The 56,554-nt window shown below is 70.6% G+C and carries 52 protein-coding genes and 1 pseudogene (1 of these 53 cut by a window edge); 30 read left to right on the plus strand and 23 right to left on the minus strand.

Features of this window, described 5'->3' with window-relative positions:
- Window positions 1–345 (minus strand): annotated as a pseudogene (locus tag ABZ297_RS12190) (ABC transporter permease); the annotation flags it as partial.
- A gap of 31 nt (window positions 346–376) precedes the next feature.
- Window positions 377–1,054, minus strand: a complete 678-nt coding sequence (locus ABZ297_RS12195) for an ABC transporter ATP-binding protein (RefSeq protein ID WP_355343571.1) — start codon at window positions 1,052–1,054, stop codon at window positions 377–379.
- Window positions 1,055–1,144: 90 nt separating this feature from the next.
- Between ABZ297_RS12195 and ABZ297_RS12200 the strand changes: the two genes are divergently transcribed.
- Window positions 1,145–1,792, plus strand: a complete 648-nt coding sequence (locus ABZ297_RS12200; RefSeq protein WP_355343574.1) for a response regulator transcription factor — start codon at window positions 1,145–1,147, stop codon at window positions 1,790–1,792.
- 46 nt (window positions 1,793–1,838) lie between these two features.
- Window positions 1,839–2,624: a DUF4328 domain-containing protein gene (locus tag ABZ297_RS12205; RefSeq protein ID WP_355343577.1), complete on the plus strand. Its 786-nt coding sequence runs from the start codon at window positions 1,839–1,841 to the stop codon at window positions 2,622–2,624.
- Window positions 2,625–2,660: 36 nt separating this feature from the next.
- Here the strand turns inward: ABZ297_RS12205 and dnaE are convergent, their stop codons facing one another.
- From dnaE to ABZ297_RS12220, 3 genes are all read right to left on the minus strand, one after another.
- Entirely contained in the window at window positions 2,661–6,305 is a 3,645-nt protein-coding gene (gene dnaE / locus ABZ297_RS12210) for a DNA polymerase III subunit alpha (RefSeq protein ID WP_355343580.1), read from the minus strand.
- The gene (locus tag ABZ297_RS12215) at window positions 6,305–6,571 is read right to left on the minus strand and encodes a DUF6504 family protein (protein WP_355343583.1); all 267 of its coding nucleotides are present in this window, start codon (window positions 6,569–6,571) and stop codon (window positions 6,305–6,307) included. Before ABZ297_RS12215 ends, dnaE begins: the two co-directional genes overlap by 1 nt.
- A gap of 79 nt (window positions 6,572–6,650) precedes the next feature.
- Window positions 6,651–7,397 (minus strand): GntR family transcriptional regulator, encoded by a 747-nt coding sequence (locus ABZ297_RS12220; protein WP_355343586.1) that lies wholly within the window; start codon window positions 7,395–7,397, stop codon window positions 6,651–6,653.
- Between the two features lie 105 nt (window positions 7,398–7,502).
- On the opposite strand from ABZ297_RS12220, the gene ABZ297_RS12225 reads away from it, so the two are divergent.
- From ABZ297_RS12225 to ABZ297_RS12250, 6 genes are read left to right on the plus strand one after another with little or no spacing between them, the layout of a single operon-like run.
- Window positions 7,503–8,651, plus strand: coding sequence for an ABC transporter substrate-binding protein (locus ABZ297_RS12225; protein WP_355343589.1), 1,149 nt, complete (start codon window positions 7,503–7,505; stop codon window positions 8,649–8,651).
- Complete coding sequence (locus ABZ297_RS12230) at window positions 8,648–9,466, plus strand: ABC transporter permease subunit (RefSeq protein WP_355343592.1); 819 nt, start codon at window positions 8,648–8,650, stop codon at window positions 9,464–9,466. Before ABZ297_RS12225 ends, ABZ297_RS12230 begins: the two co-directional genes overlap by 4 nt.
- On the plus strand, window positions 9,454–10,305 hold the full coding sequence (locus tag ABZ297_RS12235; RefSeq protein WP_355343595.1) for an ABC transporter permease subunit: 852 nt from the start codon (window positions 9,454–9,456) through the stop codon (window positions 10,303–10,305). Before ABZ297_RS12230 ends, ABZ297_RS12235 begins: the two co-directional genes overlap by 13 nt.
- Window positions 10,302–11,384 carry an ABC transporter ATP-binding protein gene (locus ABZ297_RS12240; protein ID WP_355343598.1) on the plus strand — a complete coding sequence of 361 codons (1,083 nt, stop codon included), beginning with the start codon at window positions 10,302–10,304 and terminating at the stop codon, window positions 11,382–11,384. Before ABZ297_RS12235 ends, ABZ297_RS12240 begins: the two co-directional genes overlap by 4 nt.
- Entirely contained in the window at window positions 11,374–12,090 is a 717-nt protein-coding gene (locus ABZ297_RS12245; protein WP_355343601.1) for an HAD family phosphatase, read from the plus strand. Before ABZ297_RS12240 ends, ABZ297_RS12245 begins: the two co-directional genes overlap by 11 nt.
- Window positions 12,080–13,699, plus strand: a complete 1,620-nt coding sequence (locus ABZ297_RS12250) for a serine/threonine-protein kinase (RefSeq protein ID WP_355343604.1) — start codon at window positions 12,080–12,082, stop codon at window positions 13,697–13,699. Before ABZ297_RS12245 ends, ABZ297_RS12250 begins: the two co-directional genes overlap by 11 nt.
- Window positions 13,700–13,759: 60 nt before the next feature.
- Here the strand turns inward: ABZ297_RS12250 and ABZ297_RS12255 are convergent, their stop codons facing one another.
- Complete coding sequence (locus ABZ297_RS12255; protein ID WP_355343607.1) at window positions 13,760–14,353, minus strand: TetR/AcrR family transcriptional regulator; 594 nt, start codon at window positions 14,351–14,353, stop codon at window positions 13,760–13,762.
- A gap of 109 nt (window positions 14,354–14,462) precedes the next feature.
- Here ABZ297_RS12255 and ABZ297_RS12260 point away from each other — a divergent pair, with 109 nt between their 5' ends.
- The 4 genes from ABZ297_RS12260 to ABZ297_RS12275 all read left to right on the plus strand — a co-directional run bounded on the left by ABZ297_RS12260 (window position 14,463) and on the right by ABZ297_RS12275 (window position 18,125).
- Window positions 14,463–15,335: a virginiamycin B lyase gene (locus tag ABZ297_RS12260; RefSeq protein ID WP_355343610.1), complete on the plus strand. Its 873-nt coding sequence runs from the start codon at window positions 14,463–14,465 to the stop codon at window positions 15,333–15,335.
- 143 nt (window positions 15,336–15,478) lie between these two features.
- The gene (locus tag ABZ297_RS12265) at window positions 15,479–16,231 is read left to right on the plus strand and encodes a MerR family transcriptional regulator (RefSeq protein ID WP_355343613.1); all 753 of its coding nucleotides are present in this window, start codon (window positions 15,479–15,481) and stop codon (window positions 16,229–16,231) included.
- 59 nt (window positions 16,232–16,290) lie between these two features.
- Window positions 16,291–17,169, plus strand: coding sequence for a hypothetical protein (locus ABZ297_RS12270; protein WP_355343616.1), 879 nt, complete (start codon window positions 16,291–16,293; stop codon window positions 17,167–17,169).
- 8 nt (window positions 17,170–17,177) lie between these two features.
- Window positions 17,178–18,125 (plus strand): quinone oxidoreductase, encoded by a 948-nt coding sequence (locus ABZ297_RS12275; RefSeq protein WP_355343619.1) that lies wholly within the window; start codon window positions 17,178–17,180, stop codon window positions 18,123–18,125.
- A 61-nt stretch (window positions 18,126–18,186) separates the two neighbouring features.
- On the opposite strand, the gene ABZ297_RS12280 is transcribed toward ABZ297_RS12275, so the two are convergent.
- From ABZ297_RS12280 to ABZ297_RS12290, 3 genes are all read right to left on the minus strand, one after another.
- On the minus strand, window positions 18,187–18,363 hold the full coding sequence (locus tag ABZ297_RS12280) for a hypothetical protein (RefSeq protein WP_355343622.1): 177 nt from the start codon (window positions 18,361–18,363) through the stop codon (window positions 18,187–18,189).
- A 230-nt stretch (window positions 18,364–18,593) separates the two neighbouring features.
- Window positions 18,594–20,075, minus strand: coding sequence for a cobyric acid synthase (locus ABZ297_RS12285; RefSeq protein WP_355343625.1), 1,482 nt, complete (start codon window positions 20,073–20,075; stop codon window positions 18,594–18,596).
- A gap of 42 nt (window positions 20,076–20,117) precedes the next feature.
- The gene (locus ABZ297_RS12290) at window positions 20,118–20,531 is read right to left on the minus strand and encodes a TIGR03668 family PPOX class F420-dependent oxidoreductase (RefSeq protein WP_355343628.1); all 414 of its coding nucleotides are present in this window, start codon (window positions 20,529–20,531) and stop codon (window positions 20,118–20,120) included.
- A gap of 75 nt (window positions 20,532–20,606) precedes the next feature.
- On the opposite strand from ABZ297_RS12290, the gene ABZ297_RS12295 reads away from it, so the two are divergent.
- From ABZ297_RS12295 to ABZ297_RS12305, 3 genes are all read left to right on the plus strand, one after another.
- A complete protein-coding gene (locus tag ABZ297_RS12295; RefSeq protein ID WP_355343631.1) occupies window positions 20,607–21,203 on the plus strand; it encodes an MBL fold metallo-hydrolase in 597 nt (198 codons plus the stop codon).
- Between the two features lie 140 nt (window positions 21,204–21,343).
- Window positions 21,344–22,447: an RNA-guided endonuclease TnpB family protein gene (locus ABZ297_RS12300; protein ID WP_355343634.1), complete on the plus strand. Its 1,104-nt coding sequence runs from the start codon at window positions 21,344–21,346 to the stop codon at window positions 22,445–22,447.
- 244 nt (window positions 22,448–22,691) lie between these two features.
- A complete protein-coding gene (locus tag ABZ297_RS12305) occupies window positions 22,692–23,045 on the plus strand; it encodes an ATP-binding protein (RefSeq protein ID WP_355343797.1) in 354 nt (117 codons plus the stop codon).
- A gap of 99 nt (window positions 23,046–23,144) precedes the next feature.
- Here the strand turns inward: ABZ297_RS12305 and ABZ297_RS12310 are convergent, their stop codons facing one another.
- Complete coding sequence (locus tag ABZ297_RS12310; RefSeq protein WP_355343637.1) at window positions 23,145–24,443, minus strand: hypothetical protein; 1,299 nt, start codon at window positions 24,441–24,443, stop codon at window positions 23,145–23,147.
- A gap of 160 nt (window positions 24,444–24,603) precedes the next feature.
- Between ABZ297_RS12310 and ABZ297_RS12315 the strand changes: the two genes are divergently transcribed.
- Complete coding sequence (locus ABZ297_RS12315; RefSeq protein ID WP_355343640.1) at window positions 24,604–25,497, plus strand: ADP-ribosylglycohydrolase family protein; 894 nt, start codon at window positions 24,604–24,606, stop codon at window positions 25,495–25,497.
- 156 nt (window positions 25,498–25,653) lie between these two features.
- On the opposite strand, the gene ABZ297_RS12320 is transcribed toward ABZ297_RS12315, so the two are convergent.
- The 7 genes from ABZ297_RS12320 to ABZ297_RS12350 all read right to left on the minus strand — a co-directional run bounded on the left by ABZ297_RS12320 (window position 25,654) and on the right by ABZ297_RS12350 (window position 36,888).
- Window positions 25,654–30,192, minus strand: a complete 4,539-nt coding sequence (locus tag ABZ297_RS12320) for a ThuA domain-containing protein (RefSeq protein ID WP_355343643.1) — start codon at window positions 30,190–30,192, stop codon at window positions 25,654–25,656.
- Between the two features lie 137 nt (window positions 30,193–30,329).
- Window positions 30,330–31,163: a sugar phosphate isomerase/epimerase family protein gene (locus ABZ297_RS12325; RefSeq protein ID WP_355343646.1), complete on the minus strand. Its 834-nt coding sequence runs from the start codon at window positions 31,161–31,163 to the stop codon at window positions 30,330–30,332.
- Between the two features lie 3 nt (window positions 31,164–31,166).
- The gene (locus tag ABZ297_RS12330; RefSeq protein WP_355343649.1) at window positions 31,167–32,402 is read right to left on the minus strand and encodes a substrate-binding domain-containing protein; all 1,236 of its coding nucleotides are present in this window, start codon (window positions 32,400–32,402) and stop codon (window positions 31,167–31,169) included.
- A 31-nt stretch (window positions 32,403–32,433) separates the two neighbouring features.
- Window positions 32,434–33,363, minus strand: coding sequence for an ABC transporter permease (locus tag ABZ297_RS12335; protein WP_355343652.1), 930 nt, complete (start codon window positions 33,361–33,363; stop codon window positions 32,434–32,436).
- Complete coding sequence (locus ABZ297_RS12340; protein ID WP_355343655.1) at window positions 33,360–34,367, minus strand: ABC transporter permease; 1,008 nt, start codon at window positions 34,365–34,367, stop codon at window positions 33,360–33,362. The genes ABZ297_RS12335 and ABZ297_RS12340 overlap by 4 nt, the downstream gene beginning before the upstream one ends.
- Window positions 34,364–35,797: a sugar ABC transporter ATP-binding protein gene (locus tag ABZ297_RS12345; protein WP_355343800.1), complete on the minus strand. Its 1,434-nt coding sequence runs from the start codon at window positions 35,795–35,797 to the stop codon at window positions 34,364–34,366. Before ABZ297_RS12345 ends, ABZ297_RS12340 begins: the two co-directional genes overlap by 4 nt.
- A 2-nt stretch (window positions 35,798–35,799) precedes the next feature.
- The gene (locus tag ABZ297_RS12350) at window positions 35,800–36,888 is read right to left on the minus strand and encodes a Gfo/Idh/MocA family oxidoreductase (RefSeq protein ID WP_355343658.1); all 1,089 of its coding nucleotides are present in this window, start codon (window positions 36,886–36,888) and stop codon (window positions 35,800–35,802) included.
- Between the two features lie 96 nt (window positions 36,889–36,984).
- Here ABZ297_RS12350 and ABZ297_RS12355 point away from each other — a divergent pair, with 96 nt between their 5' ends.
- The 8 genes from ABZ297_RS12355 to ABZ297_RS12390 all read left to right on the plus strand — a co-directional run bounded on the left by ABZ297_RS12355 (window position 36,985) and on the right by ABZ297_RS12390 (window position 44,865).
- Window positions 36,985–38,160 carry an ROK family transcriptional regulator gene (locus ABZ297_RS12355; RefSeq protein ID WP_355343661.1) on the plus strand — a complete coding sequence of 392 codons (1,176 nt, stop codon included), beginning with the start codon at window positions 36,985–36,987 and terminating at the stop codon, window positions 38,158–38,160.
- A 110-nt stretch (window positions 38,161–38,270) separates the two neighbouring features.
- On the plus strand, window positions 38,271–39,410 hold the full coding sequence (locus ABZ297_RS12360) for an inositol-3-phosphate synthase (protein WP_355343803.1): 1,140 nt from the start codon (window positions 38,271–38,273) through the stop codon (window positions 39,408–39,410).
- Complete coding sequence (locus ABZ297_RS12365; RefSeq protein WP_355343664.1) at window positions 39,407–40,264, plus strand: SCO3242 family prenyltransferase; 858 nt, start codon at window positions 39,407–39,409, stop codon at window positions 40,262–40,264. Before ABZ297_RS12360 ends, ABZ297_RS12365 begins: the two co-directional genes overlap by 4 nt.
- Window positions 40,261–41,133 (plus strand): sugar phosphate isomerase/epimerase family protein, encoded by an 873-nt coding sequence (locus ABZ297_RS12370; RefSeq protein ID WP_355343667.1) that lies wholly within the window; start codon window positions 40,261–40,263, stop codon window positions 41,131–41,133. The genes ABZ297_RS12365 and ABZ297_RS12370 overlap by 4 nt, the downstream gene beginning before the upstream one ends.
- A complete protein-coding gene (locus ABZ297_RS12375) occupies window positions 41,078–41,578 on the plus strand; it encodes an EboA domain-containing protein (RefSeq protein ID WP_355343670.1) in 501 nt (166 codons plus the stop codon). Before ABZ297_RS12370 ends, ABZ297_RS12375 begins: the two co-directional genes overlap by 56 nt.
- Window positions 41,578–42,420: a TatD family hydrolase gene (locus ABZ297_RS12380; protein ID WP_355343673.1), complete on the plus strand. Its 843-nt coding sequence runs from the start codon at window positions 41,578–41,580 to the stop codon at window positions 42,418–42,420. The genes ABZ297_RS12375 and ABZ297_RS12380 overlap by 1 nt, the downstream gene beginning before the upstream one ends.
- 4 nt (window positions 42,421–42,424) lie before the next feature.
- On the plus strand, window positions 42,425–43,537 hold the full coding sequence (gene eboE, locus ABZ297_RS12385; protein ID WP_355343676.1) for a metabolite traffic protein EboE: 1,113 nt from the start codon (window positions 42,425–42,427) through the stop codon (window positions 43,535–43,537).
- Window positions 43,537–44,865 (plus strand): nucleotide pyrophosphatase/phosphodiesterase family protein, encoded by a 1,329-nt coding sequence (locus ABZ297_RS12390; protein ID WP_355343679.1) that lies wholly within the window; start codon window positions 43,537–43,539, stop codon window positions 44,863–44,865. Before eboE ends, ABZ297_RS12390 begins: the two co-directional genes overlap by 1 nt.
- 89 nt (window positions 44,866–44,954) lie before the next feature.
- Here the strand turns inward: ABZ297_RS12390 and ABZ297_RS12395 are convergent, their stop codons facing one another.
- From ABZ297_RS12395 to ABZ297_RS12405, 3 genes are read right to left on the minus strand one after another with little or no spacing between them, the layout of a single operon-like run.
- Window positions 44,955–46,541 carry an MFS transporter gene (locus ABZ297_RS12395; RefSeq protein ID WP_355343682.1) on the minus strand — a complete coding sequence of 529 codons (1,587 nt, stop codon included), beginning with the start codon at window positions 46,539–46,541 and terminating at the stop codon, window positions 44,955–44,957.
- Window positions 46,542–46,559: 18 nt separating this feature from the next.
- Window positions 46,560–46,979 carry a hypothetical protein gene (locus ABZ297_RS12400; RefSeq protein WP_355343685.1) on the minus strand — a complete coding sequence of 140 codons (420 nt, stop codon included), beginning with the start codon at window positions 46,977–46,979 and terminating at the stop codon, window positions 46,560–46,562.
- Entirely contained in the window at window positions 46,976–48,493 is a 1,518-nt protein-coding gene (locus ABZ297_RS12405) for a hypothetical protein (RefSeq protein ID WP_355343688.1), read from the minus strand. The genes ABZ297_RS12400 and ABZ297_RS12405 overlap by 4 nt, the downstream gene beginning before the upstream one ends.
- Before the next feature lie 220 nt (window positions 48,494–48,713).
- On the opposite strand from ABZ297_RS12405, the gene ABZ297_RS12410 reads away from it, so the two are divergent.
- Window positions 48,714–49,289, plus strand: coding sequence for a hypothetical protein (locus ABZ297_RS12410; protein WP_355343690.1), 576 nt, complete (start codon window positions 48,714–48,716; stop codon window positions 49,287–49,289).
- Window positions 49,290–49,418: 129 nt separating this feature from the next.
- On the opposite strand, the gene ABZ297_RS12415 is transcribed toward ABZ297_RS12410, so the two are convergent.
- Window positions 49,419–50,033: a hypothetical protein gene (locus ABZ297_RS12415; protein WP_355343691.1), complete on the minus strand. Its 615-nt coding sequence runs from the start codon at window positions 50,031–50,033 to the stop codon at window positions 49,419–49,421.
- On the opposite strand from ABZ297_RS12415, the gene ABZ297_RS12420 reads away from it, so the two are divergent.
- Complete coding sequence (locus ABZ297_RS12420) at window positions 50,023–50,718, plus strand: hypothetical protein (protein ID WP_355343694.1); 696 nt, start codon at window positions 50,023–50,025, stop codon at window positions 50,716–50,718. The genes ABZ297_RS12415 and ABZ297_RS12420 overlap by 11 nt on opposite strands.
- Window positions 50,719–51,052: 334 nt before the next feature.
- On the opposite strand, the gene ABZ297_RS12425 is transcribed toward ABZ297_RS12420, so the two are convergent.
- Window positions 51,053–51,301, minus strand: coding sequence for a hypothetical protein (locus tag ABZ297_RS12425; RefSeq protein ID WP_355343697.1), 249 nt, complete (start codon window positions 51,299–51,301; stop codon window positions 51,053–51,055).
- Between the two features lie 589 nt (window positions 51,302–51,890).
- On the opposite strand from ABZ297_RS12425, the gene ABZ297_RS12430 reads away from it, so the two are divergent.
- The gene (locus ABZ297_RS12430; RefSeq protein ID WP_355343700.1) at window positions 51,891–52,490 is read left to right on the plus strand and encodes a dihydrofolate reductase family protein; all 600 of its coding nucleotides are present in this window, start codon (window positions 51,891–51,893) and stop codon (window positions 52,488–52,490) included.
- A gap of 106 nt (window positions 52,491–52,596) precedes the next feature.
- Here the strand turns inward: ABZ297_RS12430 and ABZ297_RS12435 are convergent, their stop codons facing one another.
- Window positions 52,597–53,691, minus strand: a complete 1,095-nt coding sequence (locus ABZ297_RS12435; RefSeq protein ID WP_355343703.1) for a LacI family DNA-binding transcriptional regulator — start codon at window positions 53,689–53,691, stop codon at window positions 52,597–52,599.
- A gap of 247 nt (window positions 53,692–53,938) precedes the next feature.
- Here ABZ297_RS12435 and ABZ297_RS12440 point away from each other — a divergent pair, with 247 nt between their 5' ends.
- From ABZ297_RS12440 to ABZ297_RS12450, 3 genes are all read left to right on the plus strand, one after another.
- Entirely contained in the window at window positions 53,939–54,829 is an 891-nt protein-coding gene (locus ABZ297_RS12440) for a sugar ABC transporter permease (protein WP_355343706.1), read from the plus strand.
- Between the two features lie 78 nt (window positions 54,830–54,907).
- Window positions 54,908–55,774: a carbohydrate ABC transporter permease gene (locus ABZ297_RS12445; RefSeq protein ID WP_355343709.1), complete on the plus strand. Its 867-nt coding sequence runs from the start codon at window positions 54,908–54,910 to the stop codon at window positions 55,772–55,774.
- Between the two features lie 59 nt (window positions 55,775–55,833).
- Window positions 55,834–56,554, plus strand: partial view of a sugar ABC transporter substrate-binding protein gene (locus ABZ297_RS12450; protein WP_355343712.1) — the 5' portion only. Its footprint extends 641 nt past the window's final position; only the first 721 of its 1,362 coding nucleotides appear in the window; the start codon lies at window positions 55,834–55,836; the stop codon falls past the right edge of the window.

Raw genomic sequence — 56,554 nt, forward strand, 5'->3', positions numbered from 1 at the left:
CTCGGCCAGGGCCGGCGAGAGCCAGGTCTCGCCCGGCGCGGGGAAGTGGGCCATGCCGGGCGGGACGGGCGCCCCCGGGTCGAGCGCCGCCAGGTCGACGACGGTGATCTGCTTGTCGCGCACATAGTCGAGGCGCGCGGCCTCGATCGCCACCGGCTTGCCCGTGGCCGCGACCGGGTTGCGCCAGGCGCCCCTCTCGGCCCTGGCCGCGAAGGCGAAGTTCGCCGCGACGGCGAACAGCAGCAGCGCCGTGGACACGGCCACGGCGCCCAGCGTGAGCCAGGTACTGAGCATGCCGCTCCGGCCACCGCCCTTGAGCAGCCGCCAGGTCAGAGCGAGGTTCATGCCCGCACCACCAAGGCTCGTGCTCGCCGGTTCATGCCCGCACCCCGCCCGCGAGGAGCCGGCCGTCGCGGACCTCGACCGTGCGGTCGCACCAGGCCGCCACGTTCGTGTCGTGGGTCACCACGATCAGGGACGCGCCGTTGTGCTTGGTGGCCTCCACCAGCAGCCGCATCGTCTCCTGGCCGGTGTTCTGGTCGAGCGCGCCGGTCGGCTCGTCGGCGAAGACCACCGCGGGCTTGCTCACCAGCGCCCTGGCGATGGCGACCCGCTGGGCCTGGCCTCCGGACAGCTCGCCGGGCCGCCTGGCCTCCATGCCCTGCAGGCCGAGCGGCCCGAACCAGTCGCGTGCCTGCAGGACCGCCTGGGCCCTGGGGACGCCGCCCAGCATGAGCGGCAGCGCCACGTTCTCCTCGGCGGGCAGTTCGGGCAGGAGCTGCCCGAACTGGAAGACGAAGCCGAAGCGGGTGCGGCGCAGCGCGCTGCGCTCCCGCTCGCGCATCGCGTCGATGCGCTGGCCGAGCAGGTGCACCTCGCCCGAGTCCGGCTTCATGATGCCGGCCAGGCAGTGCAGCAGGGTCGACTTCCCCGAGCCGCTCGGCCCCATGATCGCCACGGCCTCCGCGGCCTGCACCGCTATGTCCACGCCGCCCAGGGCGACGGTCTGCCCGAACCTCTTGGCCAGGGTTCGTCCAACAAGCACCTCGTTCATGGGCACGAGCCTGGCGTGGAAGGGGGGTTCGCAGGATCGGCCGTCCGACCGGGCGCCCTCGGCCGAACGGCTGATCCTAGAGTTGTCGCCGTGACTATTAGCGTGCTCATCGCCGACGACCAGGAACTCGTCCGCGCCGGATTCAAGATGATTCTGGACGCCCAGCCGGAGTTCGACGTGGTGGCCGCCGTCTCCGACGGCGCACAGGCGGTGTCGGAGGCCAGGCGGCTGCGGCCGGACGTGTGCCTGCTCGACATCCGGATGCCCAAGCTCGACGGCCTGGAGGTGACCCGCCTGCTGGCCGGGCCGGGCGTGGAGAACCCGATGCGCGTGGTCATCGTCACCACCTTCGACCTCGACGAGTACGTCTACGGCGCGCTCCGCGCGGGGGCCACCGGCTTCCTGCTCAAGGACAGCGGGCCCACGTTGCTGATCGAGGCGGTCAGGGCGGCGGCCGGGGGCGAGTCGCTGGTGTCGCCGTCGGTGACCGTGCGGCTGCTGCAGCACCTGGCCCGGCCCCGGCGCGGCCCCGCCCCGTTGAAGGACCCGCTGACCGACCGGGAGCTGGACGTCGTCCGGCTGGTGGCCAGGGGGCGCACCAACCAGGAGGTGGCCGGCGAGCTGTTCGTCTCGCTGTCGACGGTGAAGACCCATCTTGGGAGCATCCAGGCGAAGCTCGGCGTCAGAAATCGAGTCGAAATCGCAGCTTGGGCGTGGGAATCCGGCGTGGTGGGCTGATTAACAATGTGGTCGGCGGGATAGAAGAGAATCAGAACCTCAGCGCATGGCCCGGGGGGAGAACAACGTGCGCTATGCCCAGCCGCCTACCAAAGCCGCCTCTGCCGTCTACGTGACCCTCGTCGCACAGGTCCTCTCCCTGGGCGCCCTTGTGATCTTCGAACAGACCCGCGGGCGTCGCCTCGCGGCCCAGCTCGCCGCGTTCGGCGGGCGCCCGCACGGGGCCGACGCCGAAGCGGTCGTCGGCGCCGTGACCGTGTTCGCCGTGCTGATGATGCTGGTCGCCGGCACCGCGGTCGCCGCCGCCGCCGCGTACGTCACCTGGCTGGTGCGTGCCAGGCAGGCCAACGACCGCTCCGCGCCAACGGGCCCGGTGGCCGCCGCCTGGCTGATCCCCGGGGTCAACCTGCTGGCGCCGATGGTGCTGGTGGACGACGTCTGGCGCGGCGCCCATCCGCCGCTCGACCGCCGCACCCGCTGGCTGGCGCTGCTCGGGGCGTGGTGGCTGAGCTGGCTCGGCGCGCTGGCGCTGGTCACCATCCGGGTCCCGATGGACTCCTCGGCGGGCGACCTGACGGGCGTGGGCGGCTGGGAACTGGGCGCCACGGCCCTGGCCGCCCTGCTGTGCGCGGCCACCGTCAGGCAGATCACCCGCATCCAGCGGTCGCAGGCCGACCCGGTGCCCGCGCTGGAGAGCGCGTCGGCCGCGGCCGGCGCGCGCACCATCGCCCCAACGGTCGCCCCCACGATCACACCTACGGTCGCCCCCACGATCGCGCCGCCGATCACGCCGCCGTCGCCCGACTCCGCCCCGATCGGCCGCACCGGCTGACCGCCGTCGCCTGGCTCCCGCCCCTCCGGGCGGGGGTCACGCCGCGGTGGGGCCGGAACTGCCCTGGCTGGCGTGCCAGAGCCTGCGTGGCGGGGTGGTGATGGCGGGGCCGAGGTCGGAGTAGGGGGAGAGCCTGAAGCCGTTGGCGTACTCGATCCTCCTGCCACCGACGCCACCGCGGTCGTCCAGGGGCTGGTTGAGGACCGCCCTGACCGCCTCGATGCCCTCGGAGCGCCAGAGGGAGTCGAGGTCGACCAGGTTCCAGCAGTCGACGGCGCGCATCGACACCGCCCGGGTGCCCGTCCGCCTGACCACGCCCCTGGCCAGCAGGAGCCACGATCCGAACACCGTCGCGGCGCACCTGCCCTGCACCGACTCGAAGAACGTCAGGTCGATCGGGCCCGTCGAGTCGTCGAGGGTGGTGAAGATGACCCGCTGCCCCGAGCGGACCGCCGGGGTCTGAGTGGCCACCTTCACGCCCGCGACCAGCACCTCGGCGCCGTTGCGCTGGTCAAGAAGGTCTCTGGAACGTACCACTCCGATCGCGTCGAGCAGCTCCTCGTGGAAGCTGATGATGTGGCGGCTGATGTCGATGCCGAGGATCTCCAGCTCGGCCTCCACCATCTCGGTCTCGGTCATCTCGGGCAGCTCGCCCGGCGGGAGGTGCTCGGTGAAGCCCAGCGGGAGCTGGACGGCCGGCGGGCCGCCCGCCACGGCGTCGGGGCGGGCGGCGGAGGGGGGCGTGTAGTGCCTGCTGCTGCGCGACCCCTGCTTGACGCCGATCGTGGAGCCCCGCTGGAGGGCGCCGACCTGGGCGACCAGGTCGCGGCGCGTCAGCCGGCCCGGCCGCCAGCGGGAGCCGCCGCCGGGGTGCAGGTCGTGCAGCGCGTCGAGCCCGCCGACCTGGACGATCCGCTCGACGACCGGGCGGGAGGGCCTGGCGCGGTCCCAGAAGTCGGCGAGCGAGGTGTACGGCCGGCCCGCCACCATGCGCTCCACCTCGGCCTCGCTCACCCCCTTGACCGCGGAGAACGGCACGCGCAGCGCGTACCCCCTGCCGATCTCCTCGGCCCTGAAGGCCTTGAGCCGCCGCGGCAGGTCGTCGCCCAGGTCGGCCGGACGCACCCGGAGCCGCAACGCCTGGTCGTCGCGCGGCCCGAGGCGTTCCACCTGCCAGTCCTTGCCCGACCTGTTCACGTCGAGCGGCAGGATCTCGACCCCGCACTGCCTGGCCTCGTCGATGATCACGCGTTGCGGGTACATGCCGGGCTCGTGCGTGAGCACCCCGGCGAAGAACGCCGCCGCGTGGTGCCGCTTGAGCCACGCCGACTGGTACGTGGGCAGCGCGAACGCCGCCGCGTGCGCCTTGCAGAACCCGAACGCGCCGAACGCGTCGAGTACCTTCCACGCCCGTTCCACGGCCGTGTCGTCGAACCCCTTCGACCTGGCCAGCGGCACGAACGTCCTGCGTACCTTCTCCCGCCCCTCCGCCGTGTCGAGCGTGCGGCGCAGCGCCTCGGCGAACGACAGGCCCCTGCCTGTCATCACGTCCACGATCTTGAGGACCTGCTCGTGGAACACCACCACGCCGTGCGTCTCCTTCAGCGCCTCGCGCAGCCTCTCGTGCGGGTAGTACGGCCGCCGCCACCCGTGCCTGGCCTCCAGGTACGGCGTGACCATGTCCGAGTTGACGGGCCCCGGCCTGAACAGCGAGATGTCCACGATCAGGTCGTGCATCGTGCGCGGCTCCAGCTTGGCGACGAGCTCGCGCTGACCGGGCGACTCGATCTGGAAGCAGCCGAGGGTGCGGCCGGCGCAGATCATGTCGTAGGTGTCGGGGTCGTCGTGCGGGACGTACTGGACGCCCGGCTCCGAGCCGCGCTGGACGTCCAGCTTCACCACGACGTCGTCAACCCGTTCGATCTCGCTCAGCGTGTAGGCCATCGCCGACTGCATCCGCACGCCCAGCACGTCCAGCTTGAGCAGGCCCGCCTCCTCGACGTCGTCCTTGTCGAACTGCGACATCGGGAACTCCAGCAGGCTGCGCTCCACCGGGGTGCGGTCGCGCAGCTCCGCGTTGCCGACCAGCACCCCGCACGGGTGCAGGGCGATGTGCCTGGGCAGCCCGTCGAGCTTCTCCGCCAGCCGGAACACCTGGTCGAGCCCCGCCTCGCCGAGGCGGCTGTCGCGCAGCTCCGGCAGGTCGTGCAGCGACGCGGTGATCTGCTCAGCCCTGATGTGCGGGAACGCCTTGGCGATCGCGTCGATCTCGTGCGGCGGCAGCCCCATCGCGCCGGCGACGTCGCGGATGGCGCTGCGGGCCCGGTAGGTCTCCATCATCGAGACGCAGGCCACCCTGGCCTCGCCGTACCTGTCGAAGATCGCCTTGTAGCAGTCGAGCCTGCGGGCGGACTCCACGTCCACGTCGATGTCCGGCAGCCCGATGCGGCCCTCGGACAGGAAGCGCTCCATGAGCAGGCCGTGTTCGAGCGGGCTCACCTCGCCGATGCCGATCAGGTAGTTGACCAGGCTGCCCGCTCCCGAGCCGCGGATGGCGCAGCGGATGCCCATCCCCCTGATCATGTCGGTGATGCCGGCCACGGCGATGAAGTACCCGGACAGCCGCTTCTGCTCGATGATGTCCAGCTCGGCCCCGAGCCGGTCTCGGGCCTCGCGCGAGCGGTGCAGGCCGCGGGCGATCAGCCCGTCCTCGACGCGGTGGCGCAGCAGCGGCACCGGGTCGCGGCCGATCTCGGGCAGCAGCAGGTTCGGCGGCGCGGCGCGCAGCGCGAGCAGCTCCACCGGGTCGATCACACACGCCTCCGCGACGAGGCGCGTGGTGCGCAGGAGATCCGCGATCCGGGCCTGGTCGGAGCCGCAGATCTTGGCGGCCACCTGCCACATCTCCTTGGTGCTCTTGAGGTAGCCGTGCGAGGTCCTCCGCTCCAGGCGGCGCGGGTGCAGCGGGACGAGCCGGCGGGCCGCGTCGAGCACGTCGCCGACCTGGTGGTCGGCGGGGTCGAGATAGCGGACGGCGTTGGTCAGCACAGCGGGCACCCCCGTGGACTCGGCCAGCGCCAGCATGCGGACGGCCGTGGCGGCGTCGTGCTGCCCGTACTGGTCGACCAGCTCGATCACCACGCCCGGGACCATGGCCCGCCACTGGCCGAGCAGCGCCGCGGCCAGCTCGTCGCGCCTGGCCGCCACCGCCCGCCCGACATCGGACCTGGGGCCGAGCAGCACCACCAGCTCGTCGGGCGCGGCCCAGGCGCCGACCAGCTCGCGGGTCACCCGGGGCTCGCCCCGCTCCCCCGCGTGGTGCGCGGCCGTGACCAGGCGGGTCAGCCGGGACCAGCCGCCCGAGCGGGCGAGCACGGTGACGCGGTCTTCTGCCTCGGGCCCGGTTCTCGGACGGGCGCGATGGGAGCCGGACCGGGCGCCGCCCAGGCCGGTCACCAGCGCGTCGTCGAGCGCCAGGTTCACGCCGAGCACCGGGGCGATGCCGGCGTCGGCGCAGGCCTGGGCGTGCTTGACCGCGCCGTAGAGACCGTCGCGGTCGGTCAGGGCGAGGATGTCCATCCCGTCGTCGGCCGCCCGCCGCGCCAGGGCCTGCGGGAAGGCGGTGCCGTACCGCATCGAGTAGGCGGAGCTCACGTTCAGGTGCGGGAACGGCTGGGCCATCAGTCCCACGCCCTCAGGAGCAGCCAGCCGTTGCTGGCGGTGTCGAACCGCAGCTCGTACGCCCCCGAGTCACGGCCGGGGCCGGCCTCGACCCGCCAGAACTTACGCTCGCCCGGATCCGCCTCGTGCAGCTTCCACCACTCCCGCGCCACCACCCAGTGGTCGAGGACGCGGTGAACGAGGTAGAGGCGGTCGCGCCAGACGAACTGGGTCGGCTGCCCGTCTCTGGTCCACACCTCTATCGGATCGCCATAGAGTCTGCTCAAAATGCTTCTCCCCGCGGCTCTGGTTCTTCTGTTGAGCCACCCGGGGGAAGGCGGGTGCTGCTATCTCGAACATATGTTCTTACGGCCGTGAGCGCAAGTCGCCCGCCTGCCGGATCAACGGGTTCGCGCCGATCGAGTTGCGCACGCTGAACGCGACACTGCCCGCCCGGTAGCGGTCGTCCGAGCACTCCACGGGCCTGCCCTCGTGGGTCGTGGTGATGCGGCGCTGGCGCAGCAGGGGGCTGCCCCGCCGGACCCCCAGCAGACGGGCGTCCCGCGCGCCCGCGGCGACCGCGTCGATCAGGTGCTCGCCGTAGGCGAACACCAGCCCGACCGAGTCGTACAGCGCCTCGGTGACCGACTCGCAGTCGGGCGGCAGCGCCTCCACGGCCTCGGTCATCCAGCTCGCGTAGGCGGTCCGCTCGACCAGCACCGGCTCGTCCTCCAGCGAGCGGACCCGCAGCACGTCCAGCACCTCCTCGGTGCCGAGCCTGGCCGACTCGGCGGCGGTGGCGCGCCTGCGGCGCTGGGCGAGCACCTGGCCGCCGAAGCGGTAGCCGTTGGCCCGCGCCCACTGGGCGAAGCTGTGCAGCTCGGCGAAGCTCTGGCTGCGCGCGCGTCCCAGCACGATGCTCCTGGCGCCCTGCCGCGAGCCGATCAGCCCCTCGGCGACGAGCACCGCCAGCGCCTGACGCACCGTGCCGCGGGCGGCCGCGTGGCGCGCGGCCAGCTCCGCCTCGCTGGGCAGCTGCGAGCCGACCTCGTGGACACCGGCGAGGATCTCGTCGCGCAGCTCATCGGCGATCCGTTCATAGCGAGCAACCATCCGTGACCCTTTCTGTTCACCGAAATGCAATGTCGATACGACTTACTGGCGCTGGCTTGTTCGTACAAGTTCTCATATACATGCGATCAGGAGAGTGGAGGCAACGTGTTCACACCTCGCGTGCGCGTGGCAGGCGTCCTCGCAGCACTTACCGTCACCGCGGCGTGTGGTGCCGCACCGGGCGCCCAGCAGGCACAGAGCTCGGCAGGCGGGGTGAATGCGCGCACCGCCACCTCGGCCGCCGACCTCGGCGGGCTCGACAAGCTCGTCGAGGCCGCCAAGAAGGAGGGGAACCTCCACGTCATCGCGCTGCCGCCCGACTGGGCCAACTACGGCGAGATCATCAAGTCCTTCGAGGCCAAGTACGGCATCAAGGTCGAGAGCGAGGACCCCGACGCCGCCAGCGCCGACGAGATCAACGCGGTGAAGACCCGCAAGGGCCAGGACCGCGCCCCTGACGTGCTCGACCTCGGCCAGTCGTTCGCGATCAGCGGTGCCAAGGAGGGGCTGTTCGCCCCGTACAAGGTGCAGGCGTTCGACAAGATCCCCGAGGGCCAGAAGGAGCCCACCGGGCTCTGGACCAACGACTACGGCGGCTACGTGTCGATCGGCTGCGACGCCAAGAAGATCCAGACCTGCCCGGCGACCTTCGCCGACCTGCTCAAGCCCGAGTACAAGGGCAAGGTCGCGATGAACGGCAACCCGACCAAGTCCGGCTCGGCGTTCGCCGGCGTGTACGCGGCGTCCATCGCGAACGGCGGCTCCTTCGACGACATCCAGCCGGGCATCGAGTTCTTCAAGAAGCTGAAGGCCGCGGGCAACTACAACCCGGTCGAGACCACCCCGGCGACCATCGAGAAGGGCGAGACCCAGATCAGCATCGACTGGGACTACAACAACGCCGCCTACGCCCCCGAGATGTCGGCCAAGGGCATCGACTGGAAGGTCAACGTCCCCAGTGACGGCACGTACTTCCAGCTGTACGCGCAGGCCGTCAACAAGGACGCCCCGCACCCGGCGGCGGCGCGCCTGTGGCAGGAGTACCTCTACAGCGCCGAAGGCCAGAACCTGTACCTGAAGGGCTTCGCCAGGCCGGTCCTCATGCCGTCGATGACCGCCGACGGCACGATCGACAAGGCCGCGGCCGACGCCCTGCCCAAGGTGGAGGGCACGCCCACGTTCCCCACGCCCGAGCAGGTCGACGCGGCCAAGGCCAAGCTCGCCAGCGGCTGGGACGCCGCGATCTCGGGATGACCCGCTCCAAGGGGTGGCTGGGCGCGCTGCCCTTGCTGGTCTTCTTCGCCGCCGTCTTCGGTATCCCCGCCATCGCGCTGGTGGCGGGGGCGTTCACCGTCCAGGGCAGGCCGAGCCTGGACGCCGTCGGCCAGAGCCTGCGGGGCGGCTACCTCACCGCGCTGGGCGGCAGCGTCCGGCTGTCCGCGGTGGTCGCGCTGCTCGGCGCCGTGCTCGGCACCGTCCTCGCCCAGGCGGTCGTGACCTCGCGCTTCACCGCGCTGCGCGAGGCGGTCCTGACGGCGTCCGGCGTGCTCGCGAACTTCGGCGGCGTGCCGCTGGCCTTCTTCTGGATCGCCACGCTCGGCAACTCGGGCGTGATCAGCGGCCTGGTCGGGCTGCCGTCGGGCGCGCTGTACACGTTCTGGGGCCTGGTGATCGTCTACCTGTACTTCTCGATCCCGCTGATGGTGCTGGTCATGGCCCCCGCGCTGGACGGCCTGCGCCCCCAGTGGCGGGAGGCGGCGGCCAACAACGGCGCGACGTCCTGGCAGTACTGGCGTTTCGTCGCGCTGCCCGTGCTCACCCCGGCCATGCTGGGCGGCGTGGTGCTGCTGTTCGGCAGCGCGTTCGCGGGCTTCGCGACGGCCAACGCCATGGTCGGCACGGTGGTGCCGCTGATCACGTTGAAGATCGCCAGCGCGCTCACCGGTGACGTGCTGATCGGCTACGAGAACATCGCGCTGGCGCTCAGCCTGGACATGGTGGTCGTGGCCGGGCTGGTCATGGCGATCTACCTGCCGTTGCAGAAGAGGAGCTCCCGATGGCTGCACTGACCGGCCTGGAGCCGGTCGCCGCCGCCGCCCGCAGGCCGCCCACCCGGCCGCGGATCTGGCGCGGAGTGGTGTTCCTGCTGGCCGCGGCGTACTTCCTGGTGCCGCTGGGCGCTTCGCTCTGGTACACGATCTACACGCCCACCGCGGGCGTGTCCTTCTCCGCCTACGGTGAGCTGCTCACGGCCGAGGGCTTCCTCGGCAGCCTGGCGCTCTCGCTGTCGCTGGCGGCCGCCACGATCGTGCTGGTGCTGGTGCTGACGCTGCCCGCGATGCTGGCCGTGCGGCTCAGCGCGCCACGGCTGCGCCCGGTGATGGAGGTGCTCTGCACGCTACCGCTGGTCGTGCCGCCGATCACGTTCGTCGCCGGGCTCACCACCTCCCTGCGCACCGGCACCGACCTGCTGGCCCCCACCCCGTTCTGGGCGACACTGATCGCGGCGCAGAACCCGGCCTTCCCCGTCGTGCTGGTGCTGGCCTACGTCGTGCTGGTGCTGCCGTTCGTCTACCGCTCGCTCGACGCGGGGCTGCGCACGATGGACGTCCGCACGCTCGTCGAGGCGGCGCGCAACCTGGGCGCCTCCTGGCCGCACGTGCTGTTCCGGGTGATCATCCCGAACCTGCGGACGGCGCTGGCCAGCGCGTCCTTCCTGACGCTCGCGCTGGTGCTCGGCGAGTTCACCGTGGCCAGGCTGCTGGGGTACCAGCCGTTCGCGGTGTGGATCGTGACGATCTCCGGGTCCAAGGGGCAGCTGTCCGTCGCGGTCTCGATCCTCAGTCTGTTGCTCATCTGGTTGCTGCTGCTCGCGGTGTCCAGCGTGTTCGGTAAGGAGCGGAAATGACGGCACGCGTGGAGTTCCGGGGGCTCCGGCGGACGTACGGCAGGACGGTCGCGCTCGACGGCTTCGACCTGACCGTCGAACCGGGCGAGTTCGTCGCGCTGCTCGGGCCGTCCGGGTGCGGCAAGACGACGGCCCTGCGCTGCGTGGCCGGGTTCGAGCGGCCCGACTCCGGCGCGGTCCTGATCGACGGCGAGGACATCACGGACGTTCCCGCCAACAAGCGCGACGCGGGCATGGTCTTCCAGTCCTACTCGCTCTTCCCCAACCTCGACGCCCGCGACAACGTCGCCTTCGGGCTGCGGGTCCGCAAGGTGCCCGTGGCGGCCAGGCGGGCCAGGGCCGCCGAGCTGCTCGACCTGGTCGGGCTGCCCGCGCACGCCGACCGCTACCCGCACCAGCTGTCCGGCGGGCAGCAGCAGCGGGTCGCGCTGGCCCGCGCGCTCGCCCTCGAACCGCGCGTGCTCCTGCTCGACGAGCCGCTGTCGGCCCTGGACGCCAAGGTCAGGGTGACGCTCAGGGAGGAGATCCGGCGGCTCCAGCTCGACCTCGGCATCACCACCGTCTTCGTCACCCACGACCAGGAGGAGGCCCTGTCGATCGCCGACCGGGTCGCCGTCCTGCGCGACGGGCGGCTGGAGCAGGCCGGACCGCCCGCCGAGGTGTACGACCGGCCCGCCACGCCCTTCGTCGCCGAGTTCGTCGGCACCATGAACCACCTGGCCGGCCGGGTGACGGGCGACCAGGTGTCGGTGCTGGGGCAGCTCCTGCCCGTCGACGGGCCGGTGCCCGCCGGGGCCGAGGTGGACGTCCTGGTGCGTCCGGAGGCCGTCCGGGTCTCTCCCGACGGCTCGGGCGAGGGCGAGGTGCGGGTGGCGTCCTTCCGCGGCGCCTCCGTCCGCCTCCGGGTGGCCCTGGCGGGCGGCGAGGTCCTCGCCGACGTGCCGGGCCACGAGGCGGGGCTGCTCGCGCCCGGCGTCCGGGTGAGCGTGCGGCTGGTGGAGCGTCCGGTGCTGGTGGCGGCGCGCACGGCCGCGTCCCCTTCGCCCGCCCCTTCGCCCGCTGCGGCCGATGCCGTCTGACACGCCGCAGGCCGTCCTGTTCGACCTGGACGGCACCCTGGTCGACACCGAGACGCTCTGGTGGCAGGCGACGGCGGCGGTGGCGGCCTCGCTCGGCCTGTCGCTGGGGCCCGACGACGTCCCCCACGTCCTCGGCCGCACCGTCGAGGACGTGGCCGCCCACCTGCTCGCCGTTCGGGCCGGGAGCGCGGCCGCCCGCCCGCACCCCGCCCAAACCGACCCCGCCCAAGCCGACGCCGCCAGCCCGCACCCTGCCCGAGCCGACGCCGCTCGCCTGCTTGTCTTGCGGGCCGACGCGGTGGCCGCCCGGCTCACCGACGGCTTCGCGCAGCGGGTCGCCGCGGGGTTCGATCTCATCCCCGGCGCCCTTCCCCTCCTGCGCGGGCTCGCGGCCGCGGCGGTCCCCACCGCCCTGGTCACCGCCTCCCCGCGGGCCATCGCCGACGTCGTCCTCCCCCGCCTGGGGCACCGGTTCGACCAGATCGTCACCGCCGAGGACACGCCACGCGGCAAGCCCCACCCGGACCCGTACCTGGAGGCCGCCCGGCGCCTGGCGGTCCTCCCGGAACGCTGCGTCGCCATCGAGGACAGTCCGACGGGCATCGCCGCCGCGACCGCCGCCGGGTGCCGCGTTCTGGTGGTGGACCCGCACTCCGGCCTTCCCGAACTACGCGAAATCGGTAAGCTAGCGCGCCGTGAGCGGTGATTCCCCCCAGATCGGGCGCTATCGGCTGTTGAGCGTCCTCGGGCGGGGCGGGATGGGCACGGTCCACCTCGCCGAGGATCCGTCCGGGCAGCGGGTCGCCGTCAAGGTGATCAACCCGGAGCTCAGCCAGCACGAGCAGTTCCGGACGCGGTTCCGCAGGGAGGCGGAGGCGGCCCAGCGGGTGCGGAGGTTCTGCACGGCCGGGGTGATCGAGGCGGCGCTCGACGGCGAGCAGCTGTACGTCGTCACCGAGTATGTGCCGGGGATGAACCTGGAGCAGGCCGTGCAGAGGTCGGGGCCGCTCACCGGATCCAGCCTGGACGCGCTCGCCGTCAGCGTGGCCACCGCGCTCACCGCCATCCACGGGGCCGGGGTGGTGCACCGGGACCTCAAACCGTCCAACGTGCTGCTCTCGCCCGTCGGCCCCCGCGTGATCGACTTCGGCATCGCGCGGGCCCTCGACACGCTCGGCGGGGTCACCGGCACCGGCGAACTGGTCGGCACGCCCCGGTACATGGCCCCCGAGGTGCTGCGCGGCGAGCCCGTCTCGCCCGCGTGCGACGTGTTCTCGTGGGGGTGCCTGATCGCCTTCGCCGCCAGCGGGCGGCATCCGTTCGGGGGCGACACGCTGCCGGCGATCGTCTACCAGGTGCTCAACACCGAACCCGCGCTCGACCGGGTCGAGCCGGGGCTGAGGGAGCTGGTCGGGAGCGCGCTGCGCAAGGATCCGGCGACCCGTCCCACCGCCCAGCAGCTGCTGGACCAGCTCGTCGGGCGCGCGGCCGGGCCCGAGCAGGCGGCCCAGACGGCAGGGGTCGCCTGGCAGCGGGCGACGACCCCGTTCACGCAGGCCCGGCCGCCGCGGAGGACGAACCGCGGCAGGCTCATGGCCGGGATCGCGGTGGCGGCGGCGGCCGTCGTCGCCGTCGGGGTGGCGGCGTGGGCGGTGCTCGCGCCCGGCGGGCCGCCCGACCTGCCGATCCTCTACCAGGAGGACTTCACGCAGACCTCCGGCGGCTGGAGCGGCACCTACGACCCGGAAGACGCCGCGAGCTACGGCTACCGGACCGACGGCACCTACGGCCTCGACGTGGACACGAGCGACGAGTACCGCTGGGCCGAGGCGCCGATCCCGTTCCTCACCGCCACGCCCACCGCGACGCCCGACCCGTCGGCCACGCCCACGCCGATGCTGCCCCCGTCCTCGCTGATCAGCGTCACCGCCGAGGTCGAACAGGCGAAGGGGTACGGCGAGTACGGCGTCTACTGCCACAGCGTCGGCAACGACACGTACTACGAGTTCGCGCTGGACACCACCGGCAAGGCGCGCATCCGGCGCATCTTCAAGGGCGCCGGCGGCACGCTGGCCCAGCCGGTCGAGGTGTCGGGGCTGTCCGGCAAGGCCCGCATCTCGGCCTCGTGCGAGCAGAACGGCGGCACCGTGCGGCTGACGATGTGGGTGAACGGCGAGCAGGTCCACCAGGTGGACGACCAGAACGGCATCGGCAACGGCGACATGGGGCTGTGGGCGCGGACGACCAAGGACGGCCAGTCGCTGCTCAAGACCACCTTCGACGACTTCGAACTACGCGGCCGCAAGGAACCCTAGCCTCGCCGGCCCGGAGGCCGGTAGCGGCGGACCGGCAGCGCGTTTCGAACCGCGCGGGGCCTAGAGGACTCCGGCGCGGGCCGCGGCCAGTGCCGCGTCGGCCGCGCGGTCGGCGTCGCGCTCGGTCACCGGCTCGTACGCGACGAACAGCCGGTAGTAGATGGGCGCGACCGCGACCCTGATCACCTCCCGGACGTCCACCGTGTCGGGCAGCTCGCCACGGGCGATCGCGCGGCGCACGACGTCCGCGGCCTGGTCGTGGCGGGCCATGAAGAAGTCGTGCAGCGCCCGCGCGGCGTCGGGGTGCTGGGTGGCCGCCGCGACGAACGCCGACGACACCGGGCCCAGCTCCGGGTCGTCGAACCCGTTGCGCACCAACCGGGCGACGCCCCGCAGGTCGTCCTCGATCGTGCCGGTGTCGGGCACCGGCCACGGCTCGTCACGGGCCAGCTCCAGCGCGTCGGAGATCAGCCCCTCTACGCTGCCCCAGCGCCGGTAGACGGTCGTCTTGTGGACGCCTGACCGCTCTGCCACGTTCTCGACCGTCAGCCCGCCGTAGCCGTGCTCGGCCAACTCCGCGAGCGTGGCCTGCCGGACGGCGTCGCGCACCCGCGCGCTGCGCCCGCCGGGACGCTTGCTCGTCTCCAAACACAACTCCAGTTGCGTTAGCTGCTCTCTCCTGCCAAACTAACGCTACAATAGTTGCGATTTGACCTCCATCCTGGTTCAGAGGCGTGGAGTCAGAGATTTCAGGTGGGCACACATGTTGATCGACATTCCGGGCGGCTCACCGTACGGCATCGCCACCGGCCCCGACGGCGCCCTGTGGTTCACCCTGGTGCACGAGGGGCGGGTCGGCAGGGTCATCCCGGGCGAGGCCCCCGTCCTGCACCAGCTCACCCCGGCCGACGGCGGCCCCACCGTGATCACGCCCGGTCTCGACGGGGCGATGTGGTTCACCGAGTTCCAGGGCGGCCGGGTCGGGCGCATCACCGCAGCGGGCGAGGTGACCTCGTACGAGGTCAGCGCACCCTACGGCATCACCGCCGGGCCCGACGGCGCGATGTGGTTCACCCAGCTCCAGGCCGACCGCGTCGGGCGCATCGGCCCCGACGGGGCGATCACCGGCTTCCCGGTTCCTCTGGAGGGCGGCATGCCCTCGGCGATCACGGCGGGCCCCGACGACGCCCTCTGGTTCACCGTCAACCAGGGCAACGCCATCGGGCGCGTCACCCTGTCGGGCGAGGTCACGCTCCATCCGCTGCCCACCGAGGGCGCCGCCCCCGTGGGCATCACCTCCGGGCCTGACGGTGCGCTGTGGTTCGTGGAGATCGGCGCGGGCCAGATCGGCCGGATGGACACGTCCGGAAAGGTCACCGAATTCGCTCTTCCTGACCGGTCCTCCCGTCCGCACGCCATCGTCACCGGCCCCGACAACGCCCTCTGGTTCACCGAATGGGCCGCCAACCGCGTCGGCCGCATCACCACCGACGGCGCCATCGAGGAGCACCCCCTCCCGGCACCTCCGGCCCCCGCTGACCCGCCGAAACCGGCCGAGCCGCACGGGCTCACGGTCGGCCCCGACGGCGCGATCTGGGTCGCCCTGGAGGCCGGAGCCCTCGCCAGAATCGGCTGACCACCCGTGCGGGGCGAGAAGCACCGCCCCCACCCGGATGCCGGGAGTTCCCGCCGCCGGGCCGAACCGGCGACGGTCTCGCGGGCCGATGAGAAGATCGCGGCGCTTGACCTTGACGTGGCGTCAACGTGTCCAATGAGGGCATGAGGATCGGCGAACTTGCGACGCTGGTCGGGGTGTCCACCCGGACCGTGCGCCACTACCACCATCAAGGGCTTCTCCCCGAGCCCGAACGGCTGGCCAACGGCTACCGGGAGTACCGGCTGCGCGACGCGGTGGCGCTCGCCCGGGTGCGACGGCTGGCCGAACTGGGCCTGTCGCTCGACGAGATCCGCGACGTCCTGGCCGACGACCAGGGCCGCGAGCTGCGGGAGATGCTTCTGGAGCTCGACGCCGACCTGGCCAGGGAGCAGGCGGCGATCGCCGCCAGAAGGGCCCGGCTGGCGGCTCTGCTGGCGGAGGCGGACCTGCACCCCGACTCGACGGTGTCGCCCGACATGGCGGAGGTGCTGCGCGGCCTCCCCACCGGGAGTTCGTGGTTCGCCGAATTCGACCGCGAACTGCTGACCCTGGTAGCCAGCGTGAGCGACCCGGCCGGTCGAGCCGAGTTCGCCGATCTGTTGCGGCCCCTCACCGAGCCTGAGGCGTACGCCCGGGGGCACGCCCTCATCGCCCGCCTGGACGAGCTCGCCGACGCCGACCCTGGTGATCCGCGCGTCGCCGTGGTCGCCCGTGACCTCGCGACCCACCTTCCCGACGAGATGGTCTCGGTGATGATCACGAGCCTCGACGACACCAACACCGGCCAGTGGCTGGAGGAGCTGTTGCGGGAGCTGCCCGCCGCGCAGGCCGAGGTCTTCCAGCTGCTCGTGGCTCAGCTGAGGGAGCGAGGGTGACGCCGACGACGCCCGCCGCGCACGCAGGCCGAGGTCTTCCAGTCGAAGGAGCGAGGGTGATGTTGAGGGTCGCGCGTGCCGCGCTGTTCGCCATGGTCCCCGCGGAGCTGGTGCTCGCGGTCCTGCTCGTGTCGGGTGTGTCGCTGCCGCTCCCCGTGGTCGCGGTGGCCGAGGCGGCCGTCGTCGCGGCGCTCGTCCTGGAGGCGGTGACCGCGTACCGGCTGTTCCGGGCCGCGCGCCGGGGTGGCGCGGACCGCCGGACGGCGTTGCGCGCCGCCTACGAGCAGCTGGTTCCCCAGCAGGTGCGACGGATGATGGGGTTCGACCTGAAGGGCCTGATCAGTCTCGCCCTGTGGGTCGCCCGTCGCCGCCACGGCGTCCCCGACGGCGCCACCGCCGTCTCCTACTCCCGCGCGCAGACCCTCACGATGATGATCCTCCTGGGCGCCATGGTCGTGGAGCTGGTGGGCGCGGAAGTCCTGCTGCGGGCGTTCGGCGCGCCGGTCGGCCTGCGCACCGTGATCCTGGTCGCCGACGCCTACACGGTCCTGATCGTGCTCGCGGTCATCGCGGCCTGCGTCACCCGTCCGCACGTCGTCTCGGACGACGAGGTGCGCATCCGCTACGGCGCGTTCTTCGACCTGCGCGTCCCGCGCGAGTTGATCGCCAGGGTGCGGCACGTGCGCAACTTCAACGAGAGCAGCACGATCAAGGTGGACGGCGATCGGCTGGCGGTGGCGGTGGCGTCCCAGACCAACCTGATTCTGGAGCTGACCGAGCCGATCACGGCCGTCCGGCCCCTCGGCGGCCGCGCCGAGGCCCGCACGATCCGCTTGTTCGCCGACGACCCCGCAGCCGCCCTCGCCGCGATGCGGCCCCGCCGGCAGCACGCGCATGGAGACGGGCCGGTGGAATCAGCTGCCGGAGGTCGGGGTTGACTAGGGGCATGCGTGCCATCGTCATCTCCGCCCAGGGCGGCCCAGAGGTTCTCGAGTACGTGCAGCGCCCCGACCCGGTGCCGGGCGAAGGGGAGGTCGTGGTCGACGTCGCCGCCAGCGGCGTGAACTTCATCGACGTCTACCACCGCTCGGGGGCGTACCAGCTGCCCCTGCCCAGCCTGATCGGGTCCGAAGGGGCGGGCGTCGTGTCCGCCGTGGGCGAGGGGGTGTCGGACGTCGCGGTCGGCGACACGGTGGCGTGGGCCAACGTGCTCGGGAGCTACGCGGAGAAGGCCGTGATCCCGGCCGAGCGGGCGGCGCCGGTGCCTGACGGGGTGACGGCCGAGCTGGCGGCCGCCACGATGCTCCAGGGGATGACCGCGCACTACCTCACCCGCTCCACGCATGAGGTGAAGCCGGGCGACAACGTGCTCGTCCACGCCGGCGCCGGAGGGATGGGGCAGCTGCTGATCCAGCTCGCCAAGCTCAGGGGCGCCACCGTGCACACCACCGTCTCCAGCGAGGAGAAGGCGAAGATCGCCCGTGAGGCGGGCGCCGACGAGGTGCTGAGCTACGAGGACTTCGCCGGCAAGCTGCGCCACCGGATCGACGTCGTGTACGACGGCGTGGGGGCCGCCACGTTCGACGGCAGCCTCGAGGCGCTCAGGCCGCGCGGCCTGATGGCGCTGTACGGGGCGGCGAGCGGGCCGGTGCCGCCGGTCGATCCGCAGCGGCTCAACAAGGGTGGCTCCCTCTTCCTGACCCGTCCGACGCTGCTCCACTACATCGCCGACCGCGACGAGCTGCTCTGGCGGGCGTCGGACCTGTTCGGGTGGATCGCGTCCGGAGACCTGAAGATCAACATCTCTCGTCGCTACCCGCTGGCGGAGGCCGGGCGGGCCCAGGAGGACCTGGCCGCCCGCCGCACCACGGGCAAACTGCTCCTCATCCCGTAACCCCGGACGCCACCGCCCTGACGGCCCCAGGCCACGTCATCCGGCCGGACTGATCGGACGTTCAGTCGAAGTCGAAGATCGAGTGCTTGTCGTAGAAGTGCAGGATGTAGCGGCAGCGCGTGCAGATCATCAGGGTCATGCGGTGGGAGGTGACGCCCCATTTGCTGTCGAGTCGCCCCTCTTCCTGCTGGAACTCGGTGCCGTGGCAGAGGGGGCAGAGGAGCTGCGGTCTCGTCATGTCAGGACAACGGGTGAATGCCCGGCCGGGTTCCGCTCCGCAGCCGTCATGGCACGGCGAGCCCCGGCGTGTCCTCGGCGGCGGCGAGCGCGGCGTCGACCAGTGCCCGCAGCGGGACTCCCAGCTCGGCGGCCCGCATCCCCGCTTCGCGGTAGCGGTCGAGCTCCGGCCGCGCGGGTAACGTGCCGGCGTGCCAGGCCTCTGCCCGGTATCTGCGGACCAGATCCGATTCAGGTCAGGGCTCCGGGCGGGAGGATCGGCACGGCGGGCGGGCCGTGCTCGATGAGCCGCAGCAGCGCGTCGGTGTCGAGATGCCGTTCGACGAGGTCGCCGAGGGCGTCGAGGCGTTCCTCGCGCAGCCGGGCGAAGTCCGTGCCGGGGGCGGGGACGAAGTCGCGCCCGGCACGCTCGGCCACGTCCCGCAGGAAGGCGCGGCGGAACGCGTCGTTCTCCAGGGCGCCGTGCCAGGTGGTGCCCCAGACGTTCCCCGCGCGGCAGCCGTCAAGGAACGGCTCGCCGCCCTCGACGGTGGTGACCCCGTGGTGGATCTCGTACGCCCGTACCAGGTGCCCGTAGGCGTGGCCGAGCGGCCGGGAGAGCGTCTTCTCCTTGGCGAACTCGACCCGTACCGGTAGCAGGCCGAGCCCGTCGACCCGGCCGGCGCCGGACTCCACCTCGTCCACGATCTCGCGTCCGAGCATCTGGAAGCCGCCGCAGATGCCGAGGACCGGCCGCTCGCGTGCGCTCAGCGCGGCGGCCAGGCCGCTCTCGCGCAGCCAGCGCAGGTCCGACACCGTGGCCCGGGAACCCGGCAGCACCACCAGGTCAGCGTCGTCCAGTTCGACCGGGTCTGTGGCGAAGCGGACGTGCACGCCCGGCTCGGCGGCCAGCGCGTCCAGGTCGGTGAAGTTGGAGATGCGCGGCAGCCTGGCCACCGCGACCCGGAGCGTCTGCCTGCCGTGCGGCCTGCGGGTCGGGACGGTACGGCTGTCGAGCGCGAGGGAGTCCTCGACGTCCAGCCAGAGGCCGTCCAGCCAGGGCAGGACGCCGTAGACCTCGCGGCCGGTCAGGCGGCGCAGCTGGTCCAGGCCGGGTTCAAGGAGTTCCCGCGCGCCCCGGAACTTGTTAACGACGAATCCGGAAATAAGCGATTGGTCGGCTTCATCCAGGAGGCCCACCGTGCCGTAGAACGCGGCGAACACGCCGCCCCTGTCGATGTCACCGACCACGATCACCGGGAGGTTCGCCGCCCTGGCCAGCCCCATGTTCGCCAGGTCGCCCCGGCGCAGGTTGATCTCGGCGGGGCTGCCCGCGCCCTCGCAGACCACCACGTCGTACGCCTCGCGCAGCCTGCCGAACGCGTCGAGCGCGGACGCGCGCAGCAGGTCCCGCAACTCGCCGTACTCCATGGCGTCGACGTCGGCGACCGGCCGCCCCATCAGGACGACCTGGCTGCGGCGGTCGCTGCCCGGTTTGAGGAGGATCGGGTTCATGTCCGCGACCGGCTCGACCCCGGCGGCCTGCGCCTGCACAGCCTGGGCGCGTCCGATCTCGGCGCCGTCGGCCGTGACGTACGAGTTGAGCGACATGTTCTGCGCCTTGAACGGCGCCACCCGGACTCCCCGGCGGGCCAGCCACCGGCAGATGCCCGCCGTGACCACGCTCTTCCCCGCATCGGACGTGGTCCCCGCGACCAGCAACGCACCCTTCACCCGGCCACCGTAGCGGCGTCCACGACGCACGCCGCCGCCGGGCTAGCCCGAGAACGACCACCCGGACCAGCGGACCACGTCCACGACGATCACCGGCCCGTCGGGGCGGCGCCTCCGGTACTGGTCGTACTTGGCGGCCAGCCAGTCGAGCGCCGACTCGCGCTCCGGGCCGTCCTCCACGACGCGGGCCGAGCCGTCGGCGCGCACCCACCACAACCGCGTCCAGTCGTCCTCGTAGTGGTCGGCCAGCACGCTGACCTTGGGGTTCGCCCGGATGTTCCGCAGCCGCCGCAGGTCGACGGTCGTCTTGGGCTTGTGGTCGATCGCGGTCACCACCCGGTCGGCGCGCACGGCGAACGCGACGGGCACCAGATGCGGTGTCCCCCCGGCATCGGCGGTGGCAAGCCGGGCGACCCGCTCGCCACCGAACATCTCCCGAGCCTGCTCGACGTCCATGCTCTCCCCCTTCCCGCATATCCCGGCCGGCCACGATTGCGGGTGCGCGGTGCGGCGGGCGTACCTTGGGACGTCATGCGGATCACGAAGTACACCCACGCGTGTGTACGGCTCGAACACGACGGCCGGGTGCTGGTCATTGATCCCGGCACGTGGAGCGAGCCGGCCGCCCTGACCGGCGCCGACGCCGTGCTGGTGACGCACGAGCACGCCGATCACGTCGACACCCTCCGGCTGGCCGGGCTCGGCGTGCCGGTCTACGCCCCTGCCGATGCGGACATCCCACGGCTGGACGTCACCGGGGTGTCCTCCGGCGAGGAGTTCACCGCCGCCGGCTTCCGCGTACGGGCGGTCGGCGGGCGACACGCGTTCATCTACGGCGGCCAACCCGACTGCGCGAACCTCGGCTACCTCATCGACGAGGCGCTCTACCACCCCGGCGACTCGCTGCACGTCCCCGAGCAGCCGATCGAGACGCTCCTGGTTCCGGCCCAGGGATCGTGGATGAAGATGGCGGAGGCGATCGACTTCGTCAACGCGATCAAGCCGCAGCGGGCGTTCGCGATCCACGACGCCCAACTCAACGATCGCGGCCTCAGCAGCGTCAACGGCTGGCTCGCCGAGGAGACCGACAGCGGCTACCGGTATCTGACGCCAGGCGAATCGGCCTGAGATGGGTCGTTGAGGCGTTCATCGAAACTCCTTGAGCGTGGAAACCCCCGCCTTCAGGCGGGAGAGGAAACGCGGCACAGTGCCGCGCTTTTGGTTCGAACTTGTGCACGAAGCTTTACTGAACGTAGTAGCTTGTGTGCGTGGCGCAGTTGGTCAAGCGGGCGTTCAAGTACCGCTTCTATCCGACCTCCGAGCAGGCTGAGGAGCTTGCCCGGACGTTCGGCTGCGTCCGTCTCGTCTACAACAGGGCGCTGGAGGAACGCACCCGCGCCTACGCGGAGGGCCGGAAGGTCTCCTACGTGGAGTCCTCGGCAGCACTCACGGAATGGAAGCGCACCGAGGAGCTGGGCTTCCTGCGCGAGGTGTCGTCGGTGCCGTTGCAGCAGACGCTGCGCCACCTGCAGGCGGCCTTCGCCAACTTCTTCGCCGGACGGGCCAGGTGCCCGAGATTCAAGTCCCGCAAGAAGTCGCGCCTGTCGGCCGAGTACACCCGCTCGGCCTTCACCTACTGCGATGGCCGCCTCGCCCTGGCGAAGATGGATGAGCCGCTGGCCGTCGTGTGGACGCGTCCGCTCCCCGAGGGTGCGCGACCGTCCACCGTGACGGTGTCCAGGGACGCGGCCGGACGGTGGTTCGTGTCCCTGCTGTGTGAGGACGCCATCCGCCCGCTTGACCCGGCCGAGAACGTAGTGGGCGTGGATGTGGGCATCGCCGCGTTGGCGACGCTGTCCACCGGGGAGAAGATCGCCAACCCCCGGCACGAGCGGGCGGATCGGCGCAGGCTGGCCAGAGGCCAGCGTGCGCTGGCACGCAAGGAGAAGGGATCGGCGAACCGGGCCAAGGCCAGACTCCGCGTCGCAAAGGTGTACGCCCGTATCGTCGACCGCAGACGCGACCACCTGCACAAAGTCAGCACACGGCTTGTTCGCGAGAACCAAGTGATCGCCGTGGAAAGCCTGACCGTCCGCAACCTGATCAAGAACCACCGCCTGGCCCGAGCCATCTACGACGCCTCCTGGCGGGAACTGCGCTCGATGCTGGAATACAAAGCCGCCTGGTACGGGCGGAAACTAGTGGTCGTCGACCGCTGGTTCCCCTCCTCCAAGCTGTGCTCGGCCTGCGGCACCCTGCAAGACAAGATGCCGCTGGATGTCCGGACCTGGCAGTGCGCCTGCGGCGCGTGCCACGACCGGGACGTCAACGCCGCCAGGAGCATCCTCGCCGCCGGGCTGGCGGAGAGGTGAAACGCCTGTGGAGCTGATGTAAGACCTCAACAGGAGACCACCTCCTCGACGGGCAATCGGCGGTGAAGCAGGAAACCTCACGGGCGACCGTGGGAATCCCCCTCGTTCATGAGGGGGAGGAGGTCAACGGAGTTCAACGACACGGACGCGGCCTTCAAAACACCGCCTTGGTAACGAAGTCCCTACTGAGGGTAGTTGCGACACGGCACTCTGGAGCCCGGAAATTCCGCGCAACGGGAGATGCCTGGCATCGGCCCGGCGGTTCGTCCGCGACGTGGCCGCCGACTGGGACGCGGGGCCGGACATCCCGGAAGTCGCCGAGCTCCCGACGTCCGAGCTCGTCACCAACGCCCTCGCGCACACGCCCACGGGCGCACCGGCGGTGAGCGCCATCCGCGTCTCCGTCAGCCGCGAACAGGAGTTGATCGTGGTGGACGTCCACGACGCCTGCGTCGCACTCCCCCGCCTACGCCGGGCGAGCCACCTCGACATCCGCGGCCGGGGTCTCGCCATCGTCCAGACCTTCTCCCACGACTGGGGCTGGATCCTCACCCCCTACGGCAAGTCCGTCTGGTTCCAGCTCGTCGCCTGGCCGTGATCTCCGTATCGAGACCAGCGAAATGATCGGGATAGCATTCCGGCCTGCCGCCACCTCAGCGTCTGTCGCTGTTGCCGGGTAACGGGGCAGAACCTGCTATCAGGCCCTCCGGAACCCGGTGATCTCCCGGTTGCCGAGCTTGATCGACACCTCGATGTCACGGAGATTCCACCACTGGGCGCCCACGGCGCTAAGGGTGGGGGCTATCCCCGCGATCAAGAGGATTACGGTGGCGAGGCGGGAGCCCAGGAACTCGGTGAATAGTTTCGACTGGAGATTCAGCTTGCCCGCGTAGCCGAAGGCGACGATCGCCGCGGTGACAGCCGTGGAGAAGAGCATGGCGGTCCAGTGGATGCCCTTCAGCACGTCGACTGTCTCGGCGAGTGCCCGCGAGAGGCGGGCCACCCGCTCGGTGAGCACGTTCCCTGCCGCGATGAAGGCCAGCAGGCGCTGGTCGGCGTCCGAACTCGAAGCTCCTTGCCACGAACTCAGCACGGCTTCGCGCACGGCCGCCGTGTCATGGCCGAAGATCTCTCCGAGGTCCCAGGCGAGCTGCTGCCATCCGAGCACCGCATGGTCCAGAGTCTCGTCGGACGGGATGATCAGCGAGGCCCAGGCAAGCCCGGCCGCTATCGCGGCCCAACTGAACGTGCGCGCCCTCTTGAGGTTACGCTCGGTGGTCGCACTCCACTTGGCCAGCTCGGACTTGGCCTGCGTCACACGATCCTCCGCCTTCGCCACCCCGGGGAAGTAACTCCTCTTGAAGTCGGGGTCGCGGAGGGGCTGCTCCCATGCCTTGGGATGCCTTCTGAGCGACTCCCGCATCTTTGCGTTCTCCTTGCGCGCTCGATCATTCAAGTCGTTGGTGACGTCAGTCCGTCTGTTGCGTTCGTTGGCTGCCTCGCTGTTCCATTTGCCGGCCGCGGCCCGCAGGCCGGCTCCGCTGAGCACGCCCGCCGTTCCGGCGAGCCACGGCGCGATCGTCGTGACGGCGTCGCCGAGGGATTCACGGAACGATGGAATACCTTCTGGATCATCGTTTTGCCAGGCGTAGTCTCCTGGGCGGGCCCCACTGGGGGCCTGAGACTTCCTCACTGCATTGAGCACCCCCTGTTCGGCGGCGATCTCTGCTTCTGTGAACGTACGGCGGGACACTCGCAGCAGGCTGCTGACCGTTGCGGCCTCCTTGCTGCCGCGCTCCAACTCGTCCGCCAGGGCGTTCCAGATCTCGTTGTACTGATGCCGGGCGGGCCACTCCCCGGTCACGCCAAGAGCGAGCGTCGGAAGTGCGACCTCGTTTCCCGAGCGGCGGAGTCTAGAAAGACCATCGCTCATCGTCGTGAGCATCCAATCCGCGTCTTCGAAGCCATGGCCACCGCGATCGAAGCTCAGGGTCATACGCATCTCTTCCTGCGCAATTGGGAATTTATCCTCCCGTCAGTATGTCAGGGATGCCGTATTCGCGATCATGCTCAGCGTCCCCTCGCATATCTCCGTGTCCACGCGGGTCGACGTCTGCGTCCTCGCCAGGCGGCCGGCGGCCCTCACAATGAAAGGAATGTCCATCCATCCTCCTGCGCGGGCCGCGGCCTCTCTGCACGGCCTCGCTCTCGGCGACGCCTTCGGCTCCCAGTTCTTCGTCCCAGCCCATCACCACGCCCTCTCCAGCCGTCTGCTTCCACCTGATCCATGGCAGTGGACCGATGACACCGAGATGGCGTGCTCCGTCTATCGCGTCCTGGCTGATCACGGCGTTGTCGACCAGGACAGGCTCGCGGCGAGTTTCGCCGCCCGTCACGACTTCGACCGTGGCTACGGCCCCGCCACCAACCGGATGCTCCGCCTCGTCCGCGAAGGCGGCGACTGGCGGACGCTTTCGGCTGAGTTGTTCGACGGCAAGGGCTCGTGGGGCAACGGGGCCGCGATGCGAGTGGCGCCGCTCGGTGCCTGGTTCGCCGACGACCTCGCGCAGGTCGTCCGGCAGGCCGCCCTGTCGGCGCAGGTCACCCACACGCACCCCGAGGCGGTGGCCGGCGCCGTGGCCGTGGCCGTGGCCGCGGCAACGGCCGTCAGGGAACCCGATCTCTCTCCGGGACGGTTCCTCGACCGGGTCGGTGAGCACGTGCCCGCGAGCATGGTCCGGGAGGGGATCGCCGAGGCCCGTCAGCTTCTCACGATCAGCGATCCCGCGCTCGCCGCCCAGGTGCTGGGGAACGGACGGCAGGTCAGCGCGCAGGACACCGTGCCCTTCACCCTCTGGGTGGCGGCCCGCGAACGCCATGACTTCGAAACGGCCATGTGGACCACGGCGACCGCCGGCGGCGACGTCGACACGACCTGCGCCATCGTCGGCGGCATCGTCGCGGCTTCAGGAAGCGCTGAGCCTCCGGAGTGGAGAAGGAGATGCGAGCCGCTCCCTGACTGGGCAGGGGTTCCACCGCTCGATCCGTGAGCGAGGACGCCTTCAGGGGGCGGCGTTCTGTGATGGGGCGTGCCCCGAGGTCGTGGGCCGCGCGAGCCGACAACCGTTCCTGTCCGCGCCAGACGTGCCCCTCTCCCCGGTGGGAAGAGGGGCACGTCGGCTCTACCTCCTACGGTCGGTGCTGGTTCAGCTGAGGCCTGCGATCACCTTGTCGGCGTCGCGGGTCAGGGTGTCGCGCACCTCGGCCCTGGTCACCAGCCGCTGGTCGGCCAGCAGGCGCTTGACTTCGGACAGGTGGCGGACCGCCTTGTCGTCCTTGCCCGACGCCTCCGCCTTGCGCGCCTTGGTCAGTTCGTTGGTCAGCGCGCTGTGCGCGGTCACGGACAGCCAGTCGCCGGCGCGGAACCTGTCGATCAGTTGCTGCATGTCCCGCATGGACGTCGTGACGCTGAACCGCACGTTCGTCGTGATCGAGTTGCCGGCGTTGTCGTCCGCCTTGGCCGCGACCGTGTGGCCGGCCAGGGTCTGGGTGAACAGCGCCAGCGTCGAGTCGGCGACGAGCGGGGCGCCGTCGAGCGTGCCCGACGTCGTCTTCACGCCGGAGGTGCTGTCCACGGCCTGCCAGGTGATGCGCAGGTCTTGGGAGTCGCCGTAGACCTCGCCGTCCGAGACACCGGAGACCATGAGGGTCGGGCGGGTGCCATCGATCTTGAGTACCGCGGCCTTCTCCTGCTCGGCCGTGCCGACCTTGTCGACGGCCCGGTAGCGCAGCTCGTGAGTGCCGTCCCCGCTGACCACCACGGGCTGGCCGGCGTAGGCCTTCCAGGCGCCCTGGCCGAGGGCGTACTCGATGCGGGCGACCCCCGAGGCGTCGTCCTGCGCGGACAGGACGACCGGCACGTCCCCGTTGTTCCAGCCCTCGGCGTTGGGCGCGGCGAACGACGCGGTCGTCTGCGGAGCGGTGGTGTCGATCTTCAGGGTGAGCGAGCGGGCCTCCTCGACGTTGCCCGCCCCGTCCCGGGAGCGGTACTCCAGCTTGCGTGCCCCGTCCCCGCTGACCAGGATCGTCGCGGTGTAGGGAGTCCACTCGCCGCCGTCGAGGCGGTACTCGGTGGCGGCCACGTCCGAGGCGTCGTCGACGGCGGTCAGCGAGACCTCGACGGGCCCGGAGGTGTACCAGCCGTCCTGGCCGTTCGGCTCGGCGGCCTTGGCCGTGGTCACCGGAGGCGTCTTGTCGGCGCCGGCGACCGGCGTGAACCTGAACTTCTGGTCGTCGACGTTGATGCAGTTCCACTGGATCAGCTTGCCGCCGTCGGCCGGGGAGCTGCCGGCGATGCCGAGGCACAGGCCGCTCGCCGCCGAGGTGAGCCGGTAGTCATCTCCGGTCGCGGCGGGGAGGAACCGCTGGTTGACCTGGTCAGGGGCGGACGCCGGATGGCAGGTCCACTGGACGAGCTCGGTGCCCGCCGCGGTGGAGCCGCCCGGCACGTCCAGGCACTTGCCGCTCTTGACGTTCTTGAGCTGGTAGCTGCCGTCGGACAGCGGGATGGCCTCCCACTTCTGGTCCGGGCCCTGGGTCGCGCCCAGCTGGACGATCTTGGCGTCGTCGGCGTCGTTCGTCGGCGTGATGTTCTTGCCGCTGTGCTGGGCGGTGATCGTGTAGGTGCCCGGTTGCAGCACGGGGCCCTGGTTCTCGCCGGTGAACTGGACGGCGTCCAGGTCGAAGGCGTTGTTCTGGCTGTTCTTGAAGACGGCGTAGATCGTCTTCGTCCGGACGTCGGACTTCACCGGCACCGACGCCGTCATCTGGTAGTTGTTCCAGTCTCCCGTGCGGGGAACAGGGGTCGTGGCCAGCAGGGTGCCGGTGGGCGAGTCGGCGTGCAGCTCCACGGAGCCTCCGCCGCTCGGGCTGGACAGGCGGTAGCTGACGGCGGTGACGCCGTTCAGGTCCATCGGCGTGAAGGAGATCCAGTCGTTGTTGCTGATGTCACCGATGCGCTTGCCGCTCTCGGCGCCGGGCTCGCTGATGACCCGGACACCCGACATCGCGGTGAAGTACTCGGCCTGCTTCCGCTTGGGCTGCAGGACCGCCTTGGCGTAGCCGGTGAGCGGGTTGTCACCCTTGTCGGTGTAGTGGGCGTTGATGACGTAGTAGAGGTTGGCCCCCGCCGGGTGCCCGCCGATCTCGCTGGTGGAGATCTTGCCCTCGCAGCCCGGGATCTCGACGGTCTCGTGCTCGTGGTCGTCGTGTCCGAGCGCCGGCGTCACCAGCACCTTGGAGCAGTCGATCGTGCCGTCCTCGGGGTCGGTGACCTTGACCTTGTACGGCACGTCCTGGCCGAACTCGATCACGCTTCCGTTCAGCGGCGTCTCGATGGTGACGGTCGGGGAGGTGTTGCCGACCGTGATCGGCACGTTCGCGAACCCCTCCTTACCGGTGACGTCGGTCACCTTGAGCTGGGCGGCGAACCGGCCGGGCGAGGAGTAGGTGTGGCTCACCTTGGCACCGGTGGCGTCGAAGGTGCCGTCGCCGTCGAGGTCCCAGGCGAAGTCGATGGGGTCGCCGTCGGGGTCGAAGCTGCCGGCGCTGTCGAAGTCGACCGTGAGCGGCGCGGGGCCGTCGGTGCGTGACGCGGTGGCCTTGGCGACCGGCGCCCGGGCGCCCGCGGAGTAGTCGATGCGGTACAGGCCCGAGTCGTTGTTGCCGCCGCCGAACGAGTCGCCCCATTCCAGCACGTACAGCGATCCGTCGCGGCCGAAGGTCATGTCCATCGGCTTGAGGAAGGTCTGGTTCGGCAGGAAGCTGTTGATCTTCAGTACCTGGTCGTCGCCGTCGAGGTGGATCTCCTTGATGTAGTGGCGCGACCACTCGTAGAAGAAGTTCACTCCGTCGAAGTAGGCGGGGAACTTGGTCGTGGACGTGTTGGCGGCGTCGTAGCGGTAGACCGGACCGCTCATCGGAGCGGAGCCGCCGGAGCCGAGCTCGGGGAACTTCGGCGAGGTGCCGTAGCCGTACCACATGACCGGCAGCTGGATCGGCGGGAGCTCTGTCAGGCCCGTGTTGTTGGGAGAGTCGTTGACCGGGTGGGCGCAGTCGAACTTGGCCCCGACCACCTTGGTGTCAGGGTTGTACGGCGCGTAGGGCTGGTTGTCGCCGTGGCAGAACGGCCAGCCGAAGTTGCCGGCCTTCTTGATGACGTTGTACTCCACCAGACCCTCGGGACCGCGATCGGTCGTCGGGCCGCCTCGGTCGGGACCGTAGTCCGACGCGTGCACGTACCCGGTCTTCTGGTCCACCGTGAACCTGAACGGGTTGCGGAAGCCCATGGCGTAGATCTCGGGCTTGGTCTTGGCGGTGCCGGGCGGGAACAGGTTCCCCTCGGGAATGTCGTAGCCGCCGTCCGCCTTCGGCTTGATCCGCAGGATCTTGCCGCGCAGGTCGTTGGTGTTGCCCGCGGTACGGGCGGCGTCGAGCATCTGCTTGCCAGGCCGCCAGTCGAGGGGCGCGTACCCCTGCCAGTCGGGCGACAGGTTCGGCGGGACGTCGTCGCCGGTGCTCAGATAGAGCGAGCCGTCGGGCCCGAACTCCACCGCGCCCCCGGTGTGACCGGGCTCGGGGTAGGTCCGCTGCCGGTAGGCGGGCACCTCCAGGAGCTTCTTCTCGCTGGCCAGGTCGATGGAGTCACCGCTCACCGTGAAGCGGGAGAGCCGGTTGACGTCGTCCGCGCTGTCCGCGGGCGACCAGTAGACGTAGATCCAACCGTTCTCGGCGAACTTCGGGTCGAGCTCCATGCCGACCAGGCCGTCCTCGCCGCCGTTGTAGACGTTGAGGGTGGCCGCGGTGACCGTGCTGTGGGTGTCAGGCTTGAAGATCTTGATCTCGCCCTTGCGCTGGATGTAGAAGACCCGGCCGTCGGCGGCCACGTCCAGCTCCATGGGGTCGGCGGTGTTGTCGTCGAGCGTGACCTTCTCGAAGCTGCTGTTCACCGTGCCGCCGCAGTCGCCCGCCTCGGCGCCGGCGGCCCACTTGACGCCGCCGAGCACGTGCTCACGGAAGAGCGGTTCGGCGTAGGCGGCGGTGTCGTGGCCCATGGCCGTCGCCCAGATCTTGCCGCCCTCGGCGTTGCGGCACCAGGAGATCGGGTGGTCGGCCCCCATCGCGGAGCCGCCCGGGTTGTAGGTGGTCTCGTCCGCGGTGACCAGGACGTGCACGTTGCCGCGGGGGTTCGGGGCGAAGTTGTACCACTCCTCCGGCCGCTGCCAGCGCAGGGGCAGGTTCTTGGTGGACGGGTGGACGCGGTCGGCGACCATGGCGGTGCCTTGCAGGACGCCCGGGGAGTGGGCGGGCATGTGGGCGCCGCCGTTGACCAGGTCGTCCCACCAGGGGAACTCGTTCTCGATCCCCATGTCGAGGGCGTTGTGGATGCCCACGATGCCTTTGCCGGAGCGTACGTACTTCTGCATTGCCTGGCGCTGCTCGTCGTTCTCCCAGACCATGCCGGAGTTCTGCAGCATGATCACCACGTCGAACGTCGCCAGGTTGGCGTCGTTGAACGCGGCCGAGTCGGCGGTCTCGACGACCTCGAAGTGGTTGTCGGCGGCCAGATCCTTAATCATCTGGACGCCGGCCGGGATCGAGGAGTGGACGTATCCCACGGCCTTGGTGAACAGCAGCGCCCGGAAGGTGTCGTGCTGGGCGGAGGCGTGTGCCGTCCCTGTCCCCATTAAGGTCAGCAGGATCGGGAGGATGAGGGCAGCAAGAAATCGACGCATGTCGAATCTCCGGGGGGTTGAAGGTGTTCTCTCCAGAAGCGGGTCCCTGCCGAGAGACCTCAGGAACCGGCGGAGTCGGTGGCGAGAGATCAGAGCGTTCTCAGGAAGGCGAGCCCCTCTGAGGCGAGCGCGTCCTGGCTCGGTGCGAGCGGCCGCCAGATGGAGGCCGCGGTGGCGATCGTCTGGTTGTGGGCGGTGAAGGATTCGATGACGAGCGGGCCCGCGTAGCCGGACTCCCGCAGGGCGCCGATGAAGGCGGGCCAGTCGAAGCGGTCGGCGCCGGGGGTGCCCCGGTCGGTCCCGCATACCTGCACGTGCGCGATCCGGCCCGCCGCAGCGCGGACGGCCTGCGCCGGATCCTTCTCCTCGATGTTCAGGTGATAGACGTCGAGCGCCAGGTCGCAACCGTCGGGCAGGGCCTCCAGGGCCTGCTCAACGGTGTTGACGAGGCTGGTCTCGTAGCGGTTGAGCGGCTCGACGGCTATCCGCACGCCGCGCTCGCCCGCGTACTCGGCTACGGGGGCCAGGTTCTTCCGCAGCTCCGCGTAGACCTCCTGGCGTTCGCCCGGCGACATGCGCCAGGTCCTGCCAACGGAGGCGTAGGCGGGGCCGCCGATCACCGGTGAGCCGACGGCCGTCGCGACGTCGACGCAGTGGCGAAGGTAGTCCTGGGTCTCCTTCACCACCTCGGGCGAGGCCGCCACGAGCTCCCGCCCGGGGGGCATGACCAGCACCACCGAGGCGGCCAGCCCGTGCTCGGCGAGGAGTGCGGCGGCCCGCGCCGGGTCCCAGTCACCGGGCCGCTCGACCGGGAGCTCGATGACGTCGAACCCCCAGGCGGCGACCTTCGGCGCGAGGCGTTCCAGGTCGCCGTCCGTCAGCGGCGACACCCACACCCAGGTGTTCACTCCGACAGGGAACATCGTTCAGCCCTTCTTGCCGCCCCAGTTCTCGGGGAAGCCCGGCATGTTCTCGCAGCCGCACAGCGCGTAGTGCAGTGGCGGCATGTTCGGCTGGAGGTAGGTGGACAGGTTCGCTGAGGTGATCTTGGGTTGGGGCAGGTTCCAGAGCTTGGGCACCTCCTCTCCCTTGAGGATCTTGAGCGCGGCGATGATCGGGGTACGCCACTGGTAGGTGGGGTAGGTGGGGGCGAGGGCGGTGAGGTTGCCGTCCTTCCATTTCTGCAGGAAGTCCTGCTGGTCCTCGCCGTTGATCGGCGGCACGGGCAGCCCGGCGTCCTCGAACGCCTCGACCGCGGCCACCGCGGTCGCGCCGGAGTCCATCCAGACGCCGTCGATCTTGCCGTTGCGCTGGATGTAGTCGTTGACGATGCTCTTGGTCTTGGCCGCGTCGCCGTCGGTGAACTCGACGCCGACGACCTTGAGCTGACTCTTGTCGAACGCGACCTTCGCCGCCGACCAGCGGGTCTCCAGCACGTCCACGCCGGGGCTGATGCGCAGCGCGAGGATCTTGCCGCCGGCCGGCACCTTCTCGATCAGGAAGTCGGCGGCGTCGGCGCCGAACAGGTAGCCGCCGATGGGCTTGATGAACGTCACCGGGCAGTCGGTCTCGACGCCGCGGTCGAAGACGATGACCGGGACCTTGGCGCAGGCGCCCTTCACGGCCGGGGTGAGCGTCGCCGTCGTGTTCGGCGAGATGATCAGCGCGTCGCAGCCCTTGGCCTGCAACTCGGCGATGTCGGAGATCTGCTTGTCGTCCTTGCCCTCGGCGTCGAGCGCGGTGAGCTTGGAGATCTCCTTGTGCATCGCCACCTCGGCCTGCATGGTCTTCCACCCGACCTGGCGCCAGGGGTTGTTGACCGCCGCGTTGGAGAAGCAGATCTGGTACGGCCCGTCCTTCTTGTACGTGGCGGTGGACGTCATCTGCGGCGCGATGGCCTGTTCCCACGGCTTGTCCGCGGGTCCTTCCGGGGTCTGCGCGCGCATGGCGAGCTGGGCGTCATAGTCGGCTTGGACGAAGAACTTGGACTGGTCTCCGGTGCCCGCCGCGGGAGCCTCCGACGTGGCGGTGGCAGTGGCGGTGGCGCCCGCGGCCGGGGTCTGGCCGGCCGACGTGGCCGGCTTGTCGCTGGTGCAGCCGACGGTGAACGAGGCCAGCGCGGCCAGGGAAAGGAGGGCCGCTGCGGGCCGACGACGCGACATGGGGGGTGGTCTCCTTCTTCAAGGGGGGTGCTCAGGCGCTCGGCCTGAGTTTGAGAGGCAGCCGCAGGGCTCCGACCGCGACGGCCGCGATGATGATGACCCCCTGCACGGTGAACTCCAGCGCCCCCGAGATCCCGTACAGGTTGAGCAAGGTGAACAGGGCTTCCAGCGTGAGCGCGCCGCCCATCGCGGCGACGACCGACCCGCGTCCGCCGCCGAGTGCCACGCCCCCGAGGACGACCGCCGTGATGGCCTGGAACTCCAGTCCCTGGCCGACCTGGGCGGAGACGCCGGCGAAGCCGCCGAGCAGGATGCCGGCGACCGTGGCGGCCAGGCCGGAGAGCATGAAGGCGAGGATCCTCGCCCGGGCGACACGCACGCCGGACAGGGCCGCCGCGCGCTCGTTGTCACCGGTGGCGGCGAGCGTCCTGCCGAAGTTGGCCCGCGTCAGCGCGACTGCGGCCGCTCCGACGGCGAGGAGGATCAGCACCGACCAGGGGATGGGGCCGAGGCTCCCCCTGCCGAAGGCGCGGAAGCCCTGCGAGAGCGCGCCGCGTGGCGCGCCGCCCGTCCACAGGAAGACCGCGCCGGACAGGACGAGCATCATGCCGAGCGTGGTGATGAAGGACGGCACCTTCAGCAGGGTCGTCACCACGCCGTTGACCAGGCCGACGAGCAGGCCGAAGACGATCAGCAGGGCGAGCACCGGCCAGGTGGCCGCCTCGTTCCCGTCGATGAGGCGGGCCCCGATGACCACCTCGGCGGTGACCAGGGAGCCGACCGACAGGTCGAACTCGCCCGAGACGATCACGAAGTACTGGCCTGCCGCCAGGATCACCAGCGGCGCGGCACGCTTGGCGAAGGCGAGGAATCCGGCGGGCTCGACGAAGACCGGGTTCACGACCGCGATCGCGACCAGGAGAACGGCCAGCACTCCGAAGATCGGCAGTGTTCGTCTCATGCCCGCCTCCCTTGCTTGCGCCTGGCGTAGACGGCCACGGCGGTCACGATGACCACGCCCCGGACGACGTCCTTGAAGAAGGAGTCGACCTCGAGCTGGTTGAAGACGCTGTCCAGGGTGGCCAGCAGCAGCACGCCGCCGACCGTGCCGCCGACCCCGCCCCTGCCGCCCGCCAGCGCGGTGCCACCGAGGACGACCGCGGCGATCGACTCCAGGTCGTATCCGCCGTCGGTGCCGACGGTGGGAGCACCGGCGCCGAGCCTGCTCGCCAGCAGCAGCCCGGCGATCCCGGCGCACAGCGAGCAGAGCACGTGCGTGACGATCAGCATGCGGTCGGTCCGCACCCCGGACAGGCGGGCGACCTCCGGGTCGCCGCCGACCGCGTAGATCCGATAGCCCAGCGTGGTGCGCCGGAGCAGGAACCAGGCCGCGGCCGCGACCCCGGCCCAGAGCAGGGCGGAGACCGGGACGGGGCCGATCCGGTCGTAGCCGAGGTGCTGGAAGGACTCGGGCACCTTGCCGGCAGGGCCGTCGTACAGGTGGTCAAGGACGCCCTTGATGATCAACGAGATGCCGAGGGTGGCGATGAACGGGTGCACTCGTAGCTTGGTGATCACGAGCCCGTTGGCCAGCCCCACGGCGGCGCTGATGGCGACGACCGCGGTGACGGCGAGCGCGATGTTGCCGTCGAGCCCGGCCATGGTTTCGGCGGCCACCAGCGAGGTGAGGCTGATCAGGTAGGCGACGGAGAGGTCGAGCGAGCCGGCCAGGATGGCGAGTGTCTGCCCGACCGCGACGATGCCCAACGCGGCCGAGCGCTGCTGCACGCCGACGAGGTTCTCCAGCGTGAGGAACTGCCCGCCGCGCGCGGCGACCAGCGCCCAGCCGACGAGGACCACTCCGGCGAGCGCCAGGAACACGACCCTGGCGGGGCTCGAACCGCGGGTGCGTAACAGGGGCAGGGCGCGCGCGGACGCGGCCCGGATCCGCTCGCTGTCGATCACGACGTCACCTCGCCTGCGGCCAGCCGCATGATGGCCTCCTCGGTGGGAGCTGCGGGGAGAGTGCCCGTGACGCGGCCTTCTCGGAGGACGACGACGCGGTCGCTCATGCCGATCAGCTCGGGCAGTTCGGAGGAGATCATCATGATCGCCATGCCGTCCTCGGCCAGCTGCCGCATCAGGTCGTGGATGGCGGCCTTGGCGCCGACGTCCACGCCACGGGTGGGCTCGTCGAACAGCAGCACGGTGGGAGCGACGGTCATCCACTTGGCGAGGACGACCTTCTGCTGGTTGCCGCCGGACAGGTAGCGGACCTCCTGGTCCTGGCGCGGCGGCGTGAGCCGGACCCGCTCCAGCAGCTCGCTCAGCCCGTTCTGGCGGCGACGGCCCACCGCGCGGGCCACCAGCAGCGCGTTGTCGCGCACGGATTGGCGCAGGGCCAGCCCCTCGGCCTTGCGGTCCTCGGTGACCAGGCCGATCCCCGCGGCCACCGCTTCGCGGACCGAGCGCGGGCGGCACGGTGTCATCTCGCCGCTGGTGAACGGCTCGGCGCCGAACAGCGCCTTGGCCAGTTCGGACCGCCCGGAACCCTGCAGGCCGGCGACGCCCACGATCTCGCCCGCGCGCAGCTCCAGGTCGATGCCGTGAAGTTTGTCGTTGCCGGCGCCGGTCACGCGCAGCCGTACCTCTCCGGTGGCGCTGGCCCGCGGCGGGAAGTAGGTGCCGAGGTCGCGGCCGACCATCAGCCTGACCAGGTCGTCCGAGGTCACCTCGGCGATCGGCACCGTGGTGACGCGCCTGCCGTCCTTGAGCACGGTCACCCGGTCGGCCAGGTCGAACACCTCGCGCAGCCGGTGAGAGATGTAGAGGACCGCGATGCCGCGCTCCTGCAGGCGCCGGACGAGCTGGAAGAGCAGCTCGACCTCGTGTTCGGCGAGCGCGGCCGTCGGCTCGTCCATGACCACGATCCTGGCGTCGAGCGAGAGGGCCTTGAGGATCTCGACGACCTGCTGCTGGGCGACCGACAGCCGCCTGACGAGGTCTCTCGGGCCGAAGGACGTCTCCCCTAGCTCGGCGAGGAGCTGCCTGGTCGCGCTCTCCATGGCCGCCCTGTCTACCAGGCCCGCGCGGGAGGGCTCGCGGCCGAGGAAGACGTTCTCCGCCACGCTGCGCTCGGGCAGGAGGTTGAACTCCTGGTAGATGATCGCGACACCGGCCCGCTGCGCCTCGAGCGGGTGGCCGAACGACACCTGCCGCCCGTCGATCTCGATCGTCCCCTCGTCCGGCGCGTGGACCCCGGCGAGGATCTTCATCAGGGTGGACTTGCCCGCGCCGTTCTCCCCCATCACCGCGTGGACCTCGCCCGCCTGGACCTCGAGGTCCACGCCGGATAACACCCGTACGCCGAGGAAGCTCTTGCCGATGCCGGTCATGGTCAGCACGGGGTCCACTCCCTCGTGCGCGCGGAGTCGAGGACGGCCGCGCAGATCCGCGCGGCGCGGGCACCGTCCTCGAAGGTCGGCAGCCCGTCACGCTGCTCGCCGCGCAGCGCGGCGTAGCTGTCGGCGACGAAGGCGTCGAAGCAGTCGTAGTACCCCTGCGCGTGCCCGGCGGGGAGCGGCGAGTACGGCAGGGCGGCCGGCGAGAGCGTCTCGGGGTCGCGCACGAGCAGCCGTGCCCCGTCGCGCCTGCCGATCCACAGCCGCTCGGGCTGTTCCTGGTCGAAGGCGATGCTCTCCTCGGTCCCCGACACCTCCAGGAAGAGCCGGTTCTTCCGGCCAGGGGACACCTGGCTCGTCGTGACCGACCCCAGCGCGCCTCCGCGGGTGCGGAACTGCACGGTGACCAGGTCCTCGGTGAGCACCGGTCCGTTGCCCGCCCGTGCCTGCTGCACGACGGCGGTCTGCGCCGACACCTCGGTGATGCGGTCGCCCGTGACGAACTCGGCGAGGTCGCACCAGTGCGACCCGATGTCGGCGAACACGCGGCTCGGGCCGCCGATCTCCGGATCCACCCGCCAGTTGTCATCCTCGGGACGCAGCAGCCAGTCCTGCAGGTAACCGCCCTGGACCAGCACGACCCGACCCACGTCTCCACGCGCGACCCGCTGCCGTGCCTCGCGGGCCATCGCATGGAAGCGGTACACGAACGGCACCGTCGCCACCAGTCCCGCCTCGGCGGCACGGGCCGCCATCAGGGCGGCCGTCTCCACGTCGGTGGCCAGCGGCTTCTCACAGATCACCGCCAAGCCGGCGGCCAGCGCCTTGAGCGTGAGCGGAGCGTGCAGGTTGTTGGGGGTGCAGATGTGCACCACGTCGATCTCGCCCGACTCGATCAGCTCGTCCGCGGAGGCGAAGGCGCGCCCGAAGCCGTGCTGACGGGCGCGCTCGATCCGCGACCCTGCGACGCCGACGATCCGGGCACCGGCGAGAAGGGCGGATCTGGCGTGCACGCCGCCCATAAACCCGGTCCCAATGATGCCTACTCTAGGTCTATGGGGCGGTTGCGAGGATATGTCCTGCATGTTTCGGGAGCGTAGATCCGACTTATGACGACGGTCAAGCAAAACTTTCGTAGAATCTGTCGTATACCCGCTTTGCGATCATCATAAGGAGAACTGGTGACTCAGGATCTATCGAGCTCTTCTGGGGCAGGGACGGTGCTCTCGATCCTGCGTGACGGACGGGCGCGCACCCGCGCCGAGCTGGTACAACTCACGGGCCTTGCGAGGTCCACGGTGTCCCAGCGGATCGACGCCCTGCTGCTCCAAGGCTGGATCGTGCCCACCGACAGCGCGGCTCCGTCCGGCGGCAGGCCCGCCACCGCCTTCTCGTTCAACCGCAGCGCGCGGGTGACGCTCGCCGCCGACCTGGGCGTCACCCACGCCAGGGTCGCGGTGGCCGACCTCGGCGGCGCGATACTGGCGGAGCGTGCCACCGATCTGTCCATCAGCCAAGGCCCCGAGCCGACGCTGACCTGGGTCCTCGACAGCTTCGACGACCTGCTCGCCGAGTGCGGGCGCACCCGCGGCGACGTGTGCGGCGTCGGGATCGGCCTCCCAGGCCCCGTGGAGCACGAGACCGGAAAGGCGGTGAACCCGCCGATCATGCCGAACTGGGACGGCTTCCCCGTACCGGACTGGTTCGGCAGCCGCCTGGGCGTCCCGGTCCTCGTCGACAACGACGTGAACATCATGGCGCTGGGCGAACAGTGGGCCGCCCAGCTCGAAACCGAGCACCTGATCTTCGTCAAGATGGGCACGGGCATCGGCTGCGGGATCATCAGCGGAGGCCGACTGCACCGGGGCGCCGAGGGGGCGGCGGGCGACATCGGCCACATCCGGGTGCCGAACATCAACCAGGTGCAGTGCCGTTGCGGCAACATCGACTGCCTCGAGGCCATCGCCGGCGGCGACGCCCTCGCCGCCCAGCTGCGCAGTTTCGGGCTCAACGCCTCCGACGGCCGCGACGTGGTCCGGCTCGTCAAGGAGGGCAACACCCAGGCGATTCACCTCGTCAGGCAGAGCGGGCGGGAGGTCGGCAGCGTGCTCGCCTCCATCGTCAACTTCTTCAACCCCGGGCTCGTCGTGATCGGTGGCGACCTGGCCGAGGCGGGCGATCACCTGCTGGCCGGCGTTCGGGAGGTGATCTACGCGCGCTCGCTGCCCCTGGCCACCAAGCGCCTCAGCATCCACGCCAGCGAGCTCGGCGATCGCGCGGGTGTCATGGGAGCGGCCGCGATGGTCATCGAACATGTCCTGGCCCTCGAGAGCGCCGAGCAGTCCGGCTCCGCGTAACTTCCGCCGACGTCCGGCATATCTGTGGTTGACCATCGGCGAAATCCGTACGTAACATCCACACAAATAGGGAGGCATCCGGCGAAAGTTCCCGCGATACGGAGGACATGATGCCCACTCTCGGCGTATGGCTGATTGGTGCTAGAGGATCTGTGGCGACCACCGCGATGGTCGGCGCCGCCGCTTTCAGAACCGGGATCTCTCCTCCTCACGGTTGCGTCACCGAGATCCCCGGCTTCCCAGCCCACCTTGCGCCGTTCACCGACCTGGTCTTCGGCGGCCACGACGTGGCGGAGATCTCCCTGCGGAAACGAGCCGAGCTGTTAGCCGAAGGGGGCGTGATCCCGGCTCGCCTGCCCGCCCTGCTCGCCGAAGATCTGGCCGCCGCGGAGGCCGAGATCCGACCGGGGCACGCGTCCGGCGACGCTCCGCAGAGCGAGGCCGCCGCTCGCCTGATCCGCGATCTCGTCGAGTTTCGCGACAGGCACGGGGCGGAGCGCGTTGTCGTGGTCAACGTGTCGTCGACAGAGCCCCCCGCGGCGTGGCGCCCCGAGTTCGAGCGGCTGGCCGACCTGGAGGAGGCGCTGGCGAGCGGGGCGGAGGTCCTGCCGCACAGCTCGCTCTACGCCTACGCCGCGTTTCAGGCGGGCTGCGCCTATGTCGAGTTCACCCCGTCCACCGGGCCGACCCTGCCCGCGCTGGCGGAGCTGGCCGCCGAGCGGGCCGTGCCGTACGCGGGCCGGGACGGCAAGACCGGCGAAACCCTGGTCAAGAGCGCGCTCGCGCCCATGTTCGCGGGCCGGGCGCTGCGGGTTCGCTCCTGGTCGGGGCTGAACCTGCTCGGCGGAGGAGACGGCGCGACCCTCGCCGATCCGAACGCCAGGGCGAGCAAGCAGCTCTCGAAGAACAGGACCGTCACCGGCGTGCTGGGGCCGGGAGTCGACGGCCAGACGCACATCGACTACGTCCCCGACCTCGGTGAGTGGAAGACCGCCTGGGACCACGCCACCTTCGAGGGCTTCCTCGGGGTGCGGATGACCTTCCAGTTCACCTGGCAGGGCTGCGACTCCGCGCTGGCCGCGCCCCTCGTCCTCGACCTGGCCCGGCTGGTCGCCCGGGCGCACGAGAAGGGCCGGCACGGCGTGCTCCCCGAGCTCGGTTACTTCTTCAAGGATCCGCTGGCGACGGAGGAGCACGGGCTCGCGCGGCAGTACGACCGGCTGTGCGCCTTCGCCGAGGAGCTGTCGTGAGGGCGGTGCTCGAGCTGGTCAGGGCGCCTGCCGCGCTCTCCGTGCCCGGCGACATGCTGGCCGGCGCGGCGGCGGCCGGACGTCCCGCCACCCCCGGGCTGGCCGTCGCCTCCTTGTGCCTCTACCTGTCGGGCATGGCGCTCAACGACTGGGCCGACCGGGAGATCGACGCCGTCGAGCGGCCGGAGCGCCCCATTCCTTCCGGGCGGGTCTCCCCCGGCCGCGCGTTCGGCCTCGCCGCGGGATTGACCGCCGCCGGCCTGCTCGCCGCGGCGCTCGCGGACGGACGGCGCGGGCTCGTCCGCGCCGGGCTGCTCGCGGGCACGGTCTGGGCGTACGATCTCGGACTCAAGCGGACTGCCGCGGGGCCGGCGTCCATGGCCGCCTGCCGGACGCTCGACGTGCTGCTCGGCACGGGCGAGCACGTCCGCGCCGGCGGGCTGATGGCGCTGGCGATCGGCGCGCACACCTACGGGATCAGCCTGCTGGGCCGCGCGGAAGTACAAGGAGCGCGGCGGGGGACGATCAACGGCGCGCTGGCGGCGAGCGCGAGCGCGGTCGCGCTGACAGCCCTGAGCTGCCGGCGCGGGAGCGAGAAGCCGGCAGGGCACGGCCAGGCCGCCGCGTGCGCGCTGCTCGCCGGCTACGTCGCCCTGACCGGCGTCGTGCAGGCGGGGCTGCGGGCCAGTCCGGACCCCGATCAGGTCCGGCGCGCCGTACGGCTCGCCATCCTCGGCCTGGTCCCGCTCCAGGCTGCGGGAGTCGCCGGACAGGGCAGGCTCGCGCAGGCCGGCGCGCTGCTGGCGGCGTTGCCCGTGGGCCACTGGCTCTCGGCCAGGATGGCGACCTCGTGAACTTCGCCTACTGCACGAACGGCTTCTCCGATCACCGGCTGCCCGAGGCGCTCGCGATCCTGGCCGACCTCGGCTACAGCGGCGCGGCGATCACCCTTGACCACGGTCACCTGGACCCCTACGCCGCCGGATCGGCGCACGAAGTCGCGCTCATCGCCAGACGGCTCGGCGAACTGGGCCTGCGCGCGGTCGTCGAGACCGGCGGACGCTACACGCTGGACCCGTGGCGCAAGCACCATCCGACGCTGCTGGATGACGACGCCGGCGCGGCCCGGCGAGCCGACCTCCTGAGCAGGGCGCTGCGGATCGCGGCCGATCTGGGCGCACCCGTGGTGCATCTGTGGAGCGGCGTCCGGCCTGCCGAGGTCACCGAGGCGGAGGCCTGGGCCCGGCTGGCCCGCTGGTGCGAGCGGCTCCTCGACGAGGCCGACCGCGTCGGGATCACGCTCGCGTTCGAACCGGAGCCGGGGATGCTCGTCGGGGATCTCGCCGGGTACGAGCGGTTGCGCGGCCTCCTCGGCGGCCATCACCGTCTGGGGCTCACCCTGGACATCGGGCACTGCCAGTGCGTCGAACCACTCGACGTTCCCGAGTGCGTGCGGCGGGCGCTGCCGTACCTGGCGCACGTGCAGATCGAGGACATGCGCCGGGGCGTGCACGAGCACCTGGAGTTCGGCGCGGGCGAGATCGACTTCCCGCCTGCGCTCGCCGCGCTCGACGGCTACCGGGGGCTGGTCGCGGTCGAACTGGCACGGCACGGCCACGCCGCCCCCGAGGTGGCTCGCAGGTCCATCGACTTCCTGAGGAGGGCGTATGAGCGATCACGACTGGACGGCGCGGGCCGTCCGGCAGGTGGAGGAGTCGCCTGAGTCGGCGCGGCTGCTGTTCCCGCAGGCCCAGCGGCGCGGCGGCCCCGGAGCGCGGCGCGCGCTGCTGAACGCGCTGTGCGGGAACGCCGACCTGGTCAGCGCGCTCTACTGGAGCGGCGACACCGGCGAGCGGCTGGCCGTCCTGGACGCCCTGCCCGACCTCGGCCTCGGCCCCGCCGCCGTCCCCCTGGTGGAGGACGCGCTGCGCACCAACGACGCCCGCCTGGTCGCCGCGGCGCTCGGCCCCTACGGCTCGCGCTGGCTGGACGACCACGCCTTCCGCCACGGCGTGCTGAAGTGCGTCTTCCTGTCGATCCCGCTCGCGTCCGTCGCGGAGCTCGACCGCCGCTTCGATGACGAGCTCGCCAGGATGCTGGCCGACCACGCCGCCGAGCGGCGAGCCGCGGGCCGCCCGGTCCCCCAAGACGTGTTGGAGAGGCTCTGATGCGAATCTTCGACCCCCACATCCACATGACGTCCAGGACCACCGACGACTACGAGCGCATGCACGCCGCCGGGGTGCGGGCCGTGGTGGAGCCCGCCTTCTGGCTCGGCCAGCCGCGCACCAACGTGGGCAGCTTCCTCGACTACTTCGACGGGCTGCTCGGCTGGGAGCCCTACCGCGCCGCGCAGTACGGGATCCAGCACCACTGCGCGCTGGCGCTCAACCCGAAGGAGGCGAACGACCCGCGGTGCGCGGACGTACTCGCCGAGCTGCCGCGCTACCTGCTCAAGGACTCCGTGGTCGCGGTCGGCGAGATCGGCTACGACTCGATGACCCCGGCCGAGGAGCACGCCTTCGAGGCCCAGCTCGCGATGGCGACGGAGAGCGACCTGCCCGTCCTGGTGCACACGCCGCACCGCGACAAGGCCGCCGGCACCCGGCGCACGCTGGACGTCGTCCACGCCTCGGGTATGCCGCCGGGGCGGGTGCTCGTCGACCACCTCAACGAGCTGACCGTGGGGCCGGTCGCGGAGTCCGGCTGCTGGATGGGGTTCTCGATCTATCCGGACACCAAGATGGACCCGCACCGCATGGTGGAGATCCTGAAGGAGTACGGCACGGCACGGATGCTGGTGAACTCGGCCGCCGACTGGGGCCGCAGCGATCCGCTGAAGACCCGCGAGGTCGCCGACGCCATGATCGCGGCCGGCTTCACCGAGGACGACGTGGACAAGGTGCTGTGGCGCAATCCCGTCGACTTCTACGGGCAGAGCGGGCGGCTCGACCTCGGCGACCCGTCCGCTGGGGCGGACTACGCCGGCAACACGGTCAAGCGGGGCTGAGCGCATGCGCTTCCGGCATCCCGACGGCTCGACCGTCCACCTCGCCTACTGCACCAACGTTCACCCCGCCGAGGACCTGCCCGGCATCCACGCCCAGCTCACCGGCTTCGCCGCGCGCGTGCGGCACGTGCTCGGCGTCGACCGCCTCGGGATCGGGCTGTGGCTGCCCCATGGCGCGGCCAGGACCCTGCTCGCCGACGGCGCCGAGCTCCTGCGGCTGCGCGCCGCGCTCGACCGGCTCGGGCTGGAGGTGGTGACGCTCAACGGCTTCCCCTATCGGGGCTTTCATGACGAGGTCGTGAAATACCGGGTCTACTATCCGGACTGGTCCTCGCCGGAGCGGGCGCGCTACACGCTCGACCTGGCGGAGATCCTCGCCCGGTTGCTGCCGGACGATGTCGCGGAGGGCACGATCTCGACCCTTCCCCTCGCCTGGCGTACCGAGTGGACGGCGGACAGCGCCACGACAGCGATGGCGAACGTGCACGCCGTCGCCGAGGGCCTGCGCGCGCTCGCCGAACGTACCGGCAAGCTGATCCGGCTGGGGTTCGAGCCCGAACCGGGCTGCATCGTGGAGACCACACCGCAGGCCACCCGGCTGCTCGCCGACGTGGACCGCGACCACCTGGGCGTCTGCCTCGACGCATGCCACCTGGCCGTGGGCTTCGAAGCGGCCCGCGACGCCGTGAACCTCGGCCTCCCGATCGTGAAGGTCCAGGCGTCCTGCGCGCTGGAGGCGCCGCCGGGCGGCCAGGCCGCACTGGCGCCGTTCGACGAACGCCGCTTCCTCCACCAGACCCGCGCGCCGAGCGGAACGGTGGACGACCTGGAGGCCGCCCTGGCCGGCGGGCTGCCCCGGGAAGAGCGCTGGCGCGTGCACTTCCACATGCCGCTGCACGCCGCGCCGCCGCCACCCCTCACCACCACCGCTCCCTATCTCAGGGAGTTGCTGCACGCCCTGTTCGGCGGCGGCTCCCCTCTGACCCGGCACGTCGAGGTGGAGACCTACACCTGGAACGTCCTGCCCGCGACGCCCGTGGACCTCGTCGAGGGCATCGCCGCCGAACTCGACTGGACCCGTCGTGAGCTGAACACCGTCGGACTGAAGGAGCTGTGATGCCGCCGCTGCTCGTGATCAACGTGGTGGGACTCACCCCGCGGCTTCTCGCCCACATGCCCCACGTCGCGAAGGCCGGCGCCGCCGCGACGCTGCGGCCCGTGCTTCCCGCCGTCACCTGCTCGATGCAGGCCACCCTGCTGACTGGCGCGCTTCCACGCGAGCACGGCATCGTCGGCAACGGCTGGTACTTCAGGGACCTCGGTGAGGTGCTCCTCTGGCGCCAGCACAACGCGCTGATCGAGGGCGGTCAACTCTGGGACGCCGTTCCCGGCCTGCGCACCGCCAACGTGTGCTGGTGGTACGCCATGGGCGCCGCCAGCGACCTGCTCGTGACGCCACGCCCGATCTACCACGCCGACGGCCGCAAGTCACCCGACTGCTACACCCGGCCGCCCTCCCTGCACGACGACCTCGAACGCCGCCTCGGCCCCTTCCCCCTGTTCAGCTACTGGGGGCCGAACGCCGGCATCACCTCCTCTCGGTGGATCGTGGCCGCGGCCCGCCACATCCTGCGCGAGGAGCGTCCGGACCTGCTCATGGTCTACGTCCCGCACCTGGACTACGACCTGCAGCGTTACGGCCCTGACGGACCCGAGGCCGTCGCGGCGGCCCGGGCGGTGGACGCCGTCCTCGCTCCGCTCCTCGCCGAGGACGCCACCGTGGTGGTGCTGTCGGAGTACGGCATCACCAACGCCACGACGCCTGTCGACATCAACAGGGCGCTGCGGTCGGCCGGGCTGCTCGAGGTCTACACCCAGGCGGGAATGGAGTACCTCGACCCGTGGACGTCCCGAGCCTTCGCGGTGGCCGACCATCAGATCGCGCACGTGTACGTGCGCGACAGCGCCGATCTGGGCCGGGCGCGCGATGTGATCGCCGAGCTGCCGGGCGTGGACGAGGTCCTCGACCAGGCGGGGAAGGCGAAGTACGGGCTCGATCACGAGCGCGCGGGCGAGCTCGTCGCGGTCGCCGAGCCGCACGCGTGGTTCACGTACTACTACTGGTTCTCCCACGACCGGGCGCCCGACTTCGCCCGGCTCGTGGAGATCCACCGCAAGCCCGGCTACGACCCCGCCGAGCTGTTCATGGACCCGGCCGACCCGCTCGTGAAGGTCCGCGCGGGCCTGGCCCTGGCCCGCAAACGGCTCGGGTTCCGCTACACGATGCCGGTGGTGCCGCTCGATCCGGCCCCGGTACGCGGCAGCCACGGCCGCCTCCCCGACGATCCCGACGACGGCCCCGTACTGCTCGGGCCCTTCGATCGAGACGCCTACGACGCGACCGAGGTCAAGGACCTGCTCACGGCGCTGCTTCTCCCGCGCTGACGAGAGCGATGCGGAGCCCGCGCGACGCCCCGCATCTGAAGTGCAGCCGGCCGGACCAGCGACTACGGCGCCGTGGCCCGCGAGGAAGGCTACGCCTCGGTGACCACGACGGCGGGTTCGGCCGTGCCCTTGGCCGGCTCGACGCCGAACGCGAGCACCGCCACCACGGCCAGCACGAGGGGCACCGCCCCGAGCAGCGCCGTCGTACCGACGGAGGGGGCCGCCGCACCCGCCACCAGCACGCCGGTAACGGCCACGCCGCCGAACTTGCCGACGCCGGCCGACAGCCCGGAACCGCGTGAGCGCACCCGGGTCGGGTAGATCTCCGAGCTGTAGGCGGCCAGCACCGCCGAGATCGCCGCCGTCCCCACGATCGGGCCGGCCAGCAGCAGGTAGAGCCAGGTGCGGTCCTGCGCCAGCGTCTCGCCCGCGAACGACAGCACCACCAGTGCCACGCCGACCAGCGCCGAGAGCGTGATGATCGTCTTCTTGGCGCTCCACAGCGCGTACATGGCGGCGGAGATGAAGATCAGCGGCAGGCCGAGCAGCGTCGAGTCGCGCAGCGCGCGGTCGGCGGTCTGCTGGTCGAGGCCGAGCCGCTGCAGGTTGGACGGGATCCACAGCTGGAAGCCGTAGGTGACCAGGCCGATGCTCAGCCCCAGGATCACCACGGCCACCGTGAGCCCGGTGAACGGGCGGCGGAACAACCGCGAGTAGCCGCCGTCGTGCTCGTCCTCGACCCGCTCCACCTCCTCCACGGAGACCGCGGCGGCGCCGTACCGCGCCATGACCGCGCGGGCCTCGGCGTCTCGGCCGTGCGCCAGCAAGAAGCGCGGCGACTCGGGGATGAGGCGGTTGAGCAGGATGAGGACGACGCCGGTCGGCAGGCCGACCAGCCACAGCACCCGCCAGGAGTACTCCGGCGCCAGCGAGGCCGACAGCCAACTCGCCGCCAGGTAGGCGACGGCCAGATTGCCACCGATGAGCACCATCACCCACCCCTTGTGCCGGGGCGGGATGGTCTCGGCCAGCAGCGAGAACGTGATCGGCAGCATGCCGCCCGCGCCCAGCCCCATGGCCAGGCACATGGCCAGGTTCCATTCGAAGTCCGGCATGACGCCGCAGATGGCGGTGCCGATGAACAGCACGCCGGCGAACAGGATCGACGGCTTGCGGCCGATCTTGTCGCCCATCCAGCCCCACAGCAGCGAGCCCAGCACGGTGCCGGTGAGGCCGGCCAGCGGCAGCAGCGCGACGGGCAGCTCACCCGCGGGGTTGAGGGCGGATTTCAGCCCGTACTCCTTGGCCATGCCGGGCGCGACGAAGCCGAGCGTGATCGGCTTCATGGCGTCGATCACCACGGCCACCGACATGACGAGGATGAGCCCGATGTGAGCCGGACGCATCCGCGCGTCATCGAGGGCGCGCACCCGCACCTCCGCGGCCGGCTTGGCCCGGAAGGCGCCCGGTGGCACCAGCCCGTACGCGGTGACGACCAGCCCCGCGACGATCAGCGCCATGCCGATCGCCATCGGCAGGTCCATCGGCATCCCGGCCAGCCGGTAGTGCATCTCCGCACCGTGCAGGTACATCGGCAGATGCAGGACCACCCCCGCGACGGTGGCCAGCGTGCCCAGCCAGAAGTACAGCGGACGAGCTAGCTCGATCCCGCCCATCGCTCCCCCTTCATGTGATCACAGAAGGCGGCCGCCCCGAAGCCGCCATTTGACGAACAGCACCCGCATGGGGCCGTTCACGAACAGCCACTGGCCCAGCCAGACGACCGCGAACATCACCGCGAACGCCCACCAGGCCATCGGCCCCCGGACCCCTGGTACCACCCCGAGATCCAGCAGCACCCACATGAGCAGCCCCTCCGGAACGGCTGTGACCAGCCCGAACAAGGTCGGCCAGTCCTTGTCCCAGCGGAACTGCATGAGCAGGTGGTACAGCGACTCCCAGCCGATGCCGACCACGGCGACGGCAAGCAGCACGACGTAGGCGTCCCGGAAGGACATCGGCAGCAGCGGCGTGAGCAGCGCGGTCAGCACCGCACCGACCGTGGCCAGCACGAACAGCCGGGTCTGCACCCGCCCGGCGAGCGTGGGAATCAAGCAAGCCTCCTGTTCCCCGCCCACTTGAGCCACTGGGACACCGACCTGAACGGCCCGAGCCCCTTGCAGAACCCGCGCCCGGCCAGGTCGTCGGCGATGTCGAGGGCCGCGGTCTGCAGGCCGAGGAAGCTGTCCACAGCCAGGAAGTGGTTGCTCGCGGCGGCCGCGCCGGAGGCGTAGAGCGCGCCGTCGCCGCTCTCCGCGCCGAGCACCTCGAAGTTCGGGCCCACCTGCAGCCGCCCCGCCTTGTTGGGACGCGCGCCACCGTGCCGGAGCAGGTCGTCGAGCACCCGATGCTCGGGCATGTCGGCCTCGAGTCCGGTGCAGTCGATGATGAAGTCCGAGACATACGGCATGGGCGCGGAGCCGGCGCTGTGCGTGTGGGTGACCAGCCGGCCGTCCGGCGCCTGCTCGATGCGGTCGACCACGGCCTGCATGGGGTGATACCAGCTCCCGCGCCGGGCCCGGCCCATCTGCTCCTGCCAGCGGGCCAGTCTGGGGGTGGTGGTACCGGCGACCAGCGACGCCAACCTGGCCCGCTCCTCCGGCGAGGCCTTGCGGAACCGGGCCTTGAGCTGGCCGCCGAACGCCGACTTCGGCATGGTGAACGCCTGGTAGGCCCAGCCGTCGCCGCCCTTGCGCCGCATGAACGCATGAGGGCCGTGCGCTCCGGTGACGTACGTGCGGAACAGGTGCACGATCTGCGTCTGGAGCCCGTACCGCTCCCGATCGTCCATGAGCCGTTGCAACACCCGCGAGGCCACGATCCCGGCGCCGCGTACGACCACGACGCCGGGCCTCTTGCGGAGTTGGTCGTAGACGTGCTCGTGCGGCTCGTACGCGTTGACCAGGCGATACCGCTCGCCCGTCCGCTGCCGGAACTCCTGCAGGTCGTCGAGGAACTTCAGCCCCGGATAGCCGACGGCCAGGTGCACGTACCGCGAGCGCAGCGCCACCCGCTTGGTCGGCCCGCTGCCCGCCGGCGGGGTCAGGACCGTGAAGTAGCCGCCGCCCAGCCGCTTCCTGACCATGCGCACCTGGCCCTTGGCCAGCATCTCCCAGTAGCCGATGCGGTCGGCCTCCCGCCGCACGCTCTGGATGGCCATCCCGGCCCGCGGGCTGTAGAAGTCGGCCAGGATCGGCTCGGTGAGTACCTGTAACACCGGCTTGACAGAACGGTCCTGCCAGGCCTCCTGCACCGCGTACGACGGGAAACCCCAGATGTTGTCGGGGCGCGCCCCGGAGTCGGAGCGGATGCGTTCGTGCGAGGGCAACTGCGAGACGCGGGTCAGGTACTCCCAGGTCTGCCAGGGGGTGTCGCTGGTCGACAGCACCCGCATGGCCGAGGCTGCCACGCCGCGGATGCGCAGGACGTCCACGAGCGTGAACGAGCCCAGCCCTCCGCCCACCGACACCAGCGGCACGTCGTAGACGGGAATCCCCGACGACGCCACCAGCCCGTCCGCCCAGGCGGAGGAGTGGACCAGCTCCGGCGTCAGATCTCCGCGGGACATGAAGATTAAAGGTAGCGCAAAGGCCGTGATACCCACCAGAACGTGTGGGTTTGTCATCGGCTCCGCCCTGCCCGCGTCACCGAGAACGCGGCGATCATACTCACGGCGATAGCCGGCGAGGACCCGGCCGACCCGCCCAGCCGACATGGCACAACCTTCGGCTCTCTAGCGACCGGACAACACCACCTCTGGGCGGCCGTCGCGGGCGTTAGGGTGACGCATGATCACCAAGCCGCCCGGATGGCCGTTCCTGACCGTGCTCTCGGCCGTGGCCTGCGTCATTCTGTACTGGGCCAGCGTCCCTCACTGGTACGGCATCGAAATGGTCCTCGTCGCGTTCTTCTTCGGGATTCCCCTGTGGATAATCTGGCTGGTCCGCTTCGGCCTGGCGGCCTACAAGGGCGCGGTCTTCGACCGATTAGCGCGCTGGCTGGCGCCCTGGTTCATCGTCGCGGGCGTCGTAGTGGCGCTCATCCTGGACGCGTCCTTCTGGGTGCGGTTCACGATCTCGAAACCGAGCATGGAGGCCTACGCCCGAACGGTGACGGCTGAGACAGCGCGCGACTTCTCCTGCCAGTGGCTCGGGTTGTATCGGATCTGCGACGCGTTCCCTTACACCAGCGAGGACGTCGGCCACGTCCCCGGCAGCGCCTGCCTCATCGGCGAGGAATGGGCCATCCACAGCAACACGAACTTCGTCCTACTTCCCACAGGCGAGCCGGAGGAGACCATGGACGACACCTACCGGCATCTCACCGGGCACTGGTACGGCTGGCACGGCTGGGACTCACTGTGATCCGCTGGGCCCAGGCTCAGAATGCGTGTCCTATCAGCGGGCGGCCGGCGAGCCCTTCACGACCGCCCATGACGGACGCCTCTCACCTTCACAGGCTCCTCTGGTCGAGGACGCGCTGTCCGCGCCGGGCTAGACATCTCCGGACGTGCCGGGGGCCGATGACGGCTTCCCCTCGGCGGGGTCGTCGGCGGCGACACCCTCATCGCCGGCGGCGTCCTCGCTGCGTCGCCTGCGCCCGCGGTACGTCGGCTCGGGGACGCTCCCGTCCGTGGGCCCGTCCGTGGGCCCGTCCGAGGTGAAGGCGTCGAACGGGGTGGTCGCCGCGGGGATGACGATGCGCTCGAGCGGTCCGGTGTTGATGACGACCTCCAACGGCTCGGTCAAGGCGGCGGGCTCCTCCTGAGGGCCCAGGCCGGAGTCGGGTCTGGACGGGCCGGTCTCGGGTCGCCGATTCGGCTGCCCGGTGGGTGCGGGGGCCTCGGGTGGGTCGCTGTCCTGTTCGTCGGGTGCGATGGTGTCGAAGGGCAGGGCGGCGGCGGCCTCGATGGCTTCCAGGAGTTCCCGCCTCCACAGACTGCCCTCGTCGGGCTCGTCGGGCTCGTCGGCGCTGTGGCGGGCGACGGGCGTGGACGGGCTCGGCGCCATGTACGCGGCGACGGCTGAGCGGGTCCGGCGGCGGTTCTTGGCCAGGGTGAGCATCACGAGTACGGCCACCATGGCCACCACGGCCGAGGTGATCATCATCGGAGTGAACAAACTCGGCAGTGGGCCGGTAGCCGAGGTCTGGAGGTGCGTGGGGAAGGCGGTCACGGCCGTGGTGCCGGACGCCGTCGGCGTGGCATGGGTGGTCTCCTGGGCGACGGGCTCGGCCGCGGGGGTCACGGTCGGCTCGGCCGACGAGAGGGTGGTGGTCGGCGCGTCCGTGGAGGTGGCCGTCGGCTTGGCTTCGGAAGTGGCCGCCGGCTTGGGCGGGGAGGAGGTCGGCTCGGCCGTCGACGAAGGGGCCGTGGTCTCCGGAGCAGTTTGCGGCACCGATGCGGTGGCCGTGACTGACGGCGTGTCGGAGGTCGGGGCCGCGCTGGCTGTGGGGGGCGCATCGGAGAAGGTCGGCGTTGGGGTGGCTGTGGCCGACGGCGTGTCAGATGTCGAGGTCGGGGTGGGCGTGGCCGACGGGGTGTCGGAGGTCGAGGTCGGGGTGGGGGTGGTGGGCGGCGCGTCAGATGTCGGAGTGGGGGTGGCGGTCGGAGTGTCGGAGGAGGTGGGAGCTGGGGTGGCCGTGGCGGTCGGAGTGTCGGGGGTTGGGGCTGTCGCTGTTGACGACGTCTCCGAAACCTTGGTCGGTGCGGGTGCGGGGAGGGCCGTGTCAGGGGACGCGTGGGAGTCGTCCCGCTTGGCGCTGGGGCTCAGGGGGCGGAGCGACTCCCTGTGAGGGTGCGGGCGGCCTCCGGCGTCCGTGCCTGGCCGGTCACCGGTGGGCTGGCTGGTCGCTTGGTCATCGGTTGCCTGAGAGGTCTGGTCGTGGGGTTTCCGGACTGTCTTGTCACCGGGCAGCCGCTCTTGGCCCGCGTGCGTGCCGTGCGGCTGGCGGGGTGTCGGGGGGCCGGGTCGTTCGTGGATCATGTGAGTGTCGCGCCGTGCCTCAGTGGTCAGTTAGCGGGTTACTTTCGGGGCCTGTGGATGCCGGACCGTGCCCCGGTGAGCCGGTTGTGGGGCTGCTGGGACGCGTAAGGGCCGGGCCGCCCCTGGGCCGTCCAGCTGTCGGATCAGGTTTCGTCCCGATGGGACTGGACGCGTTCCAGACAGTCGCACCCGACGACACTGCTCGTGTCGCGTTCCCCGCGCTTCACGCCGCGGCCGGTGCTCTTCCCGACGGTGAAGATCGTGTCGCCCGCCACCTTCGTCGCCACGCCCACGTGGTCGACGCCGGCGATCTGGCCCGTGCCGCTCCAGTCGTCGAGGACGAACGGCCGGGCGCCGGAACCTTCCCCCGGGCCCCCTGCTCCTGGAACCACTCCGCATGCACGGGGCTGAGCTGTAGTCAGCGTCGGACGCGATGTTGTGGCCGTACCACTGCCTGGCGGATGAACCGCCCCGATCGGAACAGCCGAGCTGACTCTGGAGCAGTTCGATGAACTTCAGCATCTCTGGCGTCATGGAAGTGGAGGAAACCTTCCGAACAAAGCCGGATTTATACACACAGATCCTGACAAAAAGGCTGACTCGGGACTGACGTGAATAAACCGGAAGCCTGTGGTACGGCGAGGGTACCCCGCCATATCCGCAGGTCAAGTGCACCTCAAGAGAGGTCCAACGGCTCCGCCGAGAGTAAAAGTCCAGGTCAGGGGTATTGTCTGATGCATCCCCAAGTAGGCGATATGTAGAAAGATCTACCTAAATACCCGTCAGCAGACCGCCGGCCACCATGCAGCCAACGTCAGGCCCTGCGTGCGTGGGTGATCCGATGAAGATCGGCGAACTTCTCAAGGATCTGCGAGACACCCCGAAAGAGATTCCGGCCGGTACGTAGAGAACGGGCGGACGACTCCGACCTCCCCGTGAAGGCGGCGCCAGACGAGCGCCGGGAACGCAGGAGGCAACGAGATGAGCAAGGTCACTTGTGACATGGCGATGTCCATCGACGGCTTCGTGGCAGGACCGCACCAGAGCCTCGAGAGCCCGTTCGGCGAGGGCGTGGGCGAGCGCCTGCACCGATGGATGTTCGATGAGCCCGAGGAGCACGCCGCGGTGATCGAGGACATCACCGCTGCCGGTGCCTTCATCATGGGCCGCAACATGTTCGGCCCCGGCCGCGGCGCCTGGGACCTGGACTGGAACGGCTGGTGGGGCGACGAGCCGCCGTACCACGCGCCGGTCTTCGTCCTCACCCATCACCCGCGCGAGCAGGTGACGATGAAGGGGGGCACGACGTTCACCTTCGTCACCGACGGGATCGCGGCGGCAATGGCTCAGGCGCGCGAGGCCGCCGGCGACCGCGACGTCGCCATCGCCGGCGGAGCCGAGACGGTGAACCAGTACCTGGCGGCAGGGCTCATCGACGAGCTGCGCCTGCACGTCGCGCCCGTGATCCTCGGCAGAGGAGAGCGGCTGCTCGACAACGTCGGGGATATCACCCTGCAGCCCCTCGGCGTCCCCTCGGGCACCAGCCTCGTCACCCATCTGACGTACCGGGTGATCCGGTAGCAGACCGCTGATTCGGCACGAAATACGTCTTTTTCGTACGTTGGCCGGTCAGCGCTCGATCAGCCGCATCTGCTCCCCGTTGTGGTGCTCACCGTCCCCGTCGAGGTCAGCGGCTCGGCGGTGCCGTACTGGCGCGGACCACCAGCCGCGTCGGGACGAGATCGGTGCCAGGGCTGCCGGCGCCCCCCTCGCGGATCTGCTGGAGGACGCCCTGGACGCAGCGGCGCCCGACCTCAGCGAAGTCCTGGTGGACAGTGGTCAGGGGCGGGATGAAGCAGGCGGCGTCGGGGATGTCGTCGAAGCCGACGACGCTGATGTCGGCAGGGACCGATCGCCCTCGATCATGGAAGGCGCGGAGCAGGCCGAGGGCCATCTGATCGTTGGAGGCGAACACCGCGGTGCAGTCAGGCTCGTCGGCGAGCGCCAGTCCGGCGACGTAGCCCGATTCGGCGGACCAGTCGCCGTGCAGTGGCGCGGGGACCGAGCGGCCGGCTTCCTCCAGGCAGAGGCGCCAGGCCTGCGCGCGTCGTTGGCTGGCGTAGGAGGTCTCGGGGCCGGTGACGTGCCAGACGGTGCGGTGACCGAGATCGAGGAGATGGCGTACGGCGAGGCGGGCGCCTTCCGCCTGATCGGTGTCGACCACGCTGTAGCGGTCTCCCGCATCGGAGTCCACGACGACGACGTGGACTCCGGGCGGCAGTGCCACCGTGCCGGCGTCGAGGAGGTGGATCTCCATGATGACGATGACGGCGTCGACGGCCAGCTCGCCCATCCTGGTGAAGGCGCCGAGCACGTTGTCCTGGGTGGGCACGTCGATGGGGATCAACGTGATCGCGTATCCCTCGGTCGCGGCGTAGGTGGCGATCGCCTCCACCGTGTGGCTGTTGCCGGTCGAGGCGAGGTTGAAGAGGATCACGCCGATCGTGTTGAACTGCCCGTATCGCAACGCCCGGGCGGCGCTGTTGGGCCGGTAGCCCAGCTCTCGCATGGCGGCGAGCACCTGCTCGCGGGTGGTGCCGATCACGCCCGGATACCCGTTGGCGACCCTGGAGACCGTCTGCGAGGACACGCCCGCGAGCCTGGCCACGTCCGCCATGGATACCCGCTGCTTGCGGCGTCCGCCCGGAATGTCAGAGCGGCCCCGTTTCGCGCCGCCGACCGGCACCGCCGGGAGCTGCTGGGCCGGATCGTCCAGGTCCATCGCCGTGTCGCTCCCGCCTGCCGCGTTCCCCGTTCGCCGCGCATCCTCCGCCGGGACCCTCCCGGCGGTCAAGGCAGCGCCCCTTGACCTCACCTGTAACGGGTGCCACCATACCGCAACAGAAGTTTACGTAAACATTGCGCCCAGGTTGCGCGATGCCCTTCCTTCGTAACCAAGCAAAGCAGCAGGCCAAGGATAATGTTTACGTAAACAAGGTCGTCAACACACGGTTGAGAGGAGCAGGCCGGTGGTCTCGGAGAGGAGCCTGGCGTCCAGGCGCCGGTCATGGATCGGCTGGCAGTTCGTCGGGCCGTTCATGGCGGTGTTCGCCCTGGTCTTCCTGGCCCCGATCGGCTACTCGATCTACCTGAGCCTGTTCAGGACCCGGCTGATCGGCGGAACGGCCTTCGTCGGCGTCGACAACTACGTGAAGGTTCTGCAAGACCCGCTGTTCTGGTCGTCGTTCGGCCGGGTGGCGCTCTTCCTGGTCGTCCAGGTGCCGATCATGTTGCTCCTCGCGCTGCTCGTCGCGCTCGCGATCGACAGCGGTCGGCTGTACGGGGCGGCGTTCTTCCGGATCTCGGTGTTCCTGCCCTACGCGGTGCCCGCCGTCGTCGCGACGCTGATGTGGGGTTTCATGTACGGCTCGCGGTTCGGCCTCATCGGTAACCTCAACGAGACGTTCGGGGTGTCCCTGCCGGACCCGCTGTCGCCCGACCTGATCCTCGCTTCCATCGGCAACATCGTCACCTGGGAGTTCGTGGGCTACAACATGCTGATCCTCTACTCCGCGCTCCGGGTGGTGAACCCCTCGCTCTACGAGGCCGCCGAGATCGACGGGGCCGGTCAGCTGCGCATCATCTGGGCGATCAAGATTCCCGCGCTCCGCGGAGCGCTGGTGATCGCGACGATCTTCTCCATCATCGGCAGCTTCCAGCTGTTCAACGAACCCAGCATCCTCAAGTCGCTGGCGCCGAACGCGGTCACCACCTACTTCACGCCGAACCTGTACGCCTACTCGCTGTCCTTCTCGGGGCAGCAGTTCGACTACTCCGCGGCGGTCGCCATCGTCATGGGCCTCATCACGATGATCATCGCCTACCTGGTCCAGCTTCGCGGCATGCGAAAGGCGGTCTGAGCCATGGTCACGACAACTCGCATCGCCGGCCGGGCGCGTGGCCGGAAGGATGGACGCGGCCTGGCGCGAGGTCCTCTGGTGATCAAGCGACGCCGGCCGTCGGGCCGGCGGCGTAGCGCGACACTGACCGTCCTGACGGCCCTCATGCTGGTGTACACGCTGCTTCCTCTGGTGTGGCTGATGATCAATGCCACGAAGACCCAAGAGGGGCTGATGAGCACCTTCGGCCTGTGGTTCAGCGATGACTTCGCCCTGTTCGACAACGTCCGCTCGACCTTCACCTACAACGAGGGGATCTTCGTCCGCTGGCTGCTGAACACGCTGCTGTACGTGGTCGTCGGCGCGGGCGGCGCGACGCTGCTGGCGGCGCTCGGCGGATACGGGCTGGCGAAGTTCGACTTCGCGGGCAAGAAGGCCGTGTTCGCCGTGGTGATCGGGGCGGTGGCGGTGCCAGGAACCGCTCTGGCAGTCCCCACGTTCCTGATGTTCTCCAACCTGGGCCTGACCAACACCCCGTGGGCGATCATCATCCCCTCGCTGGTCTCCCCGTTCGGCCTCTATCTGATGTGGACCTTCGCCGCCGACGCCGTGCCGAAGGAGATCCTGGAGTCGGCGCGCATGGACGGAGCGGGTGAGTTCCGGACCTTCTCCAGGATCAGCCTGCCGCTGCTGGCGCCGGGGATCGTCACGGTCCTGCTGTTCAACGTGGTCGCCACCTGGAACAACTACTTCCTGCCGCTGATCATGCTGAAGGACCCCGGCTGGTACCCGCTGACCATCGGTCTCAAGGCCTGGAACCAGCAGGCCACCACCGCGGGCGGCGAGGCCGTCTTCAATCTCGTGATCACCGGATCATTGCTGACCATCGTCCCGCTGATAGCCGCGTTCCTCCTGCTCCAGCGGTACTGGCAGTCGGGCCTGGCCGCCGGAAGCGTAAAGGAGTGACCGACGCCCCGGCCCGACGCGCCGCCTCCCCTTCCAAGGAATCCAGAAAGGCAACACCCATGACGATAACGCGTCGTCACGTCGTCGCGCTGGGGGCAGCCCTGTCCCTGTCGCTGGCCGCCGCGTGCGGCTCCTCAGGCAACGGCGGTTCCTCCGGCAACAGCGATTCCGGCGCCGCCAAGCCGGCGGCCGTCTCGGACGCCGACCTGCGCAACGCCCTGAACACCGGGGGCACCCTCACGGTCTGGGCCTGGGAACCGACACTCAAGCAGGTCGCCGCCGACTTCCAGGCCAAGTACCCGAAGGTCAAGGTCAACCTGGTCAACGCCGGGACCGGCAACGACCAGTACACCGCGCTTCAGAACGCCGTCAAGGCCGGATCCGGCGTGCCGGACGTCGCCCAGGTCGAGTACTACGCTCTGCCGCAGTTCGCCCTGGCCAAGTCGCTCACCGACCTGTCCGGCTTCGGCGCGGGCAAGCTCGACGGCACCTTCACCCCAGGGCCGTGGGCGGCCGTCCACTCCGGCGACGGCGTCTACGGACTGCCCATGGACTCAGGCCCGATGGCTCTGTTCTACAACAAGGAGGTCTTCGACAAGCACGGCATCCAGGTCCCGACGACCTGGGAGGAGTACGTCGCCGCCGCCGAGAAGCTGCACAAGGCCGACCCGAAGGCCTACATCACCAGCGACACCGGCGACGCGGGCTTCACCACCAGCATGATCTGGCAGGCGGGCGGCAAGCCGTTCACGGTCAAAGGCACCGACGTCCGCATCGACT

The organism is Nonomuraea sp. NPDC005983 (assembly GCF_040614375.1).
Lineage (GTDB): Bacteria > Actinomycetota > Actinomycetes > Streptosporangiales > Streptosporangiaceae > Nonomuraea.

Bases quoted from the DNA above. Each gene is read 5' to 3' on its own strand.
- ABZ297_RS12245 (WP_355343601.1), top strand. From the start codon at position 11,374: ATGCCGTCTGACACGCCGCAGGCCGTCCTGTTCGACCTGGACGGCACC.
- dnaE (WP_355343580.1), bottom strand. From the start codon at position 6,305: ATGGCCCAGCCGTTCCCGCACCTGAACGTGAGCTCCGCCTACTCGATG.
- ABZ297_RS12310 (WP_355343637.1), bottom strand. From the start codon at position 24,443: ATGACCCTGAGCTTCGATCGCGGTGGCCATGGCTTCGAAGACGCGGAT.
- ABZ297_RS12195 (WP_355343571.1), bottom strand. From the start codon at position 1,054: ATGAACGAGGTGCTTGTTGGACGAACCCTGGCCAAGAGGTTCGGGCAG.
- eboE (WP_355343676.1), top strand. From the start codon at position 42,425: ATGCGCTTCCGGCATCCCGACGGCTCGACCGTCCACCTCGCCTACTGC.
- ABZ297_RS12235 (WP_355343595.1), top strand. From the start codon at position 9,454: ATGGCTGCACTGACCGGCCTGGAGCCGGTCGCCGCCGCCGCCCGCAGG.
- ABZ297_RS12330 (WP_355343649.1), bottom strand. From the start codon at position 32,402: ATGTCGCGTCGTCGGCCCGCAGCGGCCCTCCTTTCCCTGGCCGCGCTG.
- ABZ297_RS12275 (WP_355343619.1), top strand. From the start codon at position 17,178: ATGCGTGCCATCGTCATCTCCGCCCAGGGCGGCCCAGAGGTTCTCGAG.
- ABZ297_RS12350 (WP_355343658.1), bottom strand. From the start codon at position 36,888: ATGCAGGACATATCCTCGCAACCGCCCCATAGACCTAGAGTAGGCATC.
- ABZ297_RS12240 (WP_355343598.1), top strand. From the start codon at position 10,302: ATGACGGCACGCGTGGAGTTCCGGGGGCTCCGGCGGACGTACGGCAGG.
- ABZ297_RS12415 (WP_355343691.1), bottom strand. From the start codon at position 50,033: ATGATGATCACCTCGGCCGTGGTGGCCATGGTGGCCGTACTCGTGATG.
- ABZ297_RS12410 (WP_355343690.1), top strand. From the start codon at position 48,714: ATGATCACCAAGCCGCCCGGATGGCCGTTCCTGACCGTGCTCTCGGCC.
- ABZ297_RS12315 (WP_355343640.1), top strand. From the start codon at position 24,604: ATGTCCATCCATCCTCCTGCGCGGGCCGCGGCCTCTCTGCACGGCCTC.
- ABZ297_RS12345 (WP_355343800.1), bottom strand. From the start codon at position 35,797: ATGACCGGCATCGGCAAGAGCTTCCTCGGCGTACGGGTGTTATCCGGC.
- ABZ297_RS12390 (WP_355343679.1), top strand. From the start codon at position 43,537: ATGCCGCCGCTGCTCGTGATCAACGTGGTGGGACTCACCCCGCGGCTT.
- ABZ297_RS12395 (WP_355343682.1), bottom strand. From the start codon at position 46,541: ATGGGCGGGATCGAGCTAGCTCGTCCGCTGTACTTCTGGCTGGGCACG.
- ABZ297_RS12230 (WP_355343592.1), top strand. From the start codon at position 8,648: ATGACCCGCTCCAAGGGGTGGCTGGGCGCGCTGCCCTTGCTGGTCTTC.
- ABZ297_RS12320 (WP_355343643.1), bottom strand. From the start codon at position 30,192: ATGGGGACAGGGACGGCACACGCCTCCGCCCAGCACGACACCTTCCGG.
- ABZ297_RS12405 (WP_355343688.1), bottom strand. From the start codon at position 48,493: ATGTCCCGCGGAGATCTGACGCCGGAGCTGGTCCACTCCTCCGCCTGG.
- ABZ297_RS12270 (WP_355343616.1), top strand. From the start codon at position 16,291: ATGTTGAGGGTCGCGCGTGCCGCGCTGTTCGCCATGGTCCCCGCGGAG.
- ABZ297_RS12380 (WP_355343673.1), top strand. From the start codon at position 41,578: ATGCGAATCTTCGACCCCCACATCCACATGACGTCCAGGACCACCGAC.
- ABZ297_RS12265 (WP_355343613.1), top strand. From the start codon at position 15,479: ATGAGGATCGGCGAACTTGCGACGCTGGTCGGGGTGTCCACCCGGACC.
- ABZ297_RS12435 (WP_355343703.1), bottom strand. From the start codon at position 53,691: ATGGACCTGGACGATCCGGCCCAGCAGCTCCCGGCGGTGCCGGTCGGC.
- ABZ297_RS12260 (WP_355343610.1), top strand. From the start codon at position 14,463: ATGTTGATCGACATTCCGGGCGGCTCACCGTACGGCATCGCCACCGGC.
- ABZ297_RS12335 (WP_355343652.1), bottom strand. From the start codon at position 33,363: ATGAGACGAACACTGCCGATCTTCGGAGTGCTGGCCGTTCTCCTGGTC.
- ABZ297_RS12360 (WP_355343803.1), top strand. From the start codon at position 38,271: ATGCCCACTCTCGGCGTATGGCTGATTGGTGCTAGAGGATCTGTGGCG.
- ABZ297_RS12430 (WP_355343700.1), top strand. From the start codon at position 51,891: ATGAGCAAGGTCACTTGTGACATGGCGATGTCCATCGACGGCTTCGTG.
- ABZ297_RS12220 (WP_355343586.1), bottom strand. From the start codon at position 7,397: ATGGTTGCTCGCTATGAACGGATCGCCGATGAGCTGCGCGACGAGATC.
- ABZ297_RS12205 (WP_355343577.1), top strand. From the start codon at position 1,839: ATGGCCCGGGGGGAGAACAACGTGCGCTATGCCCAGCCGCCTACCAAA.
- ABZ297_RS12375 (WP_355343670.1), top strand. From the start codon at position 41,078: ATGAGCGATCACGACTGGACGGCGCGGGCCGTCCGGCAGGTGGAGGAG.
- ABZ297_RS12295 (WP_355343631.1), top strand. From the start codon at position 20,607: ATGCGGATCACGAAGTACACCCACGCGTGTGTACGGCTCGAACACGAC.
- ABZ297_RS12280 (WP_355343622.1), bottom strand. From the start codon at position 18,363: ATGACGAGACCGCAGCTCCTCTGCCCCCTCTGCCACGGCACCGAGTTC.
- ABZ297_RS12290 (WP_355343628.1), bottom strand. From the start codon at position 20,531: ATGGACGTCGAGCAGGCTCGGGAGATGTTCGGTGGCGAGCGGGTCGCC.
- ABZ297_RS12325 (WP_355343646.1), bottom strand. From the start codon at position 31,163: ATGTTCCCTGTCGGAGTGAACACCTGGGTGTGGGTGTCGCCGCTGACG.